Origin of the sequence: Streptococcus sp. ST14 (assembly GCF_046098195.1) — a bacterium.
GTDB lineage: Bacteria > Bacillota > Bacilli > Lactobacillales > Streptococcaceae > Streptococcus.
The window spans coordinates 1-57,671 of sequence record NZ_JBJUSF010000001.1 but is presented as its reverse complement, the minus strand read 5'-3'; the positions used below and the strand labels follow the sequence as shown (position 1 = coordinate 57,671).

Here is a 57,671-nt window from a genome sequence, read left to right as displayed (position 1 = left end):
CCAGCAAGACTCGTTTGAGGAGCAGGAACTCCTCAATATTGAGGTCCGCTCCCATCTCCAGACGCTTACAGACAGCTGAAATCTCACGTGTCGCTAGGATGGTAAAGTGGGGCTGCTCCACAAATAGGGCTTGCATTTCCTCCATCTCTGTAAAGGCTTGTTTGATCTTATCCACCTTAGCAGTTGGAGCCAAGCCTTTTAGCTCCTCTAAGCCTTGTTCTGTCAAGAGATGCGGTTCAAACAAGGCTTTGATTTTATTAAATTCTAAGGTTTCTAGTATTTTTGTATTCATATTTTTTCCTTGTATGCTTGTTTATAAGATTATAGCAACTAGAGGTTTTGACCTAGTCCCCCAATCTGTAAACAAAGGGCTAGGAAAAATCCCGCCCTTTTTATCCGATTAAATTTGTCACCCAGAGTTGTTTGATAAGGTTTGTCGTAAAAGGGACACTTTGGATGATGTGTTTGGCTACTATACTTTTTTCGAGTGAATTTTGAATGACTGCCAGAGGCACCGTTGCAAGGATGGTCAGAGCCATTTGCAAGACAAATAAGGTTACCAATAGAGACAAAAGGCCTGATCCGATACGCAACCATTTGACATCGAGCTTTTTAGTTGGAATCAAGTGCAGGAACAAACCGATAAAACGTCCGATACTATAACAAATTCCGAAAACTAAAAGATAGGCTAGACCCGCATAAAAGACCTTGTCTAGATGAAAAAGCTGGTCTGAAGGGAAGAAAAAGGTTCCCTGTCCTTCCTGAGGATTGGCATAAGGGACAAGCAAGTGGAAGTGGTCACCCAGTGATTTATAAAACTGTCCCGCAACAAAGGCTGAAATCACTGCCACGAGGAAATAATAAACTTGCAGGACCAAACCTCTACGGTAGCCGATGTAAAAGCCCCAAGCCAGAACCAATAAGAGTAGGATTGAAATCATAGGGAGTCCTCAATCTTGCTCTGTTCTTGTTTAACAGCAATCAACTTGTGGCGGAGTTCTAACAACTCTTGCTCCTTGTCATCAAATTCAATCTCACGGTTGAGTTGTGTAGACAGACAATTGACCGCCAAAAGAAGCGCAATGGTCTCATCATCCGCCCCAGGCATTTGTTCTTTAATTGCTTGGTATTTTTCAGTCGCAACCTTGGCAATTTCCTCCATAAAGAGGTTGTCATGCTCGGTTGTCAAGGTTAATGTCTTTTTCCCGAATGTAAACTTATATCGATTTAGATTTGCCATAAAATTCACCTCACGATATTATACCAAATTTCGCTAACTTTGTCAGTTTTTACCAATTCTCCTGCTTTTGTGGTACAATAGAGACTATGGCAAGTATCACACTCACACCAAGTGAACAGGAAATTCAGAGCTTTTTAAGTCAGTATCAGAAGGCTCTCAGTCCTAGTAAAAATCCTTATATTCGCTATTTTTTGAGACTGCCTCAGGCAACGGTTTCCATCTATACTTCTGGAAAAGTCCTCCTTCAGGGCGAAGCTGCTGAGCAGTACGCCAGTTTCTTTGGCTATCAAGTTGTAGAGGAAACCAGTGGACAAGATTTCCCTATGATTGGGACTGATGAGGTGGGAAATGGTTCCTACTTTGGTGGGCTGGCTGTTGTGGCTTCCTTCGTGACACCTGACCAGCACGACTTCTTGCGAAAACTCGGTGTGGGGGATTCCAAGACTCTGACAGACCAAAAGATTCGTCAGATTGCCCCTATCCTCAAGGAAAAAATCCAGCACCAAGCGCTCCTCCTTTCACCGAGCAAGTACAACGAAGTTATCGGAGAGCGTTACAATGCTGTTTCTGTAAAAGTTGCCCTTCATAATCAGGCTATCTTTCTCCTGCTTCAAAAAGGAGTCCAGCCAGAAAAAATCGTGATTGATGCTTTTACAAGCGCTAAAAACTATGACAAGTACTTGGCGCAGGAAGCCAACCGTTTTCCAAACAAGATCACTTTGGAAGAAAAAGCCGAGGGCAAATACCTGGCTGTTGCGGTTAGCTCCATCATTGCGCGTGATCTCTTCCTCGAAAACTTGGAAAATCTTGGACGAGAACTAGGCTATCAACTGCCAAGCGGTGCTGGAATTGCATCTGATAAGGTTGCTAGCAAAATCCTTCAAGCCTATGGTATGAAGGGACTTCATTTCTGCGCCAAACTTCACTTTAAAAACACTGAAAAAGCCAAAGCACTTCTAGAAAGGTAAATTATGAATTCGTTTAAAACATTTCTAAAAGAATGGGGAGTTTTCTTCCTGATTATCGCACTGGTCGGTCTTAGCCGTATCTTTCTTTGGAGCAATGTCCGTGTAGAAGGACACTCTATGGACCCTACCCTAGCCGACGGAGAAGTTCTTTTCGTTGTTAAACACCTCCCAATTGACCGCTTCGACATTGTGGTTGCGCATGAGGAAGACGGAAATAAAGACATTGTCAAAAGGGTTATCGGCATGCCTGGTGATACCATCCGCTACGAAAATGACAAACTCTTTATCAACGGTGAAGAAACGAATGAACCTTACCTAGCTGAGTACCTCAACTTGTTCAAAACAGAAAAGTTGCAAAACACCTATACTGGAAAAGGATTTGAAGGCAATAAGGGAGTTTACTTTAGAGAACTTGCTCAAAAAGCACAAGCCTTTACGGTCGATGTCAATTCCAACACCAGCTTCAGCTTTACTGTCCCTCAAGGCGAATACCTTCTCCTTGGTGACGATCGTCTAGTCTCTAGCGACAGCCGCCATGTCGGTACCTTCAAGGCCAGCGATATCAAAGGCGAAGCAAAATTCCGTTTCTGGCCACTTAACCGTATCGGAACATTTTAAGATAAGGAAGAGGCCGAGAATGCTAAGTCTCAGTCTCTTTTTCTATTGTGAGAAAAAACTTTTCGTCATCTAGTTTTTTCAAAGTGGACAAGAGACCAATTCTCACGAACTCATGTAAAGGAAACCTATGGAAGTTTATTTTTCAGGCACCATTGAACGCATTATTTTTGAAAATGTTAGTAATTTTTATCGCATCTTGCTCCTAGATATCGAAGATACCAATGCGGAGGACTTTGACGATTTTGAAATCATCGTTACAGGAACTATGGCGGACGTGATTGAGGGTGAAGACTATACTTTTTGGGGGCAAATCGTTCAGCACTCCAAGTATGGGGAACAGCTTCAGATCAGCCGTTATGAACGGGCAAAACCAACTAAAAATGGGCTAGTCAAGTACTTTTCCAGTAGCCATTTCAAGGGGATTGGTCTCAAAACGGCCCAAAAAATCGTTGATAGCTACGGTGACAATACCATAGACGAAATTCTGGAGCATCCTGAAAAGCTGGAAAGCATTGCTGGACTCTCTGCCAAAAACCGTGAGGCATTTGTCTCCACCCTCCGTCTCAACTATGGGACAGAGATGGTTTTGGCAAAACTAGCTAACTACGGCATTCCCAATAAACTAGCCTTTCAGATTCAAGATTTTTACAAGAACGAAACGCTGGATATTGTCGAAAATTATCCCTACCAGCTGGTTGAGGATATCAAGGGCTTGGGCTTTACCATTGCTGACCAATTAGCCGCCGAACTAGGCATCGAAAGCCAAGCTCCCGAGCGCTTCCGTGCTGGCCTTGTCCACAGTCTCTTTCAAGCTTGTATGGATACGGGTGATACCTATATGGAAGCCCGTGATTTGCTGGAACAGACCCTGACTCTCCTCGAGTCCTCCCGTCCCGTGGAACTGGATCCCAACCAAGTCGCTCAGGAATTATCTCATCTGATTGAAGAAGACAAGGTTCAGCAGATTGACACTAAAATCTTTGATAATAGCCTCTTTTTCGCTGAAGAAGGCATTCGCAGTCACTTGGTTCGTATCCTTGAAAAAGAAAAGCAGAAAAATCAGGATTTGGAAACCATTCACAAGCATATCGCTAGTGTTGAGGAAGAACTGGGTATCCAATACGATAGTATCCAAAAGCAAGCTATCTGTGACGCTATCCAGAACAAGGTCTTTATCCTGACAGGTGGACCTGGTACAGGTAAGACGACTGTTATCAATGGAATTATCGCTGTTTATGCCCTTTTAGAAGGGCTTGATCTCAGGAAAAAAAGCAATCTGCCTATCCTTCTTGCTGCTCCAACTGGTCGAGCAGCTCGGCGCATGAATGAATTGACAGGTTTGCCTAGCGCGACTATACATCGCCATTTGGGGATGACGGGAGACGATGATACCAGTCATCTAGAAGATTATCTGGATGCCGACTTCATCATCGTGGATGAGTTTTCCATGGTGGATACTTGGCTAGCCAACCAACTCTTCTCCAATATCTCCTCTAACAGTAAAATCCTCATCGTGGGAGACAGTGACCAGTTGCCTTCTGTTAGTCCCGGACAAGTCCTTGCTGACCTGCTCCAGATACCCCTGATTCCGCAGACTCGCTTGGAACGGATTTACCGTCAGAGCGAAGAATCAACTATCGTTACCTTGGCGAGTCAGATTCGACAAGGCATCTTGCCAGCTGACTTTACCCAGAAAAAGGCAGACCGTTCCTACTTTGAAATCGCTAGTGGCCATATCCCAGCTACGATTGAGAAAATCCTCGGCGCTGCCCTCAGAAGTGGCATTCCGGCTCGTGATATTCAGGTGCTAGCGCCTATGTATCGAGGAACCGCTGGTATTGACGCCATCAACCAGCTCATGCAAGACCTGCTCAATCCTCAGCAAAAGGGACAAGTTAGCTTTGAAGCAACTCAGTGTCACTATCGAACAGAGGACAAGGTCATTCACCTAGTCAACGACGCTGAAGTCAATGTCTTTAACGGAGACCTAGGCTACATCACAGACCTAATTCCTGGAAAATACACCGAGTCCAAACAAGACGAGATTGTCATTGATTTTGACGGCAATGAGGTCATCTATCCACGCAACGAATGGTACAAGATTCGACTAGCCTATGCCATGAGTATCCATAAGTCTCAGGGAAGTGAGTTTCCTGTTGTTATCCTGCCCATCACCAGTGCTAGCAAGCGCATGCTGGAGCGAAATCTCATCTACACAGCTATCACACGGGCTAAGAGCAAGCTCATCCTTCTTGGTGAATTACAGGCTTTCGACTATGCAGTCAAGCACATCGGAACTGCTCGCAAGACCTATCTGATTGAGCGTTTCAGTGATTTAATTGAAACTAATATTGAAGAAAGTAAACAAGCCTTCTCTGAAACTGCCACAGCAAGTGACTCTGAACAATCCTACATCCTCACCGAGCAAAACTGGTCTAGTATTCCCGCTATGATTGGGATTACAGACGCAGACCTTAAAGAGATTTTTGGAAAATAGTGCATCAGAAAACCCACCTAGTCAGGTGGGCTTTTTCTCTTTTAAGATTATTTTACTGTTGCAGTGCTTGTGATCAATTCAACAGCTTTTTTGATAGTGATATCGTGTTTCAACATGTCAGCTGAAAGCAAGTTTTGTACTTGTGCAACTTCCATGTTGTAGTCTGCTGCCAATTGCTCAATTTCTTTTTGGATTTCTTCTTCTGAAGCGTCAAATCCTTCAGCTTTGGCAACTGCTTCGATAACAAGGTTAGTCTTCGTACGTGACTCAGCTTCTGCTTCGTATTGTTTGTGAAGGTCTTCTTGAGTAGTTCCAGTGATTTGGAAGTACATGTCAGGGTTGATACCTTGACGTTGCAAGTTTCCAAGGAATTCATTTACTGAACGGTGAACTTCTTCGTGGATCATTTCTTCTGGAAGTTCTACGATTTCAGCGTTTTCTACAGCTTTATCGATTGCTGCACCTTCAACGGCATCTTTGTATGCTTCTTCTTTCGCAGCAGTCAATTCTTTGCGGTATTTTTCTTTCAATTCGTCAAGAGTTTCCACTTCTTCGTCGATATCTTTTGCAAGTTCATCATCAAGAGCTGGAACTTCTTTAGCTTTTACTTCGTGGATAGTTGTTACGAATTTAGCTTCTTTACCTGCAAGGTCTTCTGCTTGGTAGTCTTCTGGGAATGTTACAACAACATCAACAGTTTCGCCAGCTGAGTGTCCTACCAATTGGTCTTCAAAACCAGGGATAAATTGACCTGATCCAAGTCCAAGTGAGAAGTTTTCACCTTTTCCGCCGTCAAATTCAACACCGTCGATAGAACCAACGAAGTCGATGACAACAGTGTCGCCATTTTCAGCAGCGCCTTCCTTGATAACCAATTCAGCCAAGTTGTTGCGTTCGCGTTCGATGCGTTCTTCAACGTCAGCGTCAGTTACTTCTTTTTCTACATCAACTGATACTTCAAGGTTTTTGTAGTCACCCAATTTAACTTCAGGTTTTGTCACAACTTCAGCTGTGATAACCCAGTCTTGACCTTTTTCCATTGAAGTCACGTCGATTTTTGGTTGTGCAACGACTTCAAGACCAGCTTCTTTTACTGCAACTTCATAAGCGTTTGGCAAAAGTGCGTTCATTGCATCTTGATAAAGAGCTTCTTCACCAAATTTTTGGTCGAAGATAGGGCGTGGAAGGTGACCTTTACGGAAACCAGGAACGTTAAGAGTTTTCTTTACTGAGTTAAATACACGGTCCAATTCTGGTTTGATTTGGTCTTGAGAGATAGTGAAAGTCAAGACACCACGGTTTGTTTCTTTGTTTTCAAATGATACAGACATTCTGTCATTTCTCCTTAAAATTTTTAATACAGTCCATTATACCATATAATAGCGACTTTTTTCAAGTAATGAATGCGCTTTTCAATAGTGCTAGAGGTACTTGCTCGCTTCCTTGATACTAAGTTCAGCCATTCGTTTCTTATTTTTTTCAATAAAACGTGCTACCCATTCGGGATTGGTTTTAGAGTAGTCTCTTAGAGCCCAGCCGATGGCTTTGTTGATAAAAAATTCTGTCTGGTCCAGATTGTTGAGCAGAATCTTTTCCATCAGTTGGACATTTGTCTTCTCTTTTCTTAACAACTGGTGATCAATAGCAACTCGTCTCAGCCAGATATTGTCTGATAGGCTCCATTTTAAAAGCACATCTTCAAGTTCCGGATGGTTAGCCACTAAACTTCCTACTACTCGATCTAGGATATCTACCGTGTCCCACCAGGACTTGGTCACGACCAGCCGCTCAAGTTTAGGCAAATCGTCCTTCGTTAGATAAGACTGCATGGCTTTCAAATAGTTGGCAGCCACATATTGGTATTCTCTAGGTTCCTTTTCCCAGCAAATATCTACAAAATCCCAATCGATAATCTTTGTTTTTTTCACGCTTGGAAAGTATTTTTTATAGAGTGCATTTCTTTCAGGACCTGCAATACCTAAAAAGGGAAATTGATGACGCATATAGGCTTCCATGGGGCCTGCCTTTTTCGGATCTTTTGCTGCTTCTAGCTCCTCAAGTAAATCTACAAGACTCATCTAAAAGTTCTCCTGCCCAACCAAGTGGTGCTGAAAGGCATAGACCGCAGCCTGGGTGCGATCACTGACCTCAAGCTTGGCTAGGATGTTGGACACGTGGGTCTTGACCGTCTTGAGAGAGATGAAGAGTTCATCTGCAATGCGTTGATTTTCGTAGCCCTTAGCGATGAGTTGGAGCACGTCTCGCTCACGCGCAGTCAGCTCCTCATGAAGCTCCATATGATTACGGTGGTATTCAACCTTCTTGCTGACCTCTTGTTCAATAGCCAGCTCTCCAGCAGCTACCTTGCGGACGGCATGAAGCAGTTCGTCTGCACTAGAAGTCTTGAGCATATAACCTTTGGCACCCGCATTCAAGACCGGCATAATTTTTTCATTGTCCAAGTAAGAAGTTACAATCAAAATCTTGGCTTCAGGCCATTCTTTCAGGATGGCTAAGGTCGCGTCAATCCCATTCATCTCAGGCATGACGATATCCATGACAATGACATCTGGACGCAGTTGCAAGGCCAAGTCAATACCTTGAGCCCCATTGGCAGCCTCACCCACAACTTCCACATCGTCTTGGAGGTCAAAATAGCTTTTCAAGCCTAATCGGACCATTTCATGGTCATCTACCAGTAAAATTTTCATCTCTACTCCTTTATGATTCCTTGTCTAGCAGGGGAATACGGATATCAACCGCCAGTCCTTGCTTAGGTGCTGTCAAGAGTTGAACCGTTCCTGCCATATCTTCGACTCGCTCCTTGATATTTCGCAGTCCATAACTCAAGTCGTCTAAGCTCCCTAACTGGAAACCAATCCCATTGTCCACCACCTTCAGCTGCACTTCAACATCTGTCTGATAGAGGTAGACATCTAGGCAAGATGCCTGGGCATGGCGGAGGGTATTGCTGATCAACTCCTGCAAAATACGGAAGATATGTTCTTCAATCTTCTTGGGCAATTTAGACACATTCTGCTTGAGACTAACCTTGAGATCACTCTTGTCCTCAAGCTCTTTTAAGAGGATTTGAATCCCCTCAACCAAACTCTTCTCTTCCAACTCAACTGGTCGCAAATGTAGGAGCAAGACCCGCAAATCTTTCTGGGCTGTTTCGAGAATGGCTGCAACACTTTGCAACTGGGTCTGCATCTTTTCTCTATCCAGCTTCAAAGCCTGCTGACTGACACCCGATAAAATCATATGGGCCGCAAACAACTCCTGACTAACTGTATCATGTAAGTCACGTGCTATCCGCTTCCGTTCTTTCTCGATGATTGCTTCTTCCTTAACTAGTCCTTGATTTTCAGCCTTTTGAACAGCTTCTGTCAAGAGGTTGAGCTTGCCAGACAAGGACTTGAAACTGGCTTCCAAGTCTGGATCTGCAAAAGAAACCACCTCTTTTCCTGCTAGCAGTCGCTTGAGATTGATCTGCATTTTTCTGCGTGAAATTTCTTCCATCACCCGCCAAAAAAGGACAAAAAAGAAGGTCATGGAAAGGCTAAAGACCAAGATCAAGAAGATGAGTTTCTCTGTTTTCTCGATATCCTGTAGCAAATAGGACCAATCAAGATTTAGAATATCAAGCAGACTATTAGCCAAAAAGAGAATAAAGAGGAATGAAGTCAGGCCGATTAACAGATAAGATTGCTTTTTCATCCTCTCACCACCTCCACATCGCCAACCATAGTAGTTAGGAAAATCTTGACACTCTTGTTACTCTTGAGGTAGTCTCTGGTTTCCTGATGATAGTGTTCATTACGGAGGGCTCGCTTAGGTTGATGAAGGAATGTTAAATCTCCATAGAGGCAGTTGACACTGAGGCTGATTTCCACATCTACAGGTACGATGATCCTAGTCGTTCCCACCATCTTTCTAAGGATAATGACATTGTCATGATTGGTTAGAATAACTCTTTCCAAATGAATGGTGTCCTTGCCCATGAGGCGAAAGAGGTTGATATCGTCAAATTGGCAGGTCTGGTGACTAGAGAAATGATGGAGATTGCCAAACCAAGGATTGTGTTCATTTTTAACCGTTACCACCTCTTCAAAGACCAAGTCCGTCTCCTCTCTTTCTTGATTCATCATCGGATAGAGAAGAAAAAGACTATAGATAACTGCTACAAAGATAGCTAATATCACAAAGGGATTGAGCATGACGATGAAAAAGAAAAGAATAGTCGCCACAAGGAGAAAAACGTTGTTGCCCTCTTTACCTGTATAATAGCGGAGCAAGAGCAAAAAGAGGAATAGAATCAGCAGAAAACGCGAAAAATGCTCTGATACCATCAAAATCAGAGCTCCCGTCAATAGACAGGCTTCAATAAATAAAAAGATTTGAAATTTTTTCATAGCTGCATCCTCTCTTTTCTATTTTATCACAATTCAAAAAAGTCACCTCGGTCTGAGGATGGAAAAAGGAGATAGGACAGAAATCGCTCCTACAAACTAGGTTTCATCAACTCACCACAGTTGGCAAAAGGCTACAAAAAAGGGCGGGATTCTTGTCCCGACCTCTCTACATCTGATCTTTTGCTTCTTTTAGTTTACCATAAAGAATGTAGTCTACTTTTTGCAGATCCGCTATGGTGGCACAGTTAAGGGCACACATAATCAAGCGTAAATCTGCTTTCCAGCCTTGGACAATGCCAATCACTTCTTCGACTGTGTAGGTTTCAATCAACTCTAGAACGGTACGTGACAGTCCTACAGCCTTGGCACCAAATACCAAGCACTTAATCATATCAAGAGGATTTCGAACCCCTCCGCTAACCAAAAGTTCGACCTTGTCTTTCCATTCTTGAGCATTGAGGAGGGCTTGCATAGTAGACTGGCCCCATTGATTAAGGTAATCACGCTGGCCACTACGACGGTTTTCAATGTAAGCAAAGCTGGTACCACCACGGCCTGACAGGTCAACCGTTCGAACACCCAGTTCATAAGCTCTCTCGATGGTCTTCACATCCATCCCAAAGCCCACTTCCTTTAGGACAATAGGAACTGGGATTTGCTTGCTATAATCTGCTAGATGCGATTGCCAGCTTCGAAACTTTCTTTCTCCCTCGGGCATGAGTAATTCCTGCATGACATTAACATGCACTTGAAGGAGAAGAGGATTCATCTCTTCTACAGTCTGAAGTCCTAACTCAACAGGCTTGTCCAAGCCAATATTGGTTCCAAGGAGGATCTTTGGATGGCTAGTCTTGACAGAAAAAGAGTCATCTGTAGGATCTTTTAGGGCTGCGCTATAAGATCCCGTCACAAACAAAATCCCACAGGCTTCTGCCACCTGAGCCAGTTTTTGATTGATTTCTTTACCTTTGTCGCTCCCACCTGTCATGGCATTGATATAAAAAGGAAAGTCCCACTTTCGACCTGCAAACTCTGTAGACAAATCAATCTCATCCAGGTCATAAAGAGGCAGGGAAGAATGAATCAACTCCACCTCATCAAAGCTATTATAGGAACTTTTCTGCTCAAGGGCATAGCGGATATGCTCGTCCTTACGATTTGTCGTCATGTCCTATCCTTTCTTGGTATAAGAGCTCAATCCCCAGATCGGCCCAACGGTTTTTTAAGGTTTCAGTTGATTGCTCATCAAAACTCAAGGCAATCCCACAGTCACCACCACCAGCGCCACTACTCTTGGCAACAGCCTGCAAATCTTGACTGGCTTCTTTCAACTGTCTCAGCGAAGGTGTGTATATATCTAGGCTCAAGCCTTCTAAAAGCCGACTAGCTGTTTCCAGCTGCTCGATAATTTTTTCTGCATTCCCCTGCTCCAAGGCTTCTACCAAAGCAGACACCGTTGCTTTTGAGGAAGTTAAAAAATTCTGATTGATGTTTTGCTTGATTTGCTGAACCATTTGACTCGATACAGCCACTTGCTTGGTCCATCCCACTAGGAAATCACATTCTAGGGCAGGTTGTACGTGTGAGATAGAAAAGCCCCAGTCACGCTCCAAAACTGTTGCCAAGCTTTCTTCTTCCAACCAAGTAGCTATCTTCTTTCGATCAAAAGATTGGTAGAGAACCAAATCCTCTGCAACGATACAGGCAAGGTCTCCCATAGAACCATTGTCTCCTCGCTTGAGTAAGACCGCGCTAGCCAGCTTGAACAAGAGTTCCGGATCAACCGTAATATCATATAGAGCCAGCAGGGCCTTAATCACCAAGACAACGACGCTACCACTAGAACCTAGACCAAACTTTTTGCCTTCCCGTTCCATTTTTCCACGAATTTCCAAAGAAAAAGGTCTCAAGGTTTGCCCACGATAAACGAGGAAATCTCCCACTAAAGCAATCGTTTCTTGAATCAAGCTGTAGTCAGGTTTTGGCGTCAAGTCCACTGCGAAATCAAACATATCTGAATAGATACGGTAGCTATCAGAAAAGGCAATCTCTCCCCTCATATAGATAGGTATCGCCTTTATCAAGGCCAGCTGTCCTGGCTCTAGAATAGCATATTCACCAGCCCAATAGAGCTTTCCGCAAGTTTTAACAGCAATCATCTTGGCTCAAATCCTTTGTTTTTGACACAATCAAGCGGTAACGTTGACCGAAGATTTCTGATAAATGCTCCAAGTCTTTCTCCTGACAGAGAACTTTGACATTGGGACCGGCATCCATGGTAAAGTAGCAGGCTTCCCCTTGCTCACGAAGCTGGTGGACAAAGTCCATGGCTTCATAGGAAGCATCCGTTAGATAAGAAAAGGCTGGACTAGCAGTCTTGGTCGTAGCGTGCATGGCTAGGGCATTTTTCTCCGTTAATTCCCCAACTTTGGTAAAGTCATTTTCCTTGAGATAAAGCAGCATATCCTGATAGTCCTTCTCAGATTGACGCACCCAGTCATCAAAAGTCGTCGAGGTTTCCACACAGAGTTTCATCCCATCACGGCTAGAGATTGGTTTTTTCTTGTCCTCTAGCACCAACATGATCATGGCTAGTTTCAAGTCTGTCTCTACAGGGTAGATTTCCCCACTATCCTTGTTCCAAGCTCCTAGCGGCCCATAAAAACTGCGTGAGGACGACCCTGAGGCAAACTTAGCCTCCTGAGCCAACTGACTTCTATCCAATCCTAGCTGGAAATACGCATTACAAGCCTTGACCAAGGCGGACAAACCACTGGAACTTGAGGACAAGCCCGCTGCAGTCGGCATGTTGTTTTGGGTATCAATACGGACAAATCCTTCACCTTCTGGACGGTAGCGATTGATGATTTTACTTATCTTGGCATGTTCTGCCTCATTTTGGAGCTGACCATTGATATAAAAGGCATCAGCCGTCGCAAGGGCTGGCAGAGGCGACAAGATTGTCTCTGTGTACATATTTTCCAAAGTCAAAGAGATACTGCTAGTAGCAGGAACCATCTCTTTTTCTTTTTTCTTTCCCCAATATTTGATAATGGCAATATTTGCGTAGGAACGTACTGTTACAGGCTTTCGATCCATGTCTGAACAGCTCCTTTCTCTTCTAATCGTTTTGCTAGTTCTTCTGCTTGATCCAGATTGGCTGCCAAGGCTATGATACAGCCTCCTAGCCCACCACCACTCATCTTGGCACCTAGAGCACCATAGCTAAGAGCCGTTTCAACGAGGGAGTCTGCCTCAGGGCTGCTGACACCAATTTCTTTTAAATGTAAATGCGCTTGACTGAGGATTTGTCCCAGTTCCTCAGCATCTTTTCGTCTAATCGCAACTTCTGCTTGCTGGGTCAATTCTCCCAAGGCATGCAAAAACGGTAGGGCATCCTTGCCCTTACTTTGAACCACTTGGATGGCTTCACGAGTGTGACCATAAACACCCGTATCTGCAATCACCAAATAGGCAGATAGGTTCATCTCAAGTTCTGTAAAACCAACATTCTTGATAAAGCGAATGGGTTGGTCACTGAGACAGGTCTTGGCATCCAACCCGCTTGGATTCATATGGGCAATCATCTCAGCCCGATTGACCAGTATTTCCAGTACATCATGAGGCAGATTGGCTTGATAGTAGTCAAATACCGCACGTATGGCCGCTATGCTGATAGCCGCTGACGAACCCATTCCCCGTTTTTCAGGGATAGCTGAGTCAATCACACATCGAATGCAAGCTTCTTTGATATCCAAATACTCCAGCGATGCATAAACTGCCATGGACAAGGTATCCTCCTCATAAAGACGCCACGGATTTTCAGCAGGGACCACCTTACATGTCACCTCCACCTCCAAAAGAGGTAGGGAAATGGCAGGATAGCCGTATACGACAGCGTGCTCTCCTATTAAAATAATCTTACTATGTGCCTGACCGACACCAACTTTTTTTGTCATGTTTTCCTTTAACCAGACGAAAAGACCGTCTCATTTCATACAGTAGTATTTTCTCCTATCTATTTTATTATATTTTCACAAAAAAAGCGATTGTTTCCTTCACAATCGCCTCTTTCATTATTGAATCCATTCTCCATTATAGTTGACGTAGTAGCCATCTACAGTGGTATTCACTGCTAAAGCACCTGAGCTATAAGCATAGTACCATTTGCCATTGACCTGGAACCAACCTGTCTTCATATCTCCATTACTTGCATTTAGGTAGTACCAAGTTGAACCATCTTGATACCAACCAGTTGCCATTGCTCCTGATGAACGGAGGTAGTACCACTTATTGCCAAGTTGTTTCCAACCAGTTTGCATGATACCAGTTGTTGGATCTAAATAGTACCATGGAGCAGGTTTGCTTCTATCAATGCCAAAAGTAACATGGAAATCTTGAGTCCAACCCTTAGCAACTTCACCAATTGGTAGTGGATTGTAAGAATCATCGCCAGAAATTCCTAGCTTATTTAAATAATACCAATTGCCGTCTTCATAAGTCCAGCCTGTCTTTACAGCATAATTATTATCAAAATAATAAGTTCTCTTTTCAGCAGATGGAGTATATTGTTCACCGTATACTTTTCCTGTATTTTCAGACGTTTTTGCCTCTAGTACTTGTTTATCTGTTTGTTCTAGCAAAGCACCATCTGAGCTAAAATAATACCATTTTTGTTGGAGTCCGATTTCATTAACTGGTTGGTTATCTAATAAATTATCACGATAACCTGTTCCAGGAATTTCTAAGTATTGCCATCCAACTACCATTTCTCCTTTATCACCAAAATAGTAAGTTTTACCGTCTATTTTATGCCAATAGATTGCTTTATGATCATCTTTTACATAATATTTTCTATTATCCTTATCAACAAATTGGCCACCTGTTGTATCCGCAAATACAGTATTAGTAGCTAGCAAACCAAAGAAAAATGTTGCTAGTGCGACTTGCATCATTTTTTTCAAAAGCTTCATTTGTATCTCCTCCAACATTAAATCCACTCACCAGATGAAGCAAAGTTATAAACTTTACCATCGATAGTTTGGCTACCTGTAACCATTGCTCCAGAGGAATTGAGATAATACCAGTTTCCATTTACTTTTGTCCAACCTGTCTTCATATCTCCATTACTTGCATTTAGGTAGTACCAAGTTGAACCATCTTTCACCCAACCAGTTGCCATGGCTCCTGATGAACGGAGGTAGTACCACTTATTGCCAATTTGCTTCCAACCAGTTTGCATGATACCAGTTTCTGGATCTAGATAGTACCAAGCTGAACCATCGTTTATCCAACCTGCACGTCTTTCACCACCAATATAGTTTTCTCCATTAATTTCCGTTTTAGCTAGATAATACCAATTAGACTGGTCATAAAGCCAACCTGTCTTTAAAGAATGATTTTGATTAAAGTAATAGTTCGTGTAAAAACTCTTCTCTTCTTTATCTTCCGGATTTGTACGTTTTTCACCATACTTTCTTCCAACACTGTCTTTAGTTTTAATTTCTAATGCTTTCCAACCAACAAACTCTTGTAGCACTCCATTTTTATCGAAGTAGTACCACTCTGACTTTGGAAAACCTTCTAATCTGATACCATTTGGGTAAGGACCAATTGTACTACCTTTAGATGGAAACGGGATATATTGCCAGCCGACAACCATCTCTCCAGATAGAGAATCAAAATAATAGTACTTACCATCAATCACTCGCCAGTAGGTTTCTTTAAGATCACCCTTTTTGTAGTAAGTTCTTCCGTTTTCTTGGATAAACTGCCATCCTTCAGAATCATCTGCAAATACTGTATTGGTAGCTAGCAAACCAAAGAAAAATGCTGTTAGTCCAACTTGCATCATTATTTTAAATTTTTTCATTAGATCTTTCCTCCATAACTGATTGTAGCAAAGACTTTATTGTATGTCAATATATAGAAATTGCTCAAAAAAGCCGTTACATAACTGCAACTGCTTTCTATTCTTGCATGGTGTAACCAACACCACGTACGGTTTTAATGTAGCTTTTTTGACCTTTTACATCAAGCTTGCTACGTAGATAACGGATATAAACATCCACGATATTGGTTTCGGTCGCACTTTCATACTTCCAAACACTTTCCAACAACTGTTCACGAGTCAGAACTTTCTTGCTTCCCATAAGAGTAGCCAAGAGGTCATACTCACGACGGGTCAGAGCAATCATCTCCTCGCCACGATAAACGGTATGATGTTCTACATCCATACGCAGATTGCGGTAAGATGTTGGAACCTTCATCTGACTACAGTGTTGATCGATAAAGTCCCGACCTCGGAAAATCGCTGAAATACGAGCTACCAAATTATCAATAATAACTGGCTTATAGATGTACGAAACGGCAAAGCGTTGGATTGTCTCAATCTGATCTTGCAATTCTTCGCGATGGTCCAAGACCATGATCACTGAGGCAGGTTTTGTCCGACTCAGCTTGTCTGCAAAATCCTGGGCTGTCATATCCCCCAGTTGAGCATTCAATAAAATCAAGTCATAGTCTGTCTGAAGAGCCATGGAGAGGGCTTTTTGCCCCTCCTCAACCTGATCAACTCGGTATTGCTCTTTTTGGAGTTCCAAACTTAAAAAATGAGCTAGATTTCGTTCTTTCTCAAGTAATAAAATCCGTTTCCCCATGGCAGACCTACTTATTTTTCGTCATACCAAGAGTAGTGGAATGTTCCTTCTTTGTCTTTACGTTGGTAAGTGTGGGCACCAAAGTAGTCACGTTGCGCTTGGATCAAGTTAGCTGGAAGGTCAGCTGAACGGTAGCTATCAAAGTAAGTGATAGCTGCTGAGAAAGTTGGCACTGGCACACCAGCTTGAACAGCAAGAGCTACGATATCACGTACTGCTTGTTGGTACTTAGCAGTAACATCCAAGAAGTACTCATCCAAAAGAAGGTTAGCAAGGTCTGCATCACGGTTGTAAGCATCTGTAATCTTTTGCAAGAAACGAGAACGGATGATACAGCCATCACGCCAGATAGATGCGATGTCTGCAAATGGCAAGTTCCAGTTGTTTTCTTTAGAAGCTACACGCAATTGAGCAAAACCTTGTGCGTATGAAATAATTTTTGAGAAGTAAAGGGCTTGACGGATTTTTTCAATCAACTCAGCCTTGTCTCCTTCAAATTTGAAAGCAGCTGGTTTTGGAAGAACCTTGCTAGCATGCACGCGTTCTTCTTTGTAAGTAGAGATGTAACGTGCAAATACTGACTCAGTGATGAGTGACAATGGCACACCAAGGTCAAGAGATGATTGGCTAGTCCATTTACCAGTTCCCTTGTTACCTGCAGCATCAAGGATATAGTCTACGATTGGTCCATCTTGACCTTCATCGTCTTTACGGCTCAAGATATCAGCTGTGATTTCGATCAAGTAGCTGTCCAATTCACCCTTGTTCCACTCAGTAAAGATTTCAGCCATATCTTCTGCAGAAAGGCCTAGCAAGTGTTGCATCAAGTCATAGCTTTCTGCAATCAATTGCATATCACCATACTCGATACCGTTGTGAACCATTTTCACATAGTGACCAGCTCCATCAGGACCGATGTAAGTCACACATGGTTTACCATCTTCTGGTGCTTTAGCTGAGATTTCTTCAAGAACATCCGAAACCAATTCGTAGGCCTCTTTTTGTCCACCAGGCATGATAGAAGGACCTTCAAGGGCACCTTTTTCACCACCAGAAACTCCAGTACCGATAAAGTTGATACCTGAGTTTGCCAATTCTTCATTACGACGGATGGTATCTTTGTAGAAAGTGTTTCCTCCGTCAATCAAGATATCACCCTTGTCAAGGTGCGGAAGAAGGGCTTGGATAGTAGCATCTGTACCAGGTCCAGCTTGAACCATCAGCATGATACGACGAGGTTTTTCGATTGAGTTTACAAAACTTTCAACGTCATAGCTTGGTACAAAGTTCTTTTCAGGATGGCAAGCAATCACATCTTCCGTTTTTTCTTTACTACGGTTGTAGATAGCAACTGTGTAACCACGAGATTCAATATTAAGGGCAAGGTTACGACCCATTACGGCCATACCTACAACACCAAAGTTAGCTTTTGTCATTTGACACTCCTCTTGTTTCATTTGTTTTATTTTATCATTTTTACTTTTGAAAAGAAAGAATTTTGTAACGACTGCTTAGTAGTCCAAGTCATCCGCATGACCAGCGCCATTTCCGACAAAATATCCTGTCTTACAGTTAAGGGTAAAGAGATAGGTTCCATCTGGCTTATAGAGGTTGTAATAACCATTGCCGTTAACGATATTGACACGTTCAAGGATATATTGGTCTCCAGTGATATAGCCACGTGAACGTGAAGTTGCTAGAATTTGTTCCAAAACACCATCCGCAAAATCCCAGGCAGAGTTATTACTATCATCAATAGCAGACTGATTATAGGCAACACGACTGGCACTTCTTTGAACAGCAACCCCTGCACTCGAGAGACCCATATTAACTTCACCGCGACTACTTCTAGTCTCATTTGAACTACTTGGTTTTGCCTCACTTGTCGTATTGGAGCTTGCTTGACTCGTGCTAGAGCTTGAACTTGAGCTGGAAGCACTGGTTTGTTGGCTCTTGCCAAGACTAATGGCCTTATCCAAGAGTTTGTCTAGTTCTGTGTTGCCTGTCTTAATTTCTGTAAATTTAGCGTCTGCTTTGGCTTTCGCATTGGTATCCAAGACACCGTCAGTGATTGCTGGGCTTTCAAAGAGGGCATTAACATCTTGAATGGCCTTGATTTGAGTTGCTAGGCTATCATATCTTGACTTAGCTAGTGTATAATCACGGCTACCTTCTAACTTATCTAGTAAGGTTTTCAGTTGGCTCAATTTATCAAACTGGCTATTTTTCAGAGCTGTCTTATTAGCATCCGTATAGAAAGTATCATAGAGATCATTGAAGTCTTTCAAAGCCGTTTGTGTTCCTTGATCATCCGAAGAAGCTGCTTGAGAAGACTGGATTTCTTGGTTTGAACGAGACACTTGACGGTAGACATAATATGTTCCAGCAAGCACAAGGATTGCAGCTACTACAGAAGCAATGATGATGACACCTTTCTTCTTAGAGCCTGTTTCAGGTTCTGTTTGAGCCGAACGTGATAGAGGTGTATAGGTCTCCTCATCTCGTTCCTCATTTATTTCCTTGGGCTCTGTTTCTGTTAAAACGAGTGACTCTATTTCTGCATTTTCTTCATCTTGAAGTGGTGGAACAAACTGAGTAGTCTCTTCATTTTCTATCTCTTCAATAGATTCCTCAGCAACCACGTCTGAATCGTCTACCTGATCAGAAGATTCACTTGATTCACGAACTTCTTGAATCATTTCCTCTAGATTTTGAGTAGAAGCTAGCTCTTCTTTTTTAAACTGACGAGTTTCAAACTTGTCAGCTTCGATTTCTTCACGGTGTTGTTTGATGTATTTGTCTAAGATACTATCCTCAGGCAATACTCCTGCCTCGACCTCTTCATTCTTACGAATGACTTGACCAACAGTCAAGTCTTTTGCTTCGTCAAAGTCGAATTGTGGTTCTTGATGTCCTTTTTTATGACGATCACGTCTTTTCTTACTCATGAGTTCACCTTTCTATTTTACCTCTTGGCGTTTGACACGCTGACCAAAGTATTGATACAAATCCACTTTTAAGGTCCCGTTATAGAGTTTTCGCTTTTTATCAGCTGAACTTCCGTACTTGCTTTCAAAAGCTTCGTCACTCGTCAGGATAAACTTACTCCACGTTTTCAGTGGTGCAAAGACCTGTCCCATCTCAGCATAGAGTTTGGTAACTCCTGCATCATCAGACAAGCGTTCCCCATATGGTGGATTGGAAATGACAACGCCATTAATCTTGTCTGTGCGCAAGTCCTGTACCCGCATTTGCTTAAAGGTGATATCACCTGCGACGCCTGCTGCTTGAGCATTTGCCTTGGCAATCTCCACCATGCGAGCATCAATATCACAGCCCATAATGTCCAGCTCAAGTTCACGATCCATTTTCTTAGCCGCCTCTGTGCGAACTTCCTGGATTAACCGATCGCTGACCCAGTTCCATTCCTCAAAAGCAAAGGAACGGCGAAGTCCTGGTGCCATTTTTCTGGCAATCATAGCCGCCTCGATACAGAAAGTTCCTGAACCACAGGTCGGATCAATCAAGGGCTTGTCTGGATACCAGTTAGAGAGTTGTAAAATGGCCGCTGCCATATTTTCCTTGATGGGTGCTCCACCCTTTTCCGTACGATAACCACGTTTAAAAAGGCTAGAACCTGTCGTGTCAATCATGACAGTTGCCACATCTTTCAGGATAGATACCTCAATCTTAAACTCGGGACCAGTTTCCATCAAGGGAACTCCTTCTGGACGGGCATAGTGTTTTTGTAATTTCTTCACAACAGCCTTCTTAGAAATAGCCTGAACACTGGGCTCGTTGTGGAGTTTAGACTTCACACATTTTGCCTTTGATATCGGGAAACGTGCTCCTAGCGGGAGATAGTTTTCCCAATCTAGAGCAAAAACACCTTGAAAAAGCTCTTCAAAAGTCTTAGCAGGAAAACTTCCGACTACAATCTTGATGCGATCCGCTGCACGAAGCCAAAGATTGGTTTCGATGATGGCTTTCGCATCTCCTTGAAAACGAACACGGCCGTTTTCAACCTGGCAATCATAACCAAGGTCTCGCACCTCACGTCCAACGACAGCCTCAAGACCCGCTGCAGCAGTAGCGATTAAATTAAATTCTTTTTTCATTTTCAGTCTTATAAGACCTTTCTATATGTCCGCTTTAAAAAATGAGGTTGAGAAAGTTTTCTCAGCCCCAACCTATATGCAATTTTCTATAAGCCATGTTTTGTTCCAGAAGTGACTAGGACCACTTCCTTCGATAATCATCTGTCTACCGCTAACAGCCTACAGCTGAAAGTAGTCAGAGTACTACGTTCGTTTCCGTGTACTCCATGCCCCGACCAAAATTTGGGTTGCTAGCTTGAGGGGTTTACCGCGTTCCACTCTCTCTGTTTCCAGAGAGACTCCGTCACTGTGGCACTTTCAAGCCTACTCTGGCCTATCCGAGGACTTAGCCATTTCAACTGCCGTAACGATTTCTCGTCCCTAGGCTTATGGTTTCGCCTAGCACAAACACTACAGGCATCACAGCCTGTGCTAGCATGGACTTTCCTCATGAAAAGAAATTCTCCTCACGCGATTATCCAAAAATTGCACTTTTCAAATAAGCTCTTATAAATCAGAGTTATCCAAAATTTGTTTACCAAATACTTCTTTCTCAAGACGATTTAGTCGTTTCAAAATATCAAAATTCGTCATAGAAGTTGTAGCCGTCATTTCAAGTGGTTCTGCTTGAACCGGTGCAGATTCAGGTTTGCGAGACAATTCTTCCTTCAACTCTGCAATTTCTTGACGGAGAGACTTGACTAAGGCAGCATAAGTTTCGTAGTCCTTGATGACATCGTCCAAAAATTCATCAACTTCAACCTTACTATATCCACGGACTTCACGTCCAAACTCTTGCTCAAAAATATCTTTTGCTGAAAAAATAATACTTGCCATCTCTCTCTCCATTCTCGGTTTCTAATAGTATTATTATATAAAAAAAGGCAAACAAAAATCAAGGTCAAAGGCTTACTTTTCAGAAAAATTTTCTGCTACTTCGTTTAATTCCTCAAATGTTAATCTTTTTGTAATATAGTTGTCTTTCTTTTTCATCAGTTCGTAAAAATACTTCAGTTTTGTTTCATTTTCTTCATCATAAAAAAGATAGGCACCATCTGTATTTTCAAGTAAGAAAAGTTGATAGTCTCGTAATTGACTCTTGTGTTCATAGTTCGGATAGGCGTATTTTACAAAATCAACTTGTTTAAATTCACTAAGTTTAACCTGATTTCCCTCATTCCAGTTTTCCCCATGAGTCTCAAAATCAAAGATAGTCGCCAGTTGAAATCCATAGTCTGCTTTCATGTCTTTTGCTACCTGAAGCGCCCAGTACTCAAAGCCCAAAGTCCCTGTAAAGACAAGCCAGGTCACCCCATCCTCTGCTAGACCTTCCAGGTCTCTCCGAATGGCTGTTTTGATAATATCAACGCGAATATCCTTGTCATTAAAGAGACCAAGGTCCAAGGCAGAATACCCTAAAATCAAGGCTGATGTCATTTTTAACCCTTTCTTTGTAAATTTATGATATAATAGAGTGATGTTATTGTACCAATAAGGAGAATTATGGTCAACTATCCACATAAAATTTCATCTCAAAAGAGACAAGCACCCCTGTCACAAACTAAAAATTTCGCAAATCGGGGAATGTCTTTTGAAAAGATGATTAATGCTACGAACGACTACTATTTGTCGCATGGGTTAGCTGTTATTCACAAGAAACCGACTCCCATCCAAATAGTACGTGTCGACTATCCCCAACGAAGTCGAGCCAAGATCGTTGAAGCCTACTTTAGACAAGCCTCAACTACTGACTATTCAGGGGTTTATGATGGATACTACATCGACTTTGAAGCAAAGGAAACCAGGCAAAAACATGCGATTCCGATGAAGAATTTTCATCTTCATCAGATCCAGCATATGGAACAAGTCCTTGCCCAGCAAGGAATCTGCTTTGTACTCCTTCACTTTTCTTCTCGACAAGAAACTTATTTGTTGCCGGCACTTGACTTGATCCGTTTCTATCATCAAGATAAGGGACAGAAGTCAATGCCACTTGGATATATTCGAGAAAATGGATATAGGATCGAGCCTGGTGCCTTCCCTCAAATTCCCTACCTCGACATTGTCAAAGAACATTTACTAGGTGGTAAAACAAGATGAACAAACAAACTTTTCTGCGAATAGCTAAGTATGTCAGTATCAGTCTCTTAACTGTATTTATCGCAGCTGTAATGCTTGGTGGAAGCCTCTTCCTCTACTATGTTAGCAAGGCTCCCGAACTTTCTGAAAGTAAACTAGTCGCTACAACGTCAAGTAAGATCTACGATAGCAATGACGAGCTTATCGCTGATCTTGGCTCGGAACGTCGGGTCAATGCCCAAGCAAACGAAATACCGACCGATTTGGTCAACGCTATTGTTTCGATTGAGGACCATCGCTTCTTTAATCACCGAGGAATTGACACGATCCGTATTCTAGGTGCTACCCTCCGAAACCTTCGTGGTGGTGGAGGTCTGCAAGGAGCTTCAACCTTGACGCAGCAGTTGATTAAGTTAACTTATTTCTCTACTTCAACTTCTGATCAAACCCTTTCTCGTAAGGCCCAGGAAGCATGGCTCGCCGTTCAGCTAGAACAAAAAGCGACTAAACAAGAGATCTTGACCTACTACATCAACAAGGTTTACATGTCAAACGGTAACTACGGAATGCAGACTGCTGCCCAAAGTTACTATGGCAAGGACCTCAAAGATCTAAGCATTCCTCAATTGGCTCTCCTTGCTGGTATGCCTCAGGCTCCAAACCAGTATGATCCATACTCGCATCCAGAAGCTGCTCAAGAACGTCGTAATCTCGTCCTCTCTGAGATGAAGGGGCAAGGTTACATTTCAGCTGAGCAATATGAAAAAGCGATTAATACTCCAATTACAGACGGACTCCAAAGTCTAAAATCGGCTAATAGTTATCCTCCATACATGGACAACTATCTCAAAGAGGTGATCGATCAAGTCGAACAAGAAACAGGCTACAATCTCTTAACGACTGGTATGGATGTCTACACCAACGTTGATCCTAAAGTTCAACAACATCTCTGGGATATCTACAATACCGACGAGTATGTCAACTATCCAGATGATGAAATGCAAGTAGCTTCAACGATTGTGGATGTGACAAACGGGAAAGTCATTGCTCAGTTAGGTTCTCGTCATCAAGCAAGTAATGTTTCATTCGGTACCAACCAGGCCGTTGAAACCAATCGTGACTGGGGTTCTAGTATGAAACCAATCACTGACTATGCTCCCGCTTTAGAATATGGAGTCTATGACTCTACTGCGTCTATTGTACATGATGTTCCTTATAACTATCCTGGCACTGATACTCCACTCTACAACTGGGATCATGTCTACTTTGGAAACATTACAATCCAGTATGCTCTTCAACAATCACGAAATGTCACAGCCGTTGAGACTTTGAATAAGGTCGGTCTAGATAGAGCTAAAACCTTCCTTAATGGTCTTGGTATCGACTATCCAAGCATGCATTATGCAAACGCCATTTCAAGTAATACAACAGAATCTAACAAACAATACGGTGCAAGCAGTGAAAAAATGGCTGCTGCCTACGCTGCTTTTGCTAATGGTGGTATTTACCATAAACCAATGTATATCAATAAAATAGTCTTCAGTGATGGTAGTGAAAAAGAATTTTCTGATGCCGGTACACGAGCTATGAAAGAGACTACAGCCTATATGATGACCGAAATGATGAAAACAGTCATAGTTTATGGTATCGGACGTGGTGCCTACCTACCATGGCTTCCACAAGCTGGTAAGACTGGTACTTCTAACTATACTGATGAAGAAATCGAAAAATATGTCAAAAACACTGGTTACGTAGCTCCAGATGAATCGTTTGTAGGATATACTTCTAAGTATTCTATGGCTGTATGGACTGGATACTCAAACCGTTTTACTCCAATAGTTGGAGATGGTTTCCTAGTTTCTGCCAAGGTTTATCGCTCAATGATATCGTATTTATCAGAAGATGAGCAACCTGAAGATTGGACGATGCCAGATGGCCTCTATCGAAGTGGTGAGTTTGTCTTTAAAAACGGTGCTCGTTCTGCATGGACTGCCCCTGCTCCGCAACAAGCCCCAACACCTGAAAGTTCGAGCTCGACATCAGAAAGTTCAACTTCACAGTCAAGCTCAACTACTCCAAGCACGAATAATAGTGCAAACAATAATACCAATAACCAGCAACCAAATACAACGCCTGGTCAACAAAACCAGAACCAAAATCAGAATCCTCAACCAGCACAACCATAACATTTATCACCCAGAAAAATCTGGGTGATTTTTTCATAGCACTATTGCATCTATCTGCTTAACAAAAGCCTGAGAAGACATCTTCTCAGGCTTTTTCTGTACTATAAACCTCATTGGGAAAGATAGGAAACGGATTTCGTAATCTTGTTAAGAGGTTTTACGAAATACTAGTCTTTCTTTGTTTTTGCTACAAAGAGAGCAGATAGGGCTAGGCTAACACCTGCTAGGAAGAGGGCTGTGTCAGATTGACTCTCACCTGTTGCTGGCAAGCTCTGTTTTGCTGTTTCTTGTCTAGCAATTTCTTGTTTATGATCTGGAGTCTTACCTTGATCAGAAACTAGAGTGCTAAGTTTAAACTCAGGTTTTTCTACTGTTGGAGCTGCTTGGTCGCCTACTGTCGATAATGGACCTGTGTATTCTGGAAGCTCATGTACCAGTGCCATAACAGCATTGACACCGCCATTGAACTCAGGTTTCTCTACTGTTGGAGCAGTTTGGTCTCCTACTGTCGCTACTGGGCCTGTGTACTCTGGAAGTTCATGTACTAGGGCTTCAACTGCATTGACACCGCCCTTGAACTCAGGTTTCTCTACTGTCGGAGCAGCTTGGTCTCCTACTGTCGCTACTGGGCCTGTGTACTCTGGAAGTTCATGTACTAGGGCTTCAACTGCATTGACACCACCTGTGAATTCAGGAACCTCAAGAACGGGTGCTGGTTCTTCACCCTTGCTTGATTGGAGCGGTTCTTCTGTTAATTCTTGATGGAAGCTTGCCAATTCATAAAACTCAGCCTTGCCACCTTCCCAGACTAATTTGACGTCTAGAAGAGAGCCACCATTTCGGATAGCGAAGGTTTGGAGACTAGATGTAATGGCACCGAGGTCTGTCCAACTGTCTTGACCATCCTTGAGTGTTCTAGCAAGAATACGTGCTTTCGCGCCTTCAGGAAGGCTTGAAATGAGACGAAGATGGTTGGCATTAGTTGGTTCAGACAAGTGATAAACCATTTCTCCCTTATCTTGTTCTGCTTTGTAGCTAGTCAACACTTTTCCGTCTACGAGATTAGTATAGAAGTTCCCTCGGCTTTCGCCACCGTTTCCTTCTACAGTTGGATCATTAATTGGTTTGACAAATTCGCCATCATTGATCACCAATTCTGTAAATCCTACAAAACGAGCATCATAGTCTGCTGTATAGAGGACACGGAGATAGTTGGCTTTGACTGGTGTCGTCAATTCACTTTCGATGTAGCGATTTCCTGGCATCTTAGAATCATGTGTCCAACCATCTGTCAATGAATCATCGTGTGTGCTATTGGCCACACCATCTCCTACTGTAACGACATCAGTCCAAGTTTTACCGTCTTGGCTGACTTGGATTTTACCATCACGAAGATAGTTTTGAGTTCCGTCTTGGATGTAAGCTCTAATCTTCTTGATAGTGCGTTCGCTGCCAAGTTTCAAGGTCACATGACCATCTTTACGAGCATAGTCTGAAAACTCAACGAAGTTGTTATAAACACCATCAAATAATTGATCTAGGTTGTTTAGTTTACGAACATCATTGCTTCCGTATGTTGGATGAATGCCCATAGTTGTAGATTCTAGTTTGGTTGGTTGCACTTCTTTAGTCGTCACAAGGAGAGAAGTTGCTGTAATAGCTTGCTCCTGATCTGTTTTGTTGACCAGACGCACATAACGTACTAAGTGGCTTGCTGCAGATCTATCAGTCAACTGGCTAGCTGGCAGCCATTCTTGAGCATTTGCAGAGTACTCAAGGCTAAGAGCTGGGTTGGCTTGGCCTTGGAGCTGGATGCTCTTGACCTGATGGATACGGTCGAGTTTCATACCTAGATAGCTATTTGCAGGAAGTTTGGTTCCAGCTGGAATTTGAAGCTCATAATGTCCCAAACTATCCACTACCGGCGTTTCCTTCAAGGCATCGACGTTGGTGTCCGTCAACTCACTGTTTCCAGAGCGTGTCTCAACAGAGAAGTCTTGGATACGCCACCAGAGGTCGAGAGCCTTAGTATTGCGTACTCGGATGTAGCGAGCATTGATTGCTCTAGTCACTTCCTTGGTTTGCTCACCTGACAAGCGATCGAGTTCCTGCCAAGTAGTACCGTCTGTAGAATACTCAAGCACACCTGCTGCAAGTTTATCACCCGTTCCTTGGCGAAGTCGTACTTTAGTGACTGACTTGACTTCACCGAGGTCCAGTTGTGCCCAGGCATCTACTGGTGTCGTATTGCTACCGTCAGCATTTGCCATCATGGCTTCTGTATTGTCTTTACCATCAGTGATTTGACGGGCTGAGGTATTTAGTTTGTAAACTAAGTTTGAACTTAGACTAACTGTCGTTGCTTGTTGGCTACGAGCTTTTTCAACTGGACGGTTAACTGCAATTTCCTGAACTGCAAACCAGGTATTTTCACGATCTGCTGTCGCAATCATACGAACTGCCTTAGCCTTGATATTGAGATTCTCAAACTTAAGAAGGGATTCATTTCCGACATAGCTTGGCTCTTTCAAAGTTACCCAGTTATCATTTTCATCTTGATACTGCACTTCTGCCTTACTAAAGGTATCACGTGGATTTGCCTGCGTTCCCATTGCAAAGGTCAAGGTTTGGATCGCTACCGGCTTGTTGAACTTCATACCAATATAATCACCTGTCTTGATGCTGTTTGGTGATTTAATAATCGCATGAGTTGCCAAGTCGCCATCCGTTACTTCTGCCAAACCACCTTCTACACCTGTTCGATTGGTGATAAAGGTGCTGATGATTTGGTCTGGGTGCAAGACTTTTTGAACTTCAGACGCTAGAACTTCTTTCAGGGATAGGATAAATGGACGAATATGTTGAACACCCAATTCAGCTTTTTCCATATGGTCTACATAATGGAAGGTGTGAGTTTGAGACTGTTCGTACAATTTCAAACCTTTATAGTAGCTATCCCAAAGTTTGGCTGCATCATTTGTAGCCATAGCCTCTGTTCCTGTTAGGAAGGCATCAAGGGCATTCATTTGGTCGATTGCATTATCCAACCAATAGTGGATCTGTGCAACCATTTTTTTATCACCTGATGCTTTATAAAGTTCAGCCGCTTCTTTAATCTTGGCAAATTCTGCACGCAAAGTTGCACGTTCTGCAGTTACATCCTGACCCGCTTTGAGCTTGGTCATGAAGTCTGTTAATTTTGGAGCCAATTCAACTGATTCTTCTAGTTTAACGACACGACCATCCATGTTTTGGTTGATCATATGCTTACCGAGTTCGCGGAAGGCTGCTGACACCTTGCTATCTTCAAAATGACCATTTTCAACAAAGTTGAAGGCAATGTCATTGAGTTTCTTAGCTTCTTCTTCTGATTTCCACTGTTTCCATGTATACTGAGCTCCAGCGAAGAGGGCAATCTTAGATGGTTCAGACTGTTGCATTGGGTTCAACATGATACCGGATAGCAAGCTTGGATCTACATTCGGATGAAGGAATTTCTCACCACCACCTAGAATCAAGTGTTGTTTAGAGTTATCTGTTACAGGCCAGTTAATCCAAAGTGAAACTGGGCGATAGGTCTTGCCTCCTGCGGATAGATTGTTCTTGAGAGTTGAAAGGAAGCTTTCAGAGACTTCACCCCAAATCTTACCACCCGTCAAAGTCATAGAGGTTGAACTTGGGAGATTTTCATTGAGGGATTTCAACTCATCCTCACGTCCATTACCCCAATACTGGCCAGGAACAAAGATCATTTCTTTACGAAGACCGCTGTAAGTTCCCTGCATTTCAGTCAACCACTTGGTCATATCTTGCATCAAGCGGTTGTAGCTATTGTAGCCTCCGACTGGGCTTGGAGCATCATCTGCAAGGATACCAAATTCGCGGACACCCACTTTCATCAACTGGGTAAATTTGGCCTTGATGGTTGCCAAATCTTCTTGGTAATGCACTTCATTGCCAAAGCGGATGCGGTTGTTCATGAATGGATGGATAGTCCAGACATAGCGAGTTTTACTTTGATTTCCGACACGAGCAAGTTCACGGATTTCAGCTAGTTTTTCTTCTGGATAGAGTTCACGCCATTTCTTGTTGTGGTATGGATCATCTTTTGGTGCAAAGAAGTATTGGTTCAATTTCAAATCGCCACCATAACGCATGAGCTCTGCACGATCGGCATTAGACCATGGATTTCCATAGTAACCTTCGATGAAACCACGGTTCTTGAGCTCTGCGTAATCTTCTACTGTCACATTGCGAAGGACTGGCACTTGGCTTTCCTTGAGCATGTGTTTCAAGGTTGTTAAACCATAGAAGACCGCATCAGTGTCTTTTCCGACGATGGAAATCGAATTATCCTTGATGCTCAAGACATAGGCGTCAATCTTGTCAAAGAGACCTGCTGAAACATTGGACAAGTTTTGCTCTGCTTGTGAGCCTTGTCCATGCACCCCAAGATAGATATTGGTTGCGCCAGCGATTGCTGCCTTACCAGTTGTATAAGATACTTGATTGTCCTGCAAGACACTCTTCAAGCGATTGCGAGTATAGATATCGAGTTGATCGCCCATGACCAGATTGACTTGCTTGCGAAGGGCTGTGACTCCTTCTCCATAAGTCACTTTTTGTGGCGTTGGGAAGACCTTGTACTCTTTCTTGAGATAGTCTGCGCTCTTGCTGGCAGCTGCAATGCTGTCTTCGCTAGCTGGTTTACTTGCAGTAAATTGATCTGCCAATTCAACTGTTCCATCACCTGTTTGCTCTACTTTTGGTTTTTCTGGTGTAGTTGGTTTTTCTGGTTGACTTGGTGCAGGCGTTTCTTGCTCTTCTTTAACAGGTTTCAATAGATGAACTTCAGCTGCACTTGCAAAACCACCAACGCCTTCCAATACTTTCAACTCAATCTTGTTGGTATGCACCGCCGTAAAGTTGACTGTTTTTTCTTGGGCGTTGTTGTCCCAGCTTCCTTCTGAAACCTTGACCATTTGGCCATCTTTTTGTGCGTAGATTTCGTAGCGCGTCACGACACCATTTCCACCACCTGGACGTGGGAGATACGTCAAGCCATTGACTTTTTCTGCTTCTTTCAAGGTCATAGTAAGGGTGTATGGCCCAGTGTCACCAGTCCACTTAGTATGCCAGAAGGTATTTGGATCATTGTCAAAGGCCTTTTCAACAGCGCCTTCAGTCGCGTTTCCTGGAAGTTGCTGACTGCTTGCGGTTGCCGTAATCTTATCATTTGAAATCAAGCGAGGATTTACAAATGGTTTGTCTGACAACTCTGCACTATGCAAGATTCCTTTGAAACCACCGATGCTTTCAAGCGGTAGTACCAAGCTATTGTGGGCAAAGCGAGGGTGGGCTGGATTTGCGATACGCTCAATCTTTTCACCATCCACATAGACTTCTGTAGATTGTGGTTTGGTCACGATAGAGATTTGATAACGTTTGTTCTTTTCAAGTTTTTTATTGAATTGGATATGGAACTGTTCAAATTGATAAGCAAGATAGCCATCTTTATCAGCTAGATAGATACGGTTGTCCCCACTTGTTGAGAAGGTTTGTTCACCATCACCAGTGACAGTCACATCAAACTTCAAGACATGACTTGGACCAACATCACCTGCTAAGCCTTCGATGCTGCTATCTTTCTCAAAAGCCAATCCCTGCTCGCTTGCCTTCACCTTCTTGCTTGCATAGTTCTTTACTGTTTCAGAATTGATGGTAAACAAGTCGCTTTGATCAATCTCTTTATCAGGATTTGACTGTGGCGCATAAGGGCTCGTTGGTAGGGTGCGTTCTGCAAAGGTCGCAGCTGCACGGTCAGATCCCCAAGTGCGCTCCGCAGTAGTTTGCATGCTCTTGAAGAAGCGTTTAAAGATATCATAAGAGGTCAAACCTGTCTCATGAAGGTCGATATTGTCATTCCAAACTGCGTGCCCACCACCAAGAATACTTGGATGAGAAGCTGGTAGTAGTGGACCTCCACCTGTTCTAAAATCATTCGGTGTCCAGCTATTGTACTGACGTTCGTAGTTAGCATAGTCCCCGTAGGCTGCTTGACTATTGCTTCCACTTGGTACACTATAGGTCGGTACATCCGTGATATTGATAATCTTAGCTCCCTGAGCAATGGCTTCATTTGGTCGTTGCCATCCGATACTCCAGATATCAACTTCTACTCCGTTCCAATCAACAGGAGTGTTTCCACGTTTCGCACTGAGCGAGCCCCAGATACGAGGGGTATAACCTTTTCCTTTAATGTATTTGATAAGGTCATTGACATAGCGACGATAACTTTCTCTGCTGCCATAGTATTCATCCGTTCCAATATGAACAGTGGATACCCCATGAAGTGGTGCATCTGGACCATCGAGGAGTTTGTCATAAACTGATTTGACAAATTTAAGAGTTTCTTCGTACTTGTTATCCAAGTCTAGCATAGCTACGCGCTCAACATTGTGCTTGCCTGCATAATCGCTCAAACTACCTTGATACATGAGGTCTGGACGGACTTTGACAAATGATAGAGCGTGACCTGGTGTGTCAATTTCTGGCACTAGATTGATATGCAAGGCCTTGGCAAGTTTAATCAGATTTTGCATTTCTTCCTTGGTATAATGCTCATCTGATGTCAATTTTTGACCATTCTTACCGACAATGTCTGTCTCCACACGGAAACCAGTCTTGGCATGTTCAAGTACATACTTGAGTTGTTCTTCTGGACTCAAATTCTTACCTGCCAGGTGTTCCTTAAGGAAGATATAGTTATCGTTGAGGTGCAACTGCAAGTCGTTCATCTTGTAGTAGGCCATGTTGAGCATGATGTCTACAAGGGTGTCATATGGGATAAATTTACGACCTGTATCCAGCATAAAGCCACGATGACTGAAGCTTGGGAAATCACGGATTTCGCCATTTTGTAGGTCTGTTTCTCCCATTTGAAGAAGAGTACGAGTAGCGTAGAAGGCTCCTGTGTTCGTTGCGGCTTCGATGGTAATCACATCATTTTGGATAGTGATGCCATAGCCTTCCTTGCCATAACCTTTGTTTTCAACCTTTTTAAACTCGATTCGTTTTTGAGCCTGTTTGTCACCTGTTGCTAGTTCCAATCCACGGCTTGCAAGGTCTGACTGGTAAAAGCTTGCAGCTTGATCAAAGCCAGAATCTCCTGTCGCAAGGACTGTATCTGAAGTGATAGAAGATTGACCTTCTTTTCCATACCATTGTTGAACAGCTGGCGCTACTTTTGGTTTCACACCCACACCCTCGTCCTGATGTAGACCCTTGATGACTACTTCAAACTCTTTGGTAAAGGTATGACTGTCTCTGATTTGTTGGACCATGACCTTGACACGTTGATCTGTCAAAGGTTTATAGATGTGATTTTGAAGGTCAATTACACCTTGTTTGTTGCTTCCGATGAGACTGACTTTCCCTGGTAAAGTTGGCAAGACAAGAGACTGTCCGTCTTCTGCTACTGATAGTTCTGTTACTTGGCGGATATCCGTTACCTTACTGTGGTCCGGAACGTTAGAATAAGCTCGAATTTCTTGGATTCCAACGTTTCTCCAACCCATTGTGCCCGCTTGATAGTCGTTAATTTCTAACTTAAGATATTTAGCTTGAATACTTTCAGCTAGGTCAACTTTCTCATCTAAAACAGGTTCTCCAGTCTTGGTATGAGCGAGTTTCCATTGTTTTTCTCCATTAGCGCCCACGTCTTCTTGACCTGCATAGTAGAGACTCCAAGATTTGATATTAGGGTCATTTTGCCCATTACGAAGACGACGATCCCAGTCAATTTCTACATGTTTGATCAAGGTAGTCTTTGGCAGAGTTAATTCAAAAGTTGGTTTTGGTACATCTTTGTCTGTAGCCCAACGAGTATTGTCATCTCCATCGATAGCTTTATCCGCAGTAAAGTTGGTACCAGTCTCATGGTTGCTCGCCTGAGCAGTAGCACCTTCGAGATGGTTGACATCTTCTCTATCTTCAATTTGCTTTTCAGCTGGTTTTGCTGCTGGCGTAGCAGTTTCAGCTGGTTTATTGTCTGCCTTTGGTGTTTCAACCGGTTTCGGCGTTTCTGCTGGCTTGGGACTTGTAGGACTTGTCTCTGGTTTTGCCTCTTCACTTGATGTAGGATTGCTTCCTTCGTCAGTCGCTGGAGTTTCTTCATGACTTGCTTCTGTTGCAGCTTCTGCATCCGCCTTTTTAAGCGCATCGGCTAAATCATCGGGTAACTTATCAAGCGCTTGAACATGGGTGATGCTTCCCTCTGTCTCTGAAGGTGTTGCTGTTTCTGCCGCCTGAACCATATTGGCGCCAAAGATGCTAGCACCAATCATAACGGAGGCTGCACCGATTGCAAATTTTCTTATACTATAGTGACAGCGTTTCTCAAAAAAATGTCTATCCATCTTTCTCCTATTCCTTTCATCCGCATACATGAGTAAGCGGTATCATTTCTCCTTTGAAAAAGGAGAGAACCAAGAGGTCCTCTCCGGCTGTTTGTTCCTTTTTGATTCGAGTTGCTTTGAACTGCTGAAATCAAATCTCATTAATCTTCTTTACGTTTTGTCGCAAGGACCGCAGCAGATAAAGCGATGCTCACGCTTGCTAAGAAGAGGGCTACTTCTGAGCTGTGCTCCCCTGTAGCAGGTAGTTTTTCTTCATCTTTAGCTCCCGGAGTTTTGGTATCAGCTACTGGACTTGGAGTGAGCGGGTACTCAGGTTTTTCAACAGTTGGAGCTGCTTGATCTCCAGTTGTAGCCAATACACCTGTGTAGGCTGGTTTCTCGTTTACCAAGGCTTGGACCGCATTGACGCCACCCTTAAACTCAGGGACTTCATTTGCAGCCGCTAGGACCGCATTGGCTCCACCTTTGTATTCTGGTAATTCGTGAACCAAGGCTTCAACCGCATTAACGCCGCCCTTGAACTCAGGGACTTCATGTACAGCTGCTTCTGTTGCATTGACGCCGCCTTTGAACTCAGGTACATCAAGAACTGGTGGTTGTTCTTCTCCCTTGCTACTTGTTGGAGCATCTGGTTTCGTAGCAGAATCTTTTAATTGATTGAGATAGTCTGCGAAGTAGGCCACCATTCTTTCCGTCAAGAGATGGTTATCCGTCGCATATTTCATGCTTGCCTGAACGCTAGCTACTTCCTCTTGATTGTCTTTGTCTGTTAATTTCTGCGCCTTAGCCAAAGCTGCTTCATATTCAGACATGTCAAGCGGTGTTTCTGCTACTTGTGGACGGGTAAAGATGAGTTCCGCTGCAGATTGGTATTTATCGCCACCATCTCCGTAAGTCTTGGTACCTGTAAGGACAATTTTCTTAGCCTTGATTGTCTTGCCAAAGTCAATGTCTTTTGGTTTGTTATTATTTGGCCAATCTGTTACGTTAAAGGTATGTTCCTTACCAGACTCATCTGTGACAACCAGTTTCACATCTCGCAAGTTTCCATTTGAATCAGAGGCACGTGGAACATAGCGAAGTCCAGTGATTCCAGTTGGTTCTTTCAAGACCATGGTTGCAGGCTTGCCTACATCTCCTCCATTCCAAGATGTATGCCATAGACTAGACACATTACCATCAAAGGCATTCTCAAGACCTTCACCTGGTTGAGCTGGCGCATCCAAACTTTCAAAGTCTTCTGCTACCAAGGCTGTCTTCTTCTGAACTAAAGCATTCTTCAAAGCTTCAATCTTGGCAATCTCTGCACGCGCTTCTTCCACGCTAATGTCATCATCTGCCTGACTGAGGTTAAAGACCGCCTCTTTCAAAGCATCCATAGACTCTTTCGTATAGTTGCTCATGGTAACCGTTGGCAAGTAGTTCTTCAGAGCATTTTCTGTCAGCATCTTACCTGTTAGGGTAATTTCTTCGATTTGAAGATTATCCATCATGAAGTCGTTATAACCACGGAAGTTGGCATTTCCGCCAGCATCTCCATGAGTATTGCTTGCGTTTCCAGTTGAGTAGATACCTACCCAAGTATCGCCTGTTTCTGCACCTGTCACGAGGAAGGTTACTTTCTTGGCTTTCTTAGAATCTGTCCAAGTGTTTGGCAATTCATGCATTTCCAAGTTGCTTGCTTGACTACCACGACGACCTGACTGGAATTCTCCCTTACCGACTACAAAGGCATAGGTATTGTCTGATCCTGCTTCGTATTCAAAGGTTACACGGTAAGTCTTACCTGCCTCAAAGCGGAAGTTTTGCGGAATAGTTTGGTAAACCAAGTTACGACGGCTCACCAGTCCATTGGTCTTGAGTGACCAATTTCCATCGATAACATCATCAACTTTCTTACCGTTCCAACCACGTTGTGTATATGGATCATGTTTTTCAGACAAGTGAGTGCGGTTGTCTTCGACACCTTCGACACCACCCACTACAAATGGGAAGATTCCTTGAGCTACATTTTCAAAGTCTTGTTTGAAGGTGCCTTTACCTGTATCATGGTTTTCTCCGTACATGCTTGAATTGTTTTCAAAGGTACGAATTTCATCAAAGTAAGTTGCCTCATCACCAGCTTCACGACTCAAAGTAAGAGTAACATTTGAGACGTCAGATCCAGTTGTAAAGAAGGCGTACATGTTTTGGAAGTAACTTGTATTGTCAACTGTAGCATTGTCACGACGTGTATTGTGAGCATAAGCCTTAACATAGTTGAGAGCGAGAGACTTATTGGTATAAGTAGTCACTTCTTTTTCACCGGTATTCACAGTGATACTTGCCTTGGCATTACTACGGTTATCGACACCGACATAAACGGCATACTTGGTATTTGGTTTCAAGCCAGTCAGTTTCTGAGTAAGACTGACCTTGCTCTTATTGCCTTGGATACGAAGCATTTCATTTGCGCCTTGTGATTTGACAATTTCTGCCTTAGAAGCATCACCAGAAATGGTCCAGTGTTTCAAGGTTCCACTGTTAAATCCTTGGTCATAGATATGCATGCCTTCGCTCCATGACATTTCAGGATTGGTTTGTTTTGAACGGTAAAGAACGTATGGTTGATTTGCTAGAAGGTCTAGGGTAATCTTGCCATCTTTTACAGTTAGTTCTTGCTCTTCTGTCTTACCTTGGTCAGTTAGCTTGTAAAGGTAAACCTTGCTATTTGCCCAATCGCTCGGAAGTGTCCAAGTTGTTGCACCGGCCTGCGTATTGAAGTAGTACATTTTTTCCTTATCAGTAGGAAGTTTCTTACCATTTGCATCCCAGTTCCAAGGAGTCAAGTAAGCTGAACCATCTTGGATGACACGTCCATTGAGCGTTACTGTACGTTCGCGGTATTGCGGGCTATTGACATCATTTGACTTACGAGTCACAACAACCTTGTTACCTGCAGCATCGACTAGCTCAACCTTCATTTCTGGAGTCCATTTATAGGTGCTGCCGTTATCAGACATGGTAACTGGTGTACCATTTTCCCATTTACTTACAGTGAAGTGTTGGAAGTACTTAGTCATGACATCATGGGCAAATAAGTTGGTTACATAGCCATTGTAGTCGCTTCTTCCTTGCCAGCCTTCAAAGTCTTTCATGCTGTAGCCACCTAGAAGTGGGTAGTTGGCTGCACCACCGTAACTTCTGTAGTCCCCAACCCAAGAATCTTTTTGGTGGTTGCGGATAAAGCGGGTGATAGCACTGTTGATACCTTTATTAGTGTAGCCACCATAGGTCAAGTCAGCTGCCCAGTGTTGGAAGGTAGAGTCGTATTCACCACCATGGCCCCACTCAATCGCAAAACGCCAGCCTTGTTTGTTGATTTCTTTAGCAAGAACGTGGGTAGCCCAGGCACCGTTATCACCTGATTGACCATTGCCCCATACGTCCACATAGATAAAGTCGAGACCTTCACCAAGTTTTTTCTTTAAGTCTTCCCAGCGAGCCAAGCGTCCATGCGCCAAGTCATAAGCAGCATCGATGTTGATACCTTGGTCTAACCAGTTCCAACCATAGCTGTAGCTTCCATCTGGATTCTTACGAAGAATATTTTCATTAAAGTATTTAGACTCAGGATAAGTCTCAGAAGCGTTCACGTGGATACCTAGATGAGCTCCATATTTCTTCGCTTTTTCAATCAAGGTCTTGAAGTCTTCGACACCACCAATACGTTTACCAATATCAGCATAGTTCAAGTGTCCAGAGTCATGACCTTCACTACCATATCCTTTAAGGAGAACACCTTGCCCAAGACCATCTGTGTGGAGATTGATTTTCTTGATACCATCCAAGGTCATAAGGAATGGGTTTTGTGCTTGAGAACCAAAGTTCATCGCGATACGGTAAGCAGTGATATCCTTGACTTTTTCCCAGCCTTGAGGGTTGTTCATGATGCTACGATAAGCAATGGCACCATCTTGCCAGTCGACTTTGTTGTCAGCATTGGCATCTTCAGTGATAACAACCTTGGCACTTGGAAGTTCCTTCGTGTATTCTGGGAAAACAATGCCCTTATAAGCTTTTTCCCATTGCCATTCAGAACTTTGGATTCCCACATAGTTTGTATTTCCAACAGTTTGTTTGAATGCTGTCAAACGAGTCCAGTCATTCGAACCACCACCGTAGCTGTTTTGAGAGTTACTCCAAACACCTGCAGCAAGCTTATCTGTAGAAACAAAACCATACATATAGCCCTTAGCCAAATCTTTCATTGGATTGGTTACAGCAATATGTTCATCTCCACTGATATGAGTGTTGTTTGACATGGTTGCCCCGTCAAACTTAGCTCCAGTTTGGTCGCTCGAAACTGACACAAGTGAGTTTCCTAAGAAATTGATAGAGGAGAGAAGTTTTCTTTCATCATCAATCTTCTGACCTGGAGTAACTTGATTGTGGTTGACAATCTTGGTCACATCAAAATGTAATTGATTGTCCACAACTTGCAAGCGTACTGTCATATCTGCATTGATGAAATTCTTCTCGTCACGAAGTTTCATCAAATACTCTGCTGTTGTCTCATTGATTTTCTTATAAGTGACTTCAGGTGTAATTTCGCGATTGTTTACCAAGATTTTCTTAAGTTGTTGAACTTGTCCTGGCAAAGTATGTCCATTCAAGGTGTATTCCTTGACACGAGGAAAGGCTTGGTCAATCACTGCCTTGAGGACCTTAGACTGGATCGTATCATAAGTCACCTTGCTATCATCAACGGCAGGACCTGTTTCTTTCTGGGCAGGAGTATCATCTGCTTTTACACCTTCTTGATTGTCTGTTTTAACGCTAACAACCGTACGGTCATTGCTATAAGTTCCTGCCTTGAGAAGGATCTTCTTCTCATTTTTAAGATTCTCATTAACAGCAGCTGGCAAAGTAACTGTATCAAAAAGTTTTACATCATTATTTGTTGCATTCAGCTGACCGTCTGATTTTAAACTAATAGTCAGATGATTCACTGATCCATTTACTGGAGCTGCAACACGACCGCCCTGATACCATGTGCTGTTACCTGGAGTTTTGTATTCCCAGAACCAGCCACCTTGGTCATATCCAACAAAAACATTGTTCTTGGTATCTTTAAATTTCAAGAAGACACCAAAGCGTGATTTGCCCTTTTCAGAATCATCTTTGAAGGTTAAATCAACTGTCGCATTTCCATTAGCGTCAACTGTCAATCCTTGTTTTTCAAACAAGGCTGGTTTATCACCATTGTCGTTCTGTGCAGTTGAAGACAATTGATTGTAGCGAACACCCTTTTCTTCACGAATAGTGACGGTTCCTTGTTGCTCTTTATTCGCTACTGTTTGCCATTCAGGAGTTACTGTCTTAGGTGTTTCAGGTTTCGCAGCTGCAGGTTTATTCTCTTTTGGTTTTTCTTCAGCCGGTTTTTCTTTCTCTTCCAAGTCTGCTGGTTTCACACTTGAAATTCCCTTCATGTGGTCTTGGATCCATTTTAGTTGAGCTGGTGAGAAGAGAATGCCTCCGCTCCGTTTTCCAACTACACCATTTTGGTGAACACCGACTAGTTTGCCTTCTGTATCAAAGATACCGCCACCACTAGCGCCCGGTTTTCCTCCTTGGTAACCAATCCCTTGGACACCTTCTCCGTATGGTTCCGCAAAATCAACTGTAGTATTGACAATCGGATTCAATTTTCCTTCTGGATAACCAAAGACATGGAGTTTATCTCCAATTTTCTTAACAACTGGCTTTTTAGTTACTTCAACAGGCGTATTTTCGAGAACTGTACGCAATCTCACTAGGGCCAAATCATTTTTGAAGCCTTTCAGGTAGCCTTCACGATCCCAATGAATAATATCTTTCTTGCTAAACTTGACATCTGGCAATCCTGGATATGAGATGCTATAGATATCTCCATCCCCTTGGTCATTATCCACAACCTTACGGATATTGCCGTCTTGGCTATCCTTGATAAAGTTGTGAGAAACCGTCAAGACAAGGTCTTTAGCAACGACAATACCGCTACCTTCTCCTGATGGCGTCTTGATCTTAACAGTCGCGCCATAGTTTAATTCCCCATTGGTAGTCTTAGCCACATCTTCTGGGACGAGCTTGCCAGTATCTTGGGCCAATTGATCCTTGTTAACTTCGCGCCCATTGTCTTCAGCTTTCTCCAACTTATCTTCTAATTCTTTTGGCAGATTGCTTGGCTTTTCAGACTTTTCTTTTTCTTGAGCCAACAACTCTTCTTCTGTTTGTGGGCCTTCAGTAGTCTCAGCTGAACCAGGATTCTGAGCGGCAGCTTCCTTGTCAAAATCGTGCCCCTCATCACTAGCCTTCTTATCCAAATCAGCTAGTTCACTCGGCAAATTATCTGTTGAACCAACTCTTGCTTGATCTGCTAAGACTGGAGCAGCAGCAAAGAAAGTCGCCCCAATCATTACCGAAGCTACTCCAAGCGTAAACTTACGAATACTGAACTTACAGCGTTTTTCAAAAAATCGTTTATCCATGAACTCCTAAATCCTTTCATTTTCCAGTAAGCGTTTACATTTCTTTTTTAAAAAATACTCCTTTCTCTGAAAGTGCAATGCTTAACCCTGATAAATAAAAAATAATTGTGCTTTTAATATAACAAATAATAGCTAAGAAAGCAATAGGAAACAAGTAAAATTAAGGAAAATTTTCTCTATTCTGACAAAAATAGGCTCCAAATTTAGAATCTTTCTTTACAAATGTAAAAAAGGATTCAGCATTCAAGAGAAATACTAAATCCTTTCTTATATTTTGCAACAGTTATTTCACATGTTTTGCGAGATCTTCTTGGGCCTTTTTATTCGACTCTTCTTTTTCTTTCATCCATTTATCTTGAGCTTTTTGATATTCTTCTGCTGTTACAGGTTTATCTTGTACATCTAGGTATTTATACAATAGGGCTTCGCTTGTACCCTTGTTACCAGAGTATGCAAACGGAAGCGTAAATGGTACCATCTTAGACAACATTGGACGACCAGTTTTAGAAGTTGTTGGGATGATCAAGGCACTATCGGTCAACCAAGCTTGGGCAGCAGCATATTTCTCATAACGTTTTGAAACGTCATTCACTTCTTCACCAGCTTTCACAACCATTTTTTCGTAGTCTTCCAAACCAACTTGCTTAGCTGCAGCGTTGTTTGTTCCAGAGTCAAATCCTAGGTAAGTCTTTGTATTTTCTCCGACAGATGGCTTGATGATATCAAGGTAAGTAGATGGGTCTGCGAAGTCTGGAGACCAGCCCACGTTATCTGAGATATCCCAGTCTTCTCCAGCTGCAGTTTCAGCAAAGTAAGTGATATTCAAGACATCATCTTTTTGAAGTTGTTGGATATCGACAACGACGTTCTCTGACCCTAGAGTAGCTTCAAGCGATTGTTTGAAGGATTGAACACGTTGAACTTTTGTTGTATTTGTTTGGTCTACTGGCATATCCAAGTGGATTGGGAATTTCACACCTTCTGCTTGAAGAGCTGTCTTAGCTTTGGCAAATTCTGCTTTGGCCTTATCTGCGTTATAGAGTCCATCTTGGGCATCAGCTAAATTTACATCCTTCCACTCGTCTCCATAAGTCACCAATTTTTCTTTGACCAACTCACCAAAGTTTTTGCCATCTGCTTGAACAAATGTAGGTGGGACAAACAAGTTACGAAGCAGTTTAGTCGCACCACTTGCACCGTTTACTTGAGAGGCATAGGCGGTTCTATCAAAACCAAAGGCAAGAGCTTGACGGAAATCTTTGTTTAGAAGAGCTTTCTTGGTTGATGTTTTTTCTTCATCCGTTGTCTTAGAAGTATACTTATAAGACTGGCGATCAATATTAGTACCTACTAAATAAGTAGTAGAATCTTGTTGTGTGTAAACAATATTGTCTTTAAATGCTTTTTCAGTCTCTGGGTAGCTAGCGCTTGTTGGGAAGAGACGCGCCATTGTAAAGCTGCCATCTTTGAAAGCTTCAGTTGGCTTATTAGTATCTTGACCATCCCAGAAGGATAATTTCACTTTATCAAGATGAACATTGTCTTTGTCCCAATAGTTTGGATTCTTTTCGAACTCGACTGACGATTTGGCTACGATTGATTTGAGTAAGAATGGTCCATTGTAGAGAATACTGCTTGGGTCTGTACCTTTAGCAAAGTCATCCCCTTTAGAGTTCAAAAATTCTTCATTAACAGGAGCCAGAACACCCATTGTTGTCTTAGAATTCCAGAAACTTTCTGGCTTGTTCAAGGTGTACTGAATTGTTTGATCATCAAGAGCCTTAATACCAACTTGTGAGAAATCTTTAATTTCACCTTTCACATAAGCATCCAAGCCTTTGATTGATTCCTGAACAAGATAAAGACCATCAGATTTTTTATCAGCAGCATATTTAAGCCCTGTTACAAAGTCTTGAGCTTTGACTTCTGCGTATTCCTCACCTTCAGAGGTATACCATTTTGCATCCTTACGAAGCGTATATGTGTAAGTCAAGCCGTCCTTAGATACAGACCAATCCTCAGCCATAGATGGCACAAAGTTACCATAGCGGTCATTTTCAAGCAATCCATCAATCACATTACTAGTAATGTCAGCAGTTGCTGCCTTACCAGTTGTCAAATAGTTGAGGTTGTCAGGGTCTGTTTCATAGATATATGAGAATGTCTTCTCTCCTTTAGCGCTCGAACCTGATCCAGAGCATGCAGCTAAAGTAGTAGCCGTCAATAAGGTTACACCTGCAAGAGCAAATAGTTTTGAACTTTTCATCATTTTCTCCTTTAAAACTTTCTATCTATTATAGAACCTTTTCAGAAAGATGTCAACAGAATTTTCAGAATTTTTGAATGATTTTAGCATTTTCTGAAAAATGCCCTGTTGTAAAATGAAGTGCAACAAAAAAGACATGTTCATCTGATATACTAGAGTTGCGAAAAACAGTATAAAGGAAGATGAACATGTCCACTAATTATTCTACCACAAATCAATCATACAAGCACTTATCTGAAGCTGAGCGAGGGGAAATTGAAGCTTATTTAAGCGTAGGACTCAAACCTTGCTGAGATTGCTCATAGACTAGGGAGAAATCGCTCTACTATTACTCGTGAAATTAATCGTGGTTCCATAACACAAGTGAAAAAAGTAAATGGGCAGAAGGTCTATTACCAACACTATTATGCAGATGCTGCCCATAACCGTTATCGTCATGCTAGAGAAGCCAGCTATTATCTGAAACTGGATCGTGTATCGGACGACTTTCTGACAAAATTTACAGAAGCAATGAGAGAGAAACCAAGGGTGCATAGCGTGGATACCTTTGTTCATACCTATAGACTTCAACATATAGATGCGGTTGCTCCTTCAACCAAGACGCTCTATAACTATATCCATCAAGGTTTATTAGAGATTAAGGTTATTGATTTACCAAGAGCAGTGCGGATCCGTAAGAAATTTACCAAGCGCCCCTCTACCACGAAACATCTAGGAAAGTCAATTGAAGAACGACCAGAAGAAATCAATAATCGTTCCGTTTTGGAGATTGGGAAATCGATTCTGTTCTGGGTGGAAAGACAATAGGAGAACCTTCTATTCTGACCTTGGTAGAACGTCAAACACGCTATGCCGTCACCAAGAAACTCGTCGAAAAGAAAGCAGAGTATGACAATCAAGCAGTCTTAGAGTGTATGAAACTTTATCCCATTAAGTCCATAACTGCAGATAATGGAAAAGAATTTTCATCATTGAGTAAGATAGAGGGATTAGATGTATATTTTGAACATGCCTATTCATCTTATGAACGAGGTACAAATGAGAATTTCAATGGACTACTAAGAGAGTTCATTCCGAAGGGGTGTTCGTTAAAAGAACTAAATCAGAATCTTTTAGAGGACTATACAAAGGCTATCAATGAAAGACCTAGACGAATTCATGACTATCAGTCCGCAAAAAAGCTATTTGAGCTAACTCAAACGGCTTGAAAGATACTCACTTAATCAGAAGGACAACTTTGTTGCACTTGACTTGACAATTAGGGTACTTATAATTTTTTGCATACTTTTCCTTTTCATTTTTCCGAAAATATTTAATCTTCTAGGAATAATCAAAAAGAAAGTTCACCAGAACCTTCTTTTCGATTATATAATATTCTACATTGTACACAAATCATAATCATGACGAAATCTAATTTGATCTCAACTAATAATCCGTTTTGCATTTTTTCAACTATTATTTATTTTCATCTGATTTGTTTCACAAATTGAAATAGCTTTCCTAAACCATAGCATATTAGAAAAACAAAAATCGTCCCAAATTTAAGAATGTAAGTATTAGAAATTAACACTGTAAATATCAAAATAACAAACTGGTGCGTTATGTAAATAAAAGTGGTGTATTTTTCTCCAATTTCATTCAGTATTCCAATGTCAATAGCATTAGGTTTTTTTATTGCAAATAACATCAACATTATTACAGCAAGTATTGAACTTATATAAAGTTCAAAAGAATTACCTAAACTGTGATACTCAAAAAATACTAGCATTGGATATATAATCATTCCCAAGATTAATAATTTATTTATCACTCGACAATTAATAATCCTCTTTTTTATCTGTGCCAAGAAATTCCCTATTCCAAAGAACGGTATTCCCATAAATAAAAAATTTCTGTAAAAAATTGAATCATTAATCATGAATTCAATAATAAAAGCAAGTAGCAAAAGTATAGCAATCACTTGTTTCCTAAACAGCAATCTCTTGTTAGAAAAATAAAGGTAAATATAGATATATAGTATAGCATATAGATACCAAAGTGGTGTAGCCAGAGAACCTATTAAATCTGATATTCTATTAAAAAATATAAACCTTATGATATTCGTAAAACTAAAAGTCTGAAAAGGAAATTGCAAATTATTTTCTTTCCATAATGTATAGATAAAAATAGCTGCATAAAAAAATGTACTTATTAATGTTAATCTAAATATTTTTTTTATTCTTTGCTGTATTTTAGACTTTGAAATATTATATGAATAAAAACCAGAAATCAAAAAAAACATTGGTACTGCAAATCGTGCAATTATCTGATAAACAGCTCCAATTTTTCCTGGTAGCCATATATGTATAGCAACCACACTAAAACAGGCTAATGTTTTAATAGCATGTAAAGTGGTATTATCCATTACTTTATTCTCTTTAGTCTCCATCTTCCTCCACCTAAAAATGCAAAACTCTAGACTCAATGTGCTCTCTATAATAAATTATTAAAAATATAAATGCAACATTTTCACTCTATATTTAGTCTGCTAAATTCTCTTTAATTTTAGTTGTTGAAATTTCTTTCGTTCTGGGCAAATAGACTACTTCAACGCCTTCTTCTTTTAGATAATCAAATTTACCTTTCCAATCATCGCCCATTACAAAAGTATCAATATGATACTCTTTTACATCTGATTTTTTTTGTTCCCAACTAGTTTCAGGTATTACTAGATCTACATATCGTATTGCCTCAACTAAATTTTTTCTATGTTCATAATTAAAATAACAAATTTTATTTTTTTCTTTTAAATTGAACTCATCACTTGAAACAACTACAATTAAATAATCGCCTAATTGCTTTGCTCTTTTTAACAAATTAATATGCCCATAATGGAGCAAATCAAAAGTCCCATAAGTAATTACTCTTTTCATATCCTATTCCTCTTATCTAACTTTCGTTTTTAGTTTCTTTATAATTGATTCACTATCCACTCTGCACACTTCCTTGCAGCATCTCCATCATCAAATCGTCTGTTCTTTAATTTATAATCATCGATACATTCATGATAATCCATTTTTGAAAATCTAGAAATTTGTTCAACTAATTCAAGATTTGTATAACATTTAATAAATGGAAGATTGTTGAAATTTGGATTTAGTGGTCTTAATTTTGTATACTCCTCATAATCTGGCATATACAAAAATATAGTTCTATTTAACAACATAAAATCTATCGGTGCTGATGAATAGTCTGAAATCATAATATCAGCTGCAAACATCAAATCCTGCGGATCCGGATAATCTGTCACATTAATTAATCTTTCATCATCATTTTTAAAAAATGTATTATCAACATTTGGATGAAAACGAATCAACACTCTAACTTCTTTATTATAGAATTTTTGAAACGAACTGATTACCTTATCATAATCGAGATTATACGCTTTTGTTGATCCATTATCCCTAAAAGTAGGCATATATAAAACGACTAGTTCATCTAAAGAGATATTATATCTAGCTCTGACGATTTGATTTGTGTGACTTATTTTCTCACTATAAAAGAAATCATCATTTCTTGGTAAACCATATTCCAAAATTTCAACATTGTCATCTAGCCAAAATGATTTTTTAAACTGTTCTGTTTGCAATTGGCAACTAGAAATGATTCCATCAGATATCCTACCATCGTATTTCGCCATTACAAGATAGGATTTTGAAAGTGTTGATTCTACATCCTTTTCGACTAATTTAACGCCATCAGATCCATGCCACGTCTGTAAGTAGATTTGCTTTTTTCTTTTCCAAGGACGATCGGAATTTCTGATATTATCGACCCAAATTTTAGCTGTACTCCACTCCAAAAAAGCTCTCCAACTTCCATATCGTACCTTTCTAACCCCATCAGGCACAGAAGTACTCATATCCTTTGTTAACCAAACTATATCAAGATTCTTATCCTGCTTTAATAGTTCATCAGCAATATACTTTGGATTGTCCCCATATCCTCGACCACCAAAGTTATCAAATACTAGCTTTCTTTTATTTAAAGGTAGCCAACTAAATGGGTAAAACATTAATCTTTTTAATAATAATTTATAATATCTTTTCATATCCAATCTTTCGTTTGATCTTTTCCCTCAATAACTTAAAATGTAAGTTTCTTGACATTAAAATATAGCTACAACTGAAAGCAACATATACGAATCCGCCCAAAGCTATGAGTAAAATAAGACTCACTATATTATAGGGTAAATGAGTTTTGAGCACTATAATAACCAGGTACATAATCAGACCAAATAGGTAGAATATCAAACCGTTTTTCAAATATCTTTTTAAATTTAAGTCTCTTCTAACTGACCAAAACTGCATTCCAGACAACACAAATTCTGCCAATACTGTACTAACTGTTGCTCCCATAGCACCAAAAGGTTTTATAAAAAAACAGTTTAACACTAGATTAACAACCGCTCCCGCGATTAGAGACACTACATAATCTTTATCTTTAGCTCTAGGAATCAAATACTGAGTTCTAATGATATTTCCTAAAACAGAAAAGACAAAAGCCGGAGACATAGCAGCAATCAATCTTCCTGATTCAAGAAACTCTTCTCCCCAAAATATAATGGAAAAAATATCAGATACCGATATTAGTCCAAACATCAATACACTAGAAATAATCATCACGTATAAAATTGTTACCTCTATGTAGTATTTACTCTTTTCTTCTTGTCCTTCTGCTAGTAAATAGGAAGTTCTCGGCAACATAACAGCCCCTAAGGCCGCAATCAAAGCTTTAGGAATTTCAATAATTCTACCTGCATTGTCATAAAATCCAACCTGCTTTACGTCAACCATTAAACCAAGCATATATTTATCCATATTAGTAAAAATACTAATGGCTAGTACAGGAATAAAAAGAATTAAAATTGGCTTGATATGAGGTAATAATTCCTTTAATTGAATCTTTTTCCAAGACAATACTCCTTTTAATTGTCCCCATAGTAAAAGTTGACCAACTAAAGTTACTGACCCATTTATAAATGTATACTTCCATAGATCTGTACTTTGACGTACACATAAAAAAATTAAAAATAATCCTAAAAGTTTAACTAATGTGTTCCTAAAAACGATTTGTTTAAAATTTTCTAATCCATAGAAAAACCAAGTAATATCAACAGCATTTGATAACAATAAAAAGAGTTGTAATATTGCAATAACCTTGTAATGTACTGCCCCAAAATATAGATAAGCAATATAAGTTATAGTTACCAGAATAGACATTATTAACTGGATAGAATAGATACTCCAAAATGTTTTTGATAGAATATCTTCTCCTTCTCGCTTAACAGTCGCAATTGTTCTATTCCCGTAATTTGCAATCCCCAGGAGCATAAACATCATAAAGTAAAGTGCAACTGACATCGTAAAAGAATGAATACCTAGATTTTCAGCACCTAATACTCGTGATAAATAGGGAGAAGTTATTAAAGGAACAGCAATACCAATCAACTGATATCCCATATTATAAGCTAAATTTTTACTGATCTTATTACTCATTTGTCCCAACTTTCGAAGAAATTATAAACTTATAAAAGGTATCCACACCACTAGAATAATCGAGGTGATGGTTTAATTTATGAAACACTGATATATTTTTTATTTGTTCCCATCGTTTTTCCGAAAATTGATTATTTAGCTCAAAGTGAAGTGTGTGAGGAGAATGATTATTAAAGGTAGGGACAGCAATCCATTCTGCTGGATAATGTTCCGTAGCAATTGTAAAGAATATGTGAAATAAAAAATAATTACATAAACTATTATTTCTCTTCCAATACTCCCAGAGAAGTTTTCTCGTATACAGTAATATAGGATGGTTACTAAATGACGAAATTAACCAACTTGATGCAACAACGGCTTGGGAATCCTTCCGAGATAAATCTAACGATTTATATACAAAAAGGGGTAATTCAAGATTTGTAAAATCTCCTCCGGTATTCAACACAGTTGCATCCACCCATAATCCACCATGACGACATAGAAGTTCTACCCGAAGAATATCAGAATAGTGAGCACGAGAAATCCAGCCCTTTTTATATTTATCAATGATATAATCTGGGATATCTGTATAATCACTAATATTTTCTTCTGTTAGTACTATAATCTCTCTTCCAGGAAAATATGTTCTCATTGATTGAATACATGTTCTAATTAACTCTGGAGCGCTTTCTTCACCTTGAAACCAACAAATCCAAACTTTATTCGAAATGTTCATATCATTTTTCTGTTCACTTTCAGTCAACGAAATATGGCTAAATTGTCGCTTCATTTTTCTATAAGCAATATCAATATCTTGTTGAAAAGCTATATTTTGATTACTGATAACATATATCGGAAACATTCTATGAATTTTATTTTTCAATTTACTAAAAAAAGAGCGATTGTTAATAGAAGCTAAAATTTTTTCCAGCATTATTTCTCCTCACACCCTACATTACTTTTGATTTTACATAAGCTGCTAAACGAATATTTATATATCCTAAAATATTCTGTACAATTAGCTTCTTATCGTCGTTCTGTGTATATTTAACAATTTTTCTAAACTGTTGTTGCAAGTATTTTAAAAAAGCTACATTCAAGACATTGTAATGACTAGCGGTTGTTGTAACAATCCAATTACAATACTGTTGACACGAACGTTGGTGTAAAAAGGAATTCTTTTTTTCTGCATAAAATTCAATACGCGATGTATGCATTTTATCCTTCATCTTTATTTTTTCTAAAGTCATATTACTTTGTACAATGCTTCCTTTTCGTTGAACGTATAAATATAACGGCTCCTCTACAATTGATACCCTTTTACACTCCCAAAACAGAGGATAGTTAAGAAATTCATCTTCATACAACATGCCTTTTTTAAATTTTAACTTTTCAAATAAAGTTGATCGATAAAGCTTATTCCAAGCAACAACATAACGATAACCATTTGACGTTAACACTTTCTCTAATACTTGTTGACCAGATAAACATATTTTATCATTATCTAGTATCTCATCTTTTATCTTTTCACCCGTTTCATCAACCAATGAAAAAGAACATATAGACACCTCTGAATTATTGTTTTTTAGAGAATGATACAACTTCCACACATAATCCTTAGATATATAATCATCGCTATCAATAAACGATACATATTGACCTCTTATATGTTCTATTCCAAAGTTTCGAGCATCTGATAAACCACCGTTTTCTTTATGAAACACTCTTATTCTAGAATCAATTTTAATAAACGAATCACAAATATTTCCACTATTGTCTGTACTTCCATCATCAACCAATAGTATCTCAATATTGTCATAAGTTTGATTCAAAATGCTTTCTACTGATTTTTTTAAATATTTTTCTACATTATAGACTGGGACGATAATGCTTACTAAATCTTCCATAAATGATTCATCCTTCAATATTTTAATCGCTTTTTCTTCCACCATTCTTTGAATGAGTAAAAAGAATAGATTAATAAGGGGATTTTAGACTTCAGCAAATAAAAAATAACCATCTCATTCAGATTTTTAGGCTTCTTTTCTTTACTCACTTTCTCATCTAAAAATGGTCTATATTTTTTTAATTGTTGTGCAATATTATCCCATTTTTCTTTTGAGGAATACGGAGAATCGAATTTAAATAAGTTATTTACATATAAACTAGCAAGGTAAAATCTAAAATCCATATGTTGCTTATAGTAGTTCTCCTCAATTTTAGGATAAACTTCTAATAATTGATTCCATAATTGATTCTGAATCAATAAGGAGTGTTCAATATTATTCACATAACGCTTAGATAATGACTTGGGATTAACATTTTGAACATTATAATACACACCATCAATTACTGCAATACTTCTTGAGACCATCAAGTATTGATAGACAAATGACATATCTTCCCCTAGTGACATCTCAGTCGAAAAAGTAATGTTATTTTCTTCAATCCTTCTACGAAGAAATAATTTAGCACAAACACTTCTCGGAAAAATATCCACAAAATGATTTCCTATTTCCTCTTTTGTTCGTGCAATAAATGAAGCTGACTTATTCTCGTTACCACCGTATTGAGTTGTGGCAGGCTCTTTATGCCAACAAGATAAAAGATCAATTTTATTTTTTTTAGCAAACTGATACATTTTATAAAGTATACCATCATCTAAAACATCATCTGAATCTAGGAAAAATACATACTCTCCACTTGCATGAGATAATCCCTTATTTCTAGCAGCAGATACCCCTTTATTAAGCTGATGAAAAATCTTAATTTTGGGATTAACATTGTACTGTTCTAAAATTTCTGCTGTAGAATCATTGGACCCATCATTCACCAGAATCACTTCAAGAGATTCTAAATTTTGCTTTAGGGCACTATCAACACAATTTTTTATTGTTTTTTCAGCATTGTATATTGGTATAACCACTGATACTTCAATTTTCATCTAAATCTCCTCTGATTGAATTAGTAGATTTATAAACAACATTACCTAATCCAAGAAAGAAAAATACAATATATGTAGACCTCGTAAATGTACTATTCCACACAACAATGCTCATCATCACTACAAAAGCTATTATTGATACAATCAGTCTTTCACATTGCATATCTTTATCTCTAGTAAAAGTTCCTCTTATAAATAATGATAACAAGAATAAATAAAGAAGGACTACGGAAATAAAACCACCATCTGCAAGCATTTTACCCAGTTCATAGATATAATTAACAGAGTATGACCCCAAACCTTTTCCAAATATGGCACTAACATAATCATGATAAAATAAGTTATCCCATAAAAAGGAAATAGTATTGGTTCGTCCCGCAAAGTCTGTTCGGTTTTCATAGGATAATGCCTTTGTAACATTAAAAAAAGTATACAAATTATCAGGCAAAACCATTTCAATAATTTTATAGGCAACCAAAAAAAGAAGAGATATTCCTACAGTTGTACTAATTATACGTGCCTTTCTAACTGTTTTTGATTTTTGAAATATAAAAATTAGGAAAATAGAGAATATAAAAATAACGAAAAAAATCTTTATTTCTGCCAATGCACATATTATACAGGAAATAGCAATCAATATTAACGACTTCATCGCTTTCCATTTGCCATATAGATAATAAACAATAGATAAAATACTTAAGGCTAAACAATAGAATCCTTGAATTCCATTTGCATAATTAGTGAAACCAAAAATACCATTGGTAAAATCAGGATGTAAATGTAATACTAAATGTTGGTATAAAACTAACAATAAATTAAATATCTGTGCAACGTAAGCAGTATCAATTAAAGATGAAAAAGTTCTGTCATCTAAATAACTGTTCGTCATGTAATAAACAAGAAATGCTCCTAGTATATATCTTATTCTTGCAACAAAATCATATACATTGAGATTTCCCCAACTAAAACTAATTAATAAAAATAGTATTAAGAAAATAAAAAAGACTATACTGACGTGAGGATTTTTAATTTTAATCTTACCCGAAGAATAGGAATCAAATATAACAAATAAAACCGATACCAATAGCAATAAATCTGGTATCGTAAACAATAGTGATGAAGGAAAATAGGAATATATTAACTCACTACATAACGAATATATGAATAGCAACTTGATACAAATATTTATAAACTTATTCGTCCTTAACATAGCTTGTCCCCATTAAATCGTCAATCATATCTATAAAGTTCTCCATAAATAGGTTATTATTAGTTTTCAAATCTGTACTTTGTTGTTCATTTATTTTTGAAATACATGCCATAAGATCACTTATATTCGTAATGACTGTTAAATTATAGATATTTAATACTTTCTCAACAAATTCCATCTGATGATCATTCACATGCTCGCCAAATTTTTCTTGTCTAGGTACTACAATCGGTCTCTTTCCCTTAGAAATCACTCCCATAAATGTTGCTGGACCACCATGTGTAATGACAATATCTGCTTCATCCATATATTGATTCATCTCATCATAAGAAATCAAAGCTTTCCATTGGCAGTGCACTGGTTCATAATCTGAAAAACCAGTCTGAATAATAACTTCATCCTGAATAAGTCCCTCACCTTTTAATCTATCAACCTCTTTAATAAGTCGATTAAACTGTTGCTCATGAGTACCTACTGTCACAAAAATCATTAGAAAATTCCTCCGAGATTGATTGCTTTCGGATATACTTTTTTCATTTCCTCCCACTGAACTACGAACTTATCTGTTACTGGATATACCAATTTCCCTGTTAAGGTTGGCGCATCAATACGGTCAAAAACTTCAATGTAGACTGTTTTAGCACCAAATAGTTTCCCTAGATAGAAGAAAGGAACTGCCACAGCAGCCCCTGATGAGATGATAACATCAGGGCGTTCCTTTCTCAAAATATTGAAAGCAAGAATCGTATTTTTAATAAGATTTTTCAAATTACGATTAGTAGGATAATGACAAGGATAAAATGTCTCATTTCCCAAGACACTTCTTGCATCCTCTTTATCAAAAGTAACCCAAAATCTTTCCTTATCTTTCCAGAAAGGTTTTAATAGATATAAATGAGTTAGATGACCTCCACTAGATCCAACTAAACATATTTTCATTTCCTATTTCGCTCCATCCTTCATCAATACAACCTTAACTGTCTTCAATAAAATTTCAATATCTTTCCAGATTGTCCAACCATCAATATAGGCCACATCTAATTTGACAACTTCATCGAAATTCTTGATCTCACTTCGTCCGCTGACCTGCCATAACCCTGTTATGCCAGGTTTAAAACTTAGGCGACGTTTTTGTTCTGGGGTATAGTGCTCATACTCGTCCACTGTTGGTGGTCGTGTACCTACCAAACTCATATCTCCCTTTAGAACATTGTAAAACTGTGGTAGCTCGTCCAAGCTAGTCTTCCTTATAAAATGACCAATTTTCGTAATACGTGGGTCATCATCGACCTTAAACATTCCACCCTGCATGGTATTTTGTTCCATGAGTTCTCTTTTTTTATCCTCAGCATCTACACACATAGAGCGAAACTTATAAAAAGTGAACTGGCGGCCATTTTTCCCAATACGCGTCTGAGCAAAAATAGCAGTGCCTCCATCCTTTCGAATCAAAGGAACCAGCACAACACTGACTAGACCACATAATATCAAACCTACCAGGGAACCGATAATATCAATAATCCGCTTAGCAATCACGTGGCTAGTCTTATAAAATGTTGTAGAAAAAGTCACAACGTTTAATCCTGCCATCTCACGAATTTGCTTGTTACGTGCCAAACTACGATCAAAAGCATTTAGATTGACTGTTACATCAATTCCCATCGTTTCAAACTGAGAGACAAGCTCTCCAATATTGTATTTTTCACTCGGAAGATTGATAAAGACCTCATCGACAACTTCATGAGTAGCAAAGTCTAAGATGTTCTCAGCAGGTACAACGGTTAAGGTTTGATGCTGAAAATCAGGCCGGTCTAAAACACTGACCGCCACCAAATTCCAAAAAATTTCTCCCGACTCTATCAGCCTATCGATGACTTTTTCGACCCTAGAGGTCGCTGTTATCAAGAATATCTTCTTACTCCCCTTGAGATTTGGAAAGATGCTTTTTCTATAGCGTTTAATGCATAGATTCAACAAATACAACAGAATAGAGTGTATTGTCAAAAAATAAATCATTCCTCGTCTAGAGATACTAAAACGATCTTCTAAGAAAAAATTCGAAATACTGATAGCTAAAGCAAAGAATACGATATACTTTGTAGTGTTGATAAACTCTGCTAAATAGCCTCTTTTAAAAAAATCATGCCCATAATCACTGATATAAAACACAAAAAAATGAAGAATGAACAAGATAATAACAGAAGTATTTACAATCTCTGTTTCCTTTACAAAACTAAGTAAATATGCTAATAAAATGACAAGAAAACTCTGGATTGCCGCCAAAGTAATCTTCAATCCCTTTTCTTCCATAATATCTTCCCTAAACTATTTATTATTTTTTGCCATAATTCCCATAGTTTCCATAAGCACCGTAGGAACCATATTTTTCAACAGATGTATTCAATTTATTGAGCACAATTCCTAAGAATGGTTTGCTTGTTTGTTCGAGCTGCCCTTTCGCCTTTTGAACATCTCTTCTATTAGCTTCACCTACTGCCGTTACCAAAACAGAAGCATCACATTTTTGAGTGACGATAGCTGCATCGATGACAACTCCGATTGGCGCTGTATCCACGATGATGTAATCAAAGTACTTACGCAAGGTATCAAGCATGGTTGCAAAATTTTCACTTTGTAGCAAGGCTGTTGGGTTTGGTGATATAGAACCCGCTTGAATAACAAACAAGTTTTCAACATTGGTATCACATAGCCCTTGTGATAGGTCTGTCGTCCCAGATAAGAACTCTGTTAGTCCAGTAATCTTCTCGCGTGATTTAAAAACACCTGACATGACAGAATTACGAATATCTGCATCGATTAACAGTGTCTTATAGCCCGCACGCGCAAAGGCCCAAGCAATATTTGTAGAAGCAGTTGACTTCCCTTCTCTCGGTTTCACAGACGTAATAGAAATTACTTTCAAGTTATTCCCACTCAATTGTATATTGGTACGAAGTGCATTGTAATACTCTTCAGCTTTTCTTGCCAAATCTAATTTTTTTTGTACAATCTCTAATGTTGGCATCTCTCTCTCCTATTTCAATTTATCCAAATTTGGAACTACTCCCAATAGCGCAATTTGCATCACATCTTCGATATCTTCTGGACGTTTTACTCGTGTATCCAAGAGCTCAACTAGGAGAACAGTGACAACCATTACAACTGCTCCAGCAAGAAAGCCGACCATGGTATTGCGACGGATATTTGGAGAAGATGGGGATGTTGCAGGACGCGCTTCTTCAAGTGTTGTCACATCTGAAACTCGCGTGACACTGATGATTTTTTGAGCAGCAACCTCTCTCAAAGAGTTAGCGATACGGCTCGCTTCCTCAGGTGCACGATCAGTAACAGAGATAGAAACAATACGCGTATCCACTGGAACTGTTACCTTAATTTTACCAGCTAGACCTTTTGGAGGGAGATCTAATTTCAAATCAGTCGCAACTTTTTCTAAAACGTCTTGCGAGAGAATGATTTCACGATAGTCTTTTACCAAGTATGATCCCGCTTGCAAGTCTTGGTTGGTCAAACCAGGCTTATCTCCCTGATTACGGTTGACCACATAAATGCGGGTAGTACTGGTAAACTCTGGTTTCACAATAAAACTATTGTAGGCAAATGCTACTGACCCTGTCACGAATGCTACCAAGACAATCAGCAATTTTCGTTTCCATAGAATTTTTAACAAGTGGAATACATCAATTTCCATAATATTCTTTTCTTTCATTTTTTCTCCTAAATTAGTTGATCCATTATGATTTTTCTTGGGTTCTCTTTAAAGAGTTCCTTGGCCTTGTTTTCACCGTATTTTTTGGCAATGATATCATAGGCTTCTTCCATATGAGGCGGTCTATGATCCAAGTTGTGCATATCACTAGCGATTACATGAACGAGGTCACGCTCTAAGAAATACTGAGCTCTCTTTTTCATGAATTTATAAGTTTCTCCGAAGAGTTTAGGTTTCAAGACATGAGAACTATTGACTTGAGTATAACATCCCATGTCAATCAGCTCTTGCACGCGCTTTTCATTGTTTTCTAAAGCATCATAGCGTTCAATGTGGGCAATGACAGGCGTAATACCCAGCATTAGAATATCACTCAGTCCCTTATGCATGTCTCGATAGGGTGTATTCATGCTAAATTCAATCAAGGCATAGCGACTATCGTTTAGCGTGGGGATTAATTTCTTTTCCAACTTCTCAACGACATCCGGAGTATAGTAGATTTCAGCCCCATAGGCAATGATTAGGTCATTAGCAACTTCCTTAGCCATTTCTCTTACCTTGAGAAAGTTGGTTGCGATCTTTTCTTCAGGAGTTTCAAACATTCCTTTTCGTCTATGCGATGTTGAAACGATAGTTCGCACTCCTTGACTATAGGCCTCTCTTAGAAGGTTTTTACTTTCCTCTATCGACTTTGGACCATCGTCCACATCAAAAACGATGTGCGAATGAATATCGATCATTCTACTTCCCCTCCATCACATCATTAATAGCAGCTTTGACAGATGCAAGGCTACTATCGTCAATTTCCATCATGTAGAGGTTACTATCTGGCATAGCGTAAGAAGGAAGATCCATACGACCAGTCCCCTTCAAGTCTTGAGAGTTGACTTTGTAATTTCCTCCACTCTCTAACTGAGTATTAACTAGATCCATCATTGTTTCCAAAGGCATATTGGTTTGAAGAGAATCTTGCAATCCTTTAATGATATTGTCATAGTTCTTCAAAGCCTCAGTTGATGTTAATTTCTGAATAATAGCTACAATAACCTTTTGTTGGTTTCGTCCACGGTCACGATCTCCATCTGCTAGAGAGTAGCGCTCACGAACAAATCCCAGAGCCTGCTCAGAATCTAAGTGGACATTTCCTACTGGATAGTACTTCCCATTAGTGTGTGCGGTAAATTCTTGATCATTATAAACATCAATCCCTCCTAAAAGGTCAATCAACTTCAAAAAAGAAGTGAAGTTCAAACGGACGTAGTAATTGATATCCACACCATATAGGTTTTCCAGGGTATGAATCGACGAGTCTACTCCATAAATCCCTGCATGGGTCAATTTATCCTTTTGATTGTTTCCTCCATCCGCAATTGGAACATAGGAATCACGAGGAGTTGTAGTCAGAAGGATTTTTTTGGTATCACGGTTCACCGTCATCAAAATATTTACATCTGAACGCGAAACTGAGCTGATTGGACCGTAGGTATCAATACCACTCACATAAATATTGAAAGCTTTATTCTTCGATACCTTAGGTGCAGCAACTTCTTTAATTAAATTTTTAGTGTATATTTTCTTGATTTTAGAAGCATAATCAGGATACTCCGCTTCAATAATATTTTCAAAGACACTATTTAAGACGATTGCTTTCGTTTCACCAGAAAGCAGACTCTTATAAGCTGCTAGATAAGAAGTCACATTCTCAACTGTCAAGTCCTTATTTTGGCTGGTCTTAATATCTGCTAACAACTTTTGAATATTGTCATTGTCTGTCTCTGTTGGTCCCGTAACCGTATCCAGTTGGGTCACATTATTGATCTCACTATCTTTCAAAACGACCACACTAATCGAATACTCTGAGTAATTTGACGTCGAATTGATATGATTGGTAAAACCGACAAACTGTTGCAAAGCATAGAGAGAAAATGAACTAACTAAGATGGCAAGCGTCAAAAAGAAGACCGTAAACTTCTCAGCTTTTTTATAAACAATCAGCAGTAGTCCTACTAAAGCAGCTAATAAAACGAGAACTGCAGAAATAATATTCAGGTATCTAAAAGCTAAAATGTTGTGTCTAAAAATCAAGAACAGCAAAAAACCACCCAACAATAGATAAATGGTTAATAAGACTATGTTAATATTTCGTTTCATGTTGCCAGAACGAGTTCTCTTTGAACGTCTATTCATGTTAATCCCCTATACGTTAATAATTAGGATTATTATATCACAATTATGAAAGAAATTCAAGTCAAGTCCAGACTCCTGTGTAAAATGCTATACAATGTTTTTACCATTTCTACTTATCAAAATTGATGTATTTTCT

At 40.1% G+C, this 57,671-nt stretch carries 43 protein-coding genes, 1 other RNA gene and 1 pseudogene (1 of these 45 running past the window's edge); 6 read left to right on the top strand and 39 right to left on the bottom strand.

Annotation, left to right across the window (positions count from 1 at the left end; genetic code table 11):
* From ACIY19_RS00225 to zapA, 3 genes are all read right to left on the bottom strand, one after another.
* Positions 1-292, bottom strand: partial view of an endonuclease MutS2 gene (locus ACIY19_RS00225; RefSeq protein ID WP_409002408.1) — the 5' portion only. The gene continues 2,045 nt to the left of window position 1, outside the view; 292 of the gene's 2,337 nt are visible here — the first part of the coding sequence; the start codon lies at positions 290-292; its stop codon lies off the left edge, out of view.
* A gap of 100 nt (positions 293-392) precedes the next feature.
* Positions 393-941, bottom strand: coding sequence for a CvpA family protein (locus tag ACIY19_RS00220; protein WP_000623538.1), 549 nt, complete (start codon positions 939-941; stop codon positions 393-395).
* Entirely contained in the window at positions 938-1,240 is a 303-nt protein-coding gene (gene zapA / locus ACIY19_RS00215) for a cell division protein ZapA (RefSeq protein ID WP_000002028.1), read from the bottom strand. Before zapA ends, ACIY19_RS00220 begins: the two co-directional genes overlap by 4 nt.
* 86 nt (positions 1,241-1,326) lie before the next feature.
* On the opposite strand from zapA, the gene rnhC reads away from it, so the two are divergent.
* The 3 genes from rnhC to ACIY19_RS00200 all read left to right on the top strand — a co-directional run bounded on the left by rnhC (position 1,327) and on the right by ACIY19_RS00200 (position 5,323).
* Positions 1,327-2,208, top strand: a complete 882-nt coding sequence (rnhC, locus tag ACIY19_RS00210; protein WP_084881477.1) for a ribonuclease HIII — start codon at positions 1,327-1,329, stop codon at positions 2,206-2,208.
* Between the two features lie 3 nt (positions 2,209-2,211).
* A complete protein-coding gene (lepB, locus tag ACIY19_RS00205) occupies positions 2,212-2,826 on the top strand; it encodes a signal peptidase I (RefSeq protein ID WP_001083992.1) in 615 nt (204 codons plus the stop codon).
* A 127-nt stretch (positions 2,827-2,953) separates the two neighbouring features.
* The gene (locus ACIY19_RS00200) at positions 2,954-5,323 is read left to right on the top strand and encodes an ATP-dependent RecD-like DNA helicase (RefSeq protein ID WP_409002407.1); all 2,370 of its coding nucleotides are present in this window, start codon (positions 2,954-2,956) and stop codon (positions 5,321-5,323) included.
* 47 nt (positions 5,324-5,370) lie between these two features.
* Here ACIY19_RS00200 and tig read toward each other — a convergent pair whose 3' ends face one another.
* From tig to ACIY19_RS00110, 18 genes are all read right to left on the bottom strand, one after another.
* Positions 5,371-6,654, bottom strand: coding sequence for a trigger factor (gene tig, locus ACIY19_RS00195; protein WP_000116508.1), 1,284 nt, complete (start codon positions 6,652-6,654; stop codon positions 5,371-5,373).
* Between the two features lie 90 nt (positions 6,655-6,744).
* Positions 6,745-7,401, bottom strand: coding sequence for a DNA alkylation repair protein (locus ACIY19_RS00190; RefSeq protein ID WP_409002406.1), 657 nt, complete (start codon positions 7,399-7,401; stop codon positions 6,745-6,747).
* Complete coding sequence (locus ACIY19_RS00185) at positions 7,402-8,034, bottom strand: response regulator (protein ID WP_409002405.1); 633 nt, start codon at positions 8,032-8,034, stop codon at positions 7,402-7,404. It abuts the gene before it with no gap.
* A 10-nt stretch (positions 8,035-8,044) separates the two neighbouring features.
* Entirely contained in the window at positions 8,045-9,043 is a 999-nt protein-coding gene (locus tag ACIY19_RS00180; RefSeq protein WP_409002404.1) for a sensor histidine kinase, read from the bottom strand.
* The gene (gene liaF / locus ACIY19_RS00175; RefSeq protein ID WP_409002403.1) at positions 9,040-9,738 is read right to left on the bottom strand and encodes a cell wall-active antibiotics response protein LiaF; all 699 of its coding nucleotides are present in this window, start codon (positions 9,736-9,738) and stop codon (positions 9,040-9,042) included. Before liaF ends, ACIY19_RS00180 begins: the two co-directional genes overlap by 4 nt.
* A 166-nt stretch (positions 9,739-9,904) precedes the next feature.
* Positions 9,905-10,906 (bottom strand): type 2 isopentenyl-diphosphate Delta-isomerase, encoded by a 1,002-nt coding sequence (gene fni, locus ACIY19_RS00170; protein ID WP_409002402.1) that lies wholly within the window; start codon positions 10,904-10,906, stop codon positions 9,905-9,907.
* Positions 10,890-11,897 carry a phosphomevalonate kinase gene (locus tag ACIY19_RS00165; RefSeq protein WP_000562407.1) on the bottom strand — a complete coding sequence of 336 codons (1,008 nt, stop codon included), beginning with the start codon at positions 11,895-11,897 and terminating at the stop codon, positions 10,890-10,892. The genes fni and ACIY19_RS00165 overlap by 17 nt, the downstream gene beginning before the upstream one ends.
* Positions 11,884-12,837 carry a diphosphomevalonate decarboxylase gene (mvaD, locus tag ACIY19_RS00160; RefSeq protein WP_084880437.1) on the bottom strand — a complete coding sequence of 318 codons (954 nt, stop codon included), beginning with the start codon at positions 12,835-12,837 and terminating at the stop codon, positions 11,884-11,886. The genes ACIY19_RS00165 and mvaD overlap by 14 nt, the downstream gene beginning before the upstream one ends.
* Positions 12,819-13,697 (bottom strand): mevalonate kinase, encoded by an 879-nt coding sequence (mvk, locus tag ACIY19_RS00155; RefSeq protein ID WP_070567252.1) that lies wholly within the window; start codon positions 13,695-13,697, stop codon positions 12,819-12,821. The genes mvaD and mvk overlap by 19 nt, the downstream gene beginning before the upstream one ends.
* Before the next feature lie 117 nt (positions 13,698-13,814).
* Positions 13,815-14,711 (bottom strand): choline-binding protein CbpC, encoded by an 897-nt coding sequence (locus ACIY19_RS00150; RefSeq protein ID WP_409002401.1) that lies wholly within the window; start codon positions 14,709-14,711, stop codon positions 13,815-13,817.
* 17 nt (positions 14,712-14,728) lie between these two features.
* Positions 14,729-15,610 (bottom strand): N-acetylmuramoyl-L-alanine amidase family protein, encoded by an 882-nt coding sequence (locus ACIY19_RS00145; protein WP_000713620.1) that lies wholly within the window; start codon positions 15,608-15,610, stop codon positions 14,729-14,731.
* Between the two features lie 97 nt (positions 15,611-15,707).
* A complete protein-coding gene (locus ACIY19_RS00140) occupies positions 15,708-16,397 on the bottom strand; it encodes a response regulator transcription factor (protein ID WP_049493051.1) in 690 nt (229 codons plus the stop codon).
* 11 nt (positions 16,398-16,408) lie between these two features.
* The gene (gene gndA / locus ACIY19_RS00135) at positions 16,409-17,833 is read right to left on the bottom strand and encodes an NADP(+)-dependent, decarboxylating phosphogluconate dehydrogenase (RefSeq protein WP_409002400.1); all 1,425 of its coding nucleotides are present in this window, start codon (positions 17,831-17,833) and stop codon (positions 16,409-16,411) included.
* 75 nt (positions 17,834-17,908) lie between these two features.
* Complete coding sequence (locus tag ACIY19_RS00130) at positions 17,909-19,345, bottom strand: cell division site-positioning protein MapZ family protein (protein WP_409002399.1); 1,437 nt, start codon at positions 19,343-19,345, stop codon at positions 17,909-17,911.
* Between the two features lie 12 nt (positions 19,346-19,357).
* Positions 19,358-20,515: a class I SAM-dependent RNA methyltransferase gene (locus ACIY19_RS00125; RefSeq protein WP_409002398.1), complete on the bottom strand. Its 1,158-nt coding sequence runs from the start codon at positions 20,513-20,515 to the stop codon at positions 19,358-19,360.
* Between the two features lie 84 nt (positions 20,516-20,599).
* Positions 20,600-20,981, bottom strand: an RNA gene (gene rnpB, locus ACIY19_RS00120) — RNase P RNA component class B.
* Between the two features lie 20 nt (positions 20,982-21,001).
* Complete coding sequence (gene gpsB, locus ACIY19_RS00115) at positions 21,002-21,331, bottom strand: cell division regulator GpsB (protein ID WP_000146534.1); 330 nt, start codon at positions 21,329-21,331, stop codon at positions 21,002-21,004.
* 72 nt (positions 21,332-21,403) lie between these two features.
* Positions 21,404-21,931, bottom strand: coding sequence for a DUF1273 domain-containing protein (locus ACIY19_RS00110; RefSeq protein ID WP_409002397.1), 528 nt, complete (start codon positions 21,929-21,931; stop codon positions 21,404-21,406).
* Between the two features lie 66 nt (positions 21,932-21,997).
* Here ACIY19_RS00110 and recU point away from each other — a divergent pair, with 66 nt between their 5' ends.
* On the top strand, positions 21,998-22,594 hold the full coding sequence (recU, locus tag ACIY19_RS00105) for a Holliday junction resolvase RecU (protein ID WP_409002396.1): 597 nt from the start codon (positions 21,998-22,000) through the stop codon (positions 22,592-22,594).
* Complete coding sequence (gene pbp1a / locus ACIY19_RS00100; protein ID WP_409002395.1) at positions 22,591-24,759, top strand: penicillin-binding protein PBP1A; 2,169 nt, start codon at positions 22,591-22,593, stop codon at positions 24,757-24,759. Before recU ends, pbp1a begins: the two co-directional genes overlap by 4 nt.
* 167 nt (positions 24,760-24,926) lie before the next feature.
* On the opposite strand, the gene ACIY19_RS00095 is transcribed toward pbp1a, so the two are convergent.
* The 3 genes from ACIY19_RS00095 to ACIY19_RS00085 all read right to left on the bottom strand — a co-directional run bounded on the left by ACIY19_RS00095 (position 24,927) and on the right by ACIY19_RS00085 (position 41,951).
* Entirely contained in the window at positions 24,927-33,176 is an 8,250-nt protein-coding gene (locus ACIY19_RS00095) for an SIALI-17 repeat-containing surface protein (protein ID WP_409002394.1), read from the bottom strand.
* A 140-nt stretch (positions 33,177-33,316) separates the two neighbouring features.
* Positions 33,317-39,685, bottom strand: a complete 6,369-nt coding sequence (locus tag ACIY19_RS00090; protein ID WP_409002393.1) for a SpGH101 family endo-alpha-N-acetylgalactosaminidase — start codon at positions 39,683-39,685, stop codon at positions 33,317-33,319.
* 283 nt (positions 39,686-39,968) lie between these two features.
* The gene (locus ACIY19_RS00085; protein ID WP_409002392.1) at positions 39,969-41,951 is read right to left on the bottom strand and encodes a peptide ABC transporter substrate-binding protein; all 1,983 of its coding nucleotides are present in this window, start codon (positions 41,949-41,951) and stop codon (positions 39,969-39,971) included.
* A gap of 188 nt (positions 41,952-42,139) precedes the next feature.
* Between ACIY19_RS00085 and ACIY19_RS00080 the strand changes: the two are divergent.
* Positions 42,140-43,159, top strand: a pseudogene (locus ACIY19_RS00080) (IS30 family transposase).
* 257 nt (positions 43,160-43,416) lie between these two features.
* On the opposite strand, the gene ACIY19_RS00075 reads toward ACIY19_RS00080, so the two are convergent.
* From ACIY19_RS00075 to ACIY19_RS00005, 15 genes are all read right to left on the bottom strand, one after another.
* Positions 43,417-44,379, bottom strand: coding sequence for an acyltransferase family protein (locus tag ACIY19_RS00075; RefSeq protein WP_409002391.1), 963 nt, complete (start codon positions 44,377-44,379; stop codon positions 43,417-43,419).
* A gap of 91 nt (positions 44,380-44,470) precedes the next feature.
* Positions 44,471-44,863 (bottom strand): glycerol-3-phosphate cytidylyltransferase, encoded by a 393-nt coding sequence (gene tagD / locus ACIY19_RS00070; RefSeq protein WP_409002390.1) that lies wholly within the window; start codon positions 44,861-44,863, stop codon positions 44,471-44,473.
* Positions 44,864-44,901: 38 nt separating this feature from the next.
* Complete coding sequence (locus ACIY19_RS00065; protein ID WP_084941086.1) at positions 44,902-46,041, bottom strand: CDP-glycerol glycerophosphotransferase family protein; 1,140 nt, start codon at positions 46,039-46,041, stop codon at positions 44,902-44,904.
* The gene (locus tag ACIY19_RS00060; RefSeq protein WP_409002389.1) at positions 46,025-47,488 is read right to left on the bottom strand and encodes a flippase; all 1,464 of its coding nucleotides are present in this window, start codon (positions 47,486-47,488) and stop codon (positions 46,025-46,027) included. The genes ACIY19_RS00065 and ACIY19_RS00060 overlap by 17 nt, the downstream gene beginning before the upstream one ends.
* The gene (locus ACIY19_RS00055) at positions 47,481-48,401 is read right to left on the bottom strand and encodes a capsular polysaccharide synthesis protein (protein WP_409002388.1); all 921 of its coding nucleotides are present in this window, start codon (positions 48,399-48,401) and stop codon (positions 47,481-47,483) included. Before ACIY19_RS00055 ends, ACIY19_RS00060 begins: the two co-directional genes overlap by 8 nt.
* 16 nt (positions 48,402-48,417) lie before the next feature.
* Positions 48,418-49,374, bottom strand: a complete 957-nt coding sequence (locus tag ACIY19_RS00050; RefSeq protein WP_009729797.1) for a glycosyltransferase — start codon at positions 49,372-49,374, stop codon at positions 48,418-48,420.
* 14 nt (positions 49,375-49,388) lie between these two features.
* Positions 49,389-50,411: a glycosyltransferase family 2 protein gene (locus ACIY19_RS00045; RefSeq protein ID WP_409002387.1), complete on the bottom strand. Its 1,023-nt coding sequence runs from the start codon at positions 50,409-50,411 to the stop codon at positions 49,389-49,391.
* Positions 50,401-51,495 (bottom strand): beta-carotene 15,15'-monooxygenase, encoded by a 1,095-nt coding sequence (locus ACIY19_RS00040; RefSeq protein ID WP_409002386.1) that lies wholly within the window; start codon positions 51,493-51,495, stop codon positions 50,401-50,403. The genes ACIY19_RS00045 and ACIY19_RS00040 overlap by 11 nt, the downstream gene beginning before the upstream one ends.
* A gap of 109 nt (positions 51,496-51,604) precedes the next feature.
* On the bottom strand, positions 51,605-52,111 hold the full coding sequence (locus ACIY19_RS00035) for a glycosyltransferase (RefSeq protein WP_409002385.1): 507 nt from the start codon (positions 52,109-52,111) through the stop codon (positions 51,605-51,607).
* Entirely contained in the window at positions 52,111-52,560 is a 450-nt protein-coding gene (pssD, locus tag ACIY19_RS00030) for a PssD/Cps14F family polysaccharide biosynthesis glycosyltransferase (RefSeq protein WP_409002384.1), read from the bottom strand. The genes ACIY19_RS00035 and pssD overlap by 1 nt, the downstream gene beginning before the upstream one ends.
* Positions 52,561-52,563: 3 nt before the next feature.
* Entirely contained in the window at positions 52,564-53,931 is a 1,368-nt protein-coding gene (locus ACIY19_RS00025) for a sugar transferase (protein WP_409002383.1), read from the bottom strand.
* 22 nt (positions 53,932-53,953) lie between these two features.
* Positions 53,954-54,646, bottom strand: coding sequence for a tyrosine-protein kinase (locus ACIY19_RS00020; protein ID WP_409002382.1), 693 nt, complete (start codon positions 54,644-54,646; stop codon positions 53,954-53,956).
* A gap of 9 nt (positions 54,647-54,655) precedes the next feature.
* A complete protein-coding gene (gene cpsC / locus ACIY19_RS00015; RefSeq protein WP_268705603.1) occupies positions 54,656-55,348 on the bottom strand; it encodes a capsular polysaccharide biosynthesis protein CpsC in 693 nt (230 codons plus the stop codon).
* An 8-nt stretch (positions 55,349-55,356) separates the two neighbouring features.
* Positions 55,357-56,088 carry a capsular polysaccharide biosynthesis protein Cps4B gene (gene cps4B, locus ACIY19_RS00010; RefSeq protein WP_268705604.1) on the bottom strand — a complete coding sequence of 244 codons (732 nt, stop codon included), beginning with the start codon at positions 56,086-56,088 and terminating at the stop codon, positions 55,357-55,359.
* 1 nt (position 56,089) lies between these two features.
* Positions 56,090-57,535: an LCP family protein gene (locus ACIY19_RS00005; protein ID WP_409002381.1), complete on the bottom strand. Its 1,446-nt coding sequence runs from the start codon at positions 57,533-57,535 to the stop codon at positions 56,090-56,092.
* Positions 57,536-57,671 lie beyond the last annotated feature (136 nt).

What these genes read in the sequence shown, in the direction of transcription:
- ACIY19_RS00220 (WP_000623538.1), bottom strand. Translation starts at nt 941, where the DNA reads ATGATTTCAATCCTACTCTTATTGGTTCTGGCTTGGGGCTTTTACATC.
- zapA (WP_000002028.1), bottom strand. Translation starts at nt 1,240, where the DNA reads ATGGCAAATCTAAATCGATATAAGTTTACATTCGGGAAAAAGACATTA.
- rnhC (WP_084881477.1), top strand. Translation starts at nt 1,327, where the DNA reads ATGGCAAGTATCACACTCACACCAAGTGAACAGGAAATTCAGAGCTTT.
- lepB (WP_001083992.1), top strand. Translation starts at nt 2,212, where the DNA reads ATGAATTCGTTTAAAACATTTCTAAAAGAATGGGGAGTTTTCTTCCTG.
- ACIY19_RS00200 (WP_409002407.1), top strand. Translation starts at nt 2,954, where the DNA reads ATGGAAGTTTATTTTTCAGGCACCATTGAACGCATTATTTTTGAAAAT.
- tig (WP_000116508.1), bottom strand. Translation starts at nt 6,654, where the DNA reads ATGTCTGTATCATTTGAAAACAAAGAAACAAACCGTGGTGTCTTGACT.
- ACIY19_RS00190 (WP_409002406.1), bottom strand. Translation starts at nt 7,401, where the DNA reads ATGAGTCTTGTAGATTTACTTGAGGAGCTAGAAGCAGCAAAAGATCCG.
- ACIY19_RS00185 (WP_409002405.1), bottom strand. Translation starts at nt 8,034, where the DNA reads ATGAAAATTTTACTGGTAGATGACCATGAAATGGTCCGATTAGGCTTG.
- ACIY19_RS00180 (WP_409002404.1), bottom strand. Translation starts at nt 9,043, where the DNA reads ATGAAAAAGCAATCTTATCTGTTAATCGGCCTGACTTCATTCCTCTTT.
- liaF (WP_409002403.1), bottom strand. Translation starts at nt 9,738, where the DNA reads ATGAAAAAATTTCAAATCTTTTTATTTATTGAAGCCTGTCTATTGACG.
- fni (WP_409002402.1), bottom strand. Translation starts at nt 10,906, where the DNA reads ATGACGACAAATCGTAAGGACGAGCATATCCGCTATGCCCTTGAGCAG.
- ACIY19_RS00165 (WP_000562407.1), bottom strand. Translation starts at nt 11,897, where the DNA reads ATGATTGCTGTTAAAACTTGCGGAAAGCTCTATTGGGCTGGTGAATAT.
- mvaD (WP_084880437.1), bottom strand. Translation starts at nt 12,837, where the DNA reads ATGGATCGAAAGCCTGTAACAGTACGTTCCTACGCAAATATTGCCATT.
- mvk (WP_070567252.1), bottom strand. Translation starts at nt 13,697, where the DNA reads ATGACAAAAAAAGTTGGTGTCGGTCAGGCACATAGTAAGATTATTTTA.
- ACIY19_RS00150 (WP_409002401.1), bottom strand. Translation starts at nt 14,711, where the DNA reads ATGAAGCTTTTGAAAAAAATGATGCAAGTCGCACTAGCAACATTTTTC.
- ACIY19_RS00145 (WP_000713620.1), bottom strand. Translation starts at nt 15,610, where the DNA reads ATGAAAAAATTTAAAATAATGATGCAAGTTGGACTAACAGCATTTTTC.
- ACIY19_RS00140 (WP_049493051.1), bottom strand. Translation starts at nt 16,397, where the DNA reads ATGGGGAAACGGATTTTATTACTTGAGAAAGAACGAAATCTAGCTCAT.
- gndA (WP_409002400.1), bottom strand. Translation starts at nt 17,833, where the DNA reads ATGACAAAAGCTAACTTTGGTGTTGTAGGTATGGCCGTAATGGGTCGT.
- ACIY19_RS00130 (WP_409002399.1), bottom strand. Translation starts at nt 19,345, where the DNA reads ATGAGTAAGAAAAGACGTGATCGTCATAAAAAAGGACATCAAGAACCA.
- ACIY19_RS00125 (WP_409002398.1), bottom strand. Translation starts at nt 20,515, where the DNA reads ATGAAAAAAGAATTTAATTTAATCGCTACTGCTGCAGCGGGTCTTGAG.
- gpsB (WP_000146534.1), bottom strand. Translation starts at nt 21,331, where the DNA reads ATGGCAAGTATTATTTTTTCAGCAAAAGATATTTTTGAGCAAGAGTTT.
- ACIY19_RS00110 (WP_409002397.1), bottom strand. Translation starts at nt 21,931, where the DNA reads ATGACATCAGCCTTGATTTTAGGGTATTCTGCCTTGGACCTTGGTCTC.
- recU (WP_409002396.1), top strand. Translation starts at nt 21,998, where the DNA reads ATGGTCAACTATCCACATAAAATTTCATCTCAAAAGAGACAAGCACCC.
- pbp1a (WP_409002395.1), top strand. Translation starts at nt 22,591, where the DNA reads ATGAACAAACAAACTTTTCTGCGAATAGCTAAGTATGTCAGTATCAGT.
- ACIY19_RS00095 (WP_409002394.1), bottom strand. Translation starts at nt 33,176, where the DNA reads ATGGATAGACATTTTTTTGAGAAACGCTGTCACTATAGTATAAGAAAA.
- ACIY19_RS00090 (WP_409002393.1), bottom strand. Translation starts at nt 39,685, where the DNA reads ATGGATAAACGATTTTTTGAAAAACGCTGTAAGTTCAGTATTCGTAAG.
- ACIY19_RS00085 (WP_409002392.1), bottom strand. Translation starts at nt 41,951, where the DNA reads ATGAAAAGTTCAAAACTATTTGCTCTTGCAGGTGTAACCTTATTGACG.
- ACIY19_RS00075 (WP_409002391.1), bottom strand. Translation starts at nt 44,379, where the DNA reads ATGGAGACTAAAGAGAATAAAGTAATGGATAATACCACTTTACATGCT.
- tagD (WP_409002390.1), bottom strand. Translation starts at nt 44,863, where the DNA reads ATGAAAAGAGTAATTACTTATGGGACTTTTGATTTGCTCCATTATGGG.
- ACIY19_RS00065 (WP_084941086.1), bottom strand. Translation starts at nt 46,041, where the DNA reads ATGAAAAGATATTATAAATTATTATTAAAAAGATTAATGTTTTACCCA.
- ACIY19_RS00060 (WP_409002389.1), bottom strand. Translation starts at nt 47,488, where the DNA reads ATGAGTAATAAGATCAGTAAAAATTTAGCTTATAATATGGGATATCAG.
- ACIY19_RS00055 (WP_409002388.1), bottom strand. Translation starts at nt 48,401, where the DNA reads ATGCTGGAAAAAATTTTAGCTTCTATTAACAATCGCTCTTTTTTTAGT.
- ACIY19_RS00050 (WP_009729797.1), bottom strand. Translation starts at nt 49,374, where the DNA reads ATGGAAGATTTAGTAAGCATTATCGTCCCAGTCTATAATGTAGAAAAA.
- ACIY19_RS00045 (WP_409002387.1), bottom strand. Translation starts at nt 50,411, where the DNA reads ATGAAAATTGAAGTATCAGTGGTTATACCAATATACAATGCTGAAAAA.
- ACIY19_RS00035 (WP_409002385.1), bottom strand. Translation starts at nt 52,111, where the DNA reads ATGATTTTTGTGACAGTAGGTACTCATGAGCAACAGTTTAATCGACTT.
- pssD (WP_409002384.1), bottom strand. Translation starts at nt 52,560, where the DNA reads ATGAAAATATGTTTAGTTGGATCTAGTGGAGGTCATCTAACTCATTTA.
- ACIY19_RS00025 (WP_409002383.1), bottom strand. Translation starts at nt 53,931, where the DNA reads ATGGAAGAAAAGGGATTGAAGATTACTTTGGCGGCAATCCAGAGTTTT.
- ACIY19_RS00020 (WP_409002382.1), bottom strand. Translation starts at nt 54,646, where the DNA reads ATGCCAACATTAGAGATTGTACAAAAAAAATTAGATTTGGCAAGAAAA.
- cpsC (WP_268705603.1), bottom strand. Translation starts at nt 55,348, where the DNA reads ATGAAAGAAAAGAATATTATGGAAATTGATGTATTCCACTTGTTAAAA.
- cps4B (WP_268705604.1), bottom strand. Translation starts at nt 56,088, where the DNA reads ATGATCGATATTCATTCGCACATCGTTTTTGATGTGGACGATGGTCCA.
- ACIY19_RS00005 (WP_409002381.1), bottom strand. Translation starts at nt 57,535, where the DNA reads ATGAATAGACGTTCAAAGAGAACTCGTTCTGGCAACATGAAACGAAAT.